Source organism: Streptomyces sp. RPA4-2, from assembly GCF_012273515.2.
Lineage (GTDB): Bacteria > Actinomycetota > Actinomycetes > Streptomycetales > Streptomycetaceae > Streptomyces > Streptomyces kaempferi.
The window spans coordinates 1437513-1495183 of record NZ_CP050975.2 but is presented as its reverse complement, the minus strand read 5'-3'; the positions used below and the strand labels follow the sequence as shown (position 1 = coordinate 1495183).

The 57671-nt window shown below is 72.7% G+C and carries 46 protein-coding genes, 3 pseudogenes and 1 riboswitch (2 of these 50 cut by a window edge); of the genes and pseudogenes, 30 read left to right on the top strand and 19 right to left on the bottom strand.

What is annotated here, in order from left to right:
- The 3 genes from HEP85_RS06105 to HEP85_RS06095 all read right to left on the bottom strand — a co-directional run.
- Positions 1 to 314 carry the 5' end (the start) of an ABC transporter ATP-binding protein gene (locus HEP85_RS06105; RefSeq protein WP_168526859.1) on the bottom strand. 520 nt of this gene lie to the left of the window's left edge, so only the first 314 of its 834 coding nucleotides appear in the window; its start codon is at positions 312 to 314; its stop codon lies off the left edge, out of view.
- Positions 287 to 1183 (bottom strand): ABC transporter permease, encoded by an 897-nt coding sequence (locus HEP85_RS06100; protein WP_168526857.1) that lies wholly within the window; start codon positions 1181 to 1183, stop codon positions 287 to 289. Before HEP85_RS06100 ends, HEP85_RS06105 begins: the two co-directional genes overlap by 28 nt.
- A gap of 151 nt (positions 1184 to 1334) precedes the next feature.
- The gene (locus HEP85_RS06095) at positions 1335 to 1418 is read right to left on the bottom strand and encodes a putative leader peptide (protein WP_349817350.1); all 84 of its coding nucleotides are present in this window, start codon (positions 1416 to 1418) and stop codon (positions 1335 to 1337) included.
- 122 nt (positions 1419 to 1540) lie between these two features.
- Here HEP85_RS06095 and HEP85_RS06090 point away from each other — a divergent pair, with 122 nt between their 5' ends.
- Entirely contained in the window at positions 1541 to 1963 is a 423-nt protein-coding gene (locus tag HEP85_RS06090; protein WP_168526855.1) for a YjbQ family protein, read from the top strand.
- A gap of 215 nt (positions 1964 to 2178) precedes the next feature.
- Positions 2179 to 5553: a pyruvate carboxylase gene (locus tag HEP85_RS06085; RefSeq protein WP_168526854.1), complete on the top strand. Its 3375-nt coding sequence runs from the start codon at positions 2179 to 2181 to the stop codon at positions 5551 to 5553.
- A gap of 163 nt (positions 5554 to 5716) precedes the next feature.
- On the opposite strand, the gene HEP85_RS06080 is transcribed toward HEP85_RS06085, so the two are convergent.
- Positions 5717 to 6937 (bottom strand): saccharopine dehydrogenase family protein, encoded by a 1221-nt coding sequence (locus HEP85_RS06080; RefSeq protein WP_168526852.1) that lies wholly within the window; start codon positions 6935 to 6937, stop codon positions 5717 to 5719.
- A gap of 131 nt (positions 6938 to 7068) precedes the next feature.
- Between HEP85_RS06080 and HEP85_RS06075 the strand changes: the two genes are divergently transcribed.
- The 5 genes and pseudogenes from HEP85_RS06075 (at position 7069) to HEP85_RS06055 (ending at position 13839) form a co-directional block, all read left to right on the top strand.
- Positions 7069 to 7803, top strand: coding sequence for a TetR/AcrR family transcriptional regulator (locus tag HEP85_RS06075; protein ID WP_168526850.1), 735 nt, complete (start codon positions 7069 to 7071; stop codon positions 7801 to 7803).
- 211 nt (positions 7804 to 8014) lie between these two features.
- Entirely contained in the window at positions 8015 to 8650 is a 636-nt protein-coding gene (locus HEP85_RS06070) for a GNAT family N-acetyltransferase (protein WP_168526848.1), read from the top strand.
- Between the two features lie 300 nt (positions 8651 to 8950).
- Positions 8951 to 9766 (top strand): hypothetical protein, encoded by an 816-nt coding sequence (locus HEP85_RS06065; protein ID WP_248002460.1) that lies wholly within the window; start codon positions 8951 to 8953, stop codon positions 9764 to 9766.
- Positions 9767 to 10031: 265 nt separating this feature from the next.
- A riboswitch (cyclic di-AMP (ydaO/yuaA leader) is annotated at positions 10032 to 10206 on the top strand.
- Between the two features lie 1361 nt (positions 10207 to 11567).
- Positions 11568 to 11942: pseudogene (locus HEP85_RS06060) on the top strand (C40 family peptidase); the annotation flags it as partial.
- Between the two features lie 490 nt (positions 11943 to 12432).
- Positions 12433 to 13839 (top strand): lamin tail domain-containing protein, encoded by a 1407-nt coding sequence (locus tag HEP85_RS06055; RefSeq protein WP_248001849.1) that lies wholly within the window; start codon positions 12433 to 12435, stop codon positions 13837 to 13839.
- Between the two features lie 160 nt (positions 13840 to 13999).
- Here the strand turns inward: HEP85_RS06055 and HEP85_RS06050 are convergent, their stop codons facing one another.
- Positions 14000 to 15370, bottom strand: coding sequence for a diacylglycerol kinase family protein (locus HEP85_RS06050; RefSeq protein WP_369657622.1), 1371 nt, complete (start codon positions 15368 to 15370; stop codon positions 14000 to 14002).
- Between the two features lie 441 nt (positions 15371 to 15811).
- Here HEP85_RS06050 and HEP85_RS06045 point away from each other — a divergent pair, with 441 nt between their 5' ends.
- From HEP85_RS06045 to HEP85_RS06030, 4 genes are read left to right on the top strand one after another with little or no spacing between them, the layout of a single operon-like run.
- On the top strand, positions 15812 to 16516 hold the full coding sequence (locus tag HEP85_RS06045) for a response regulator transcription factor (RefSeq protein ID WP_168526846.1): 705 nt from the start codon (positions 15812 to 15814) through the stop codon (positions 16514 to 16516).
- Positions 16513 to 17997, top strand: coding sequence for a HAMP domain-containing sensor histidine kinase (locus HEP85_RS06040; RefSeq protein WP_168526844.1), 1485 nt, complete (start codon positions 16513 to 16515; stop codon positions 17995 to 17997). The genes HEP85_RS06045 and HEP85_RS06040 overlap by 4 nt, the downstream gene beginning before the upstream one ends.
- 47 nt (positions 17998 to 18044) lie before the next feature.
- Complete coding sequence (locus HEP85_RS06035) at positions 18045 to 18443, top strand: hypothetical protein (RefSeq protein ID WP_168526842.1); 399 nt, start codon at positions 18045 to 18047, stop codon at positions 18441 to 18443.
- The gene (locus HEP85_RS06030) at positions 18440 to 18640 is read left to right on the top strand and encodes a hypothetical protein (RefSeq protein WP_168526840.1); all 201 of its coding nucleotides are present in this window, start codon (positions 18440 to 18442) and stop codon (positions 18638 to 18640) included. The genes HEP85_RS06035 and HEP85_RS06030 overlap by 4 nt, the downstream gene beginning before the upstream one ends.
- 44 nt (positions 18641 to 18684) lie before the next feature.
- Here HEP85_RS06030 and HEP85_RS06025 read toward each other — a convergent pair whose 3' ends face one another.
- Entirely contained in the window at positions 18685 to 19878 is a 1194-nt protein-coding gene (locus HEP85_RS06025) for a PP2C family protein-serine/threonine phosphatase (protein WP_168526838.1), read from the bottom strand.
- 249 nt (positions 19879 to 20127) lie between these two features.
- Here HEP85_RS06025 and HEP85_RS06020 point away from each other — a divergent pair, with 249 nt between their 5' ends.
- The gene (locus HEP85_RS06020) at positions 20128 to 21492 is read left to right on the top strand and encodes an FAD-dependent oxidoreductase (RefSeq protein ID WP_168526836.1); all 1365 of its coding nucleotides are present in this window, start codon (positions 20128 to 20130) and stop codon (positions 21490 to 21492) included.
- 548 nt (positions 21493 to 22040) lie between these two features.
- Here HEP85_RS06020 and HEP85_RS06015 read toward each other — a convergent pair.
- A complete protein-coding gene (locus HEP85_RS06015; RefSeq protein ID WP_168526834.1) occupies positions 22041 to 22658 on the bottom strand; it encodes a TetR/AcrR family transcriptional regulator in 618 nt (205 codons plus the stop codon).
- 272 nt (positions 22659 to 22930) lie between these two features.
- On the opposite strand from HEP85_RS06015, the pseudogene HEP85_RS06010 reads away from it, so the two are divergent.
- From HEP85_RS06010 to HEP85_RS05995, 4 genes and pseudogenes are all read left to right on the top strand, one after another.
- Positions 22931 to 23449 (top strand): annotated as a pseudogene (locus HEP85_RS06010) ((2Fe-2S)-binding protein); the annotation flags it as partial.
- 185 nt (positions 23450 to 23634) lie between these two features.
- A complete protein-coding gene (locus HEP85_RS06005; RefSeq protein WP_168526832.1) occupies positions 23635 to 24627 on the top strand; it encodes a xanthine dehydrogenase family protein subunit M in 993 nt (330 codons plus the stop codon).
- A complete protein-coding gene (locus tag HEP85_RS06000; RefSeq protein ID WP_168526830.1) occupies positions 24624 to 26759 on the top strand; it encodes a xanthine dehydrogenase family protein molybdopterin-binding subunit in 2136 nt (711 codons plus the stop codon). Before HEP85_RS06005 ends, HEP85_RS06000 begins: the two co-directional genes overlap by 4 nt.
- On the top strand, positions 26752 to 27924 hold the full coding sequence (locus HEP85_RS05995) for an XdhC/CoxI family protein (RefSeq protein WP_329285751.1): 1173 nt from the start codon (positions 26752 to 26754) through the stop codon (positions 27922 to 27924). The genes HEP85_RS06000 and HEP85_RS05995 overlap by 8 nt, the downstream gene beginning before the upstream one ends.
- Positions 27925 to 27973: 49 nt before the next feature.
- On the opposite strand, the gene HEP85_RS05990 is transcribed toward HEP85_RS05995, so the two are convergent.
- From HEP85_RS05990 to HEP85_RS05980, 3 genes are all read right to left on the bottom strand, one after another.
- Positions 27974 to 28759, bottom strand: coding sequence for an HAD family phosphatase (locus tag HEP85_RS05990; RefSeq protein ID WP_168526829.1), 786 nt, complete (start codon positions 28757 to 28759; stop codon positions 27974 to 27976).
- A gap of 34 nt (positions 28760 to 28793) precedes the next feature.
- A complete protein-coding gene (locus HEP85_RS05985; RefSeq protein ID WP_168526827.1) occupies positions 28794 to 29270 on the bottom strand; it encodes an Lrp/AsnC family transcriptional regulator in 477 nt (158 codons plus the stop codon).
- A 114-nt stretch (positions 29271 to 29384) separates the two neighbouring features.
- Complete coding sequence (locus tag HEP85_RS05980; RefSeq protein ID WP_168526825.1) at positions 29385 to 30212, bottom strand: oxidoreductase; 828 nt, start codon at positions 30210 to 30212, stop codon at positions 29385 to 29387.
- A gap of 532 nt (positions 30213 to 30744) precedes the next feature.
- On the opposite strand from HEP85_RS05980, the gene HEP85_RS05975 reads away from it, so the two are divergent.
- Both HEP85_RS05975 and HEP85_RS05970 read left to right on the top strand, forming a co-directional pair.
- Complete coding sequence (locus tag HEP85_RS05975) at positions 30745 to 31287, top strand: hypothetical protein (RefSeq protein WP_369657621.1); 543 nt, start codon at positions 30745 to 30747, stop codon at positions 31285 to 31287.
- Positions 31288 to 31292: 5 nt separating this feature from the next.
- Positions 31293 to 32183, top strand: a complete 891-nt coding sequence (locus HEP85_RS05970; RefSeq protein WP_329525684.1) for a universal stress protein — start codon at positions 31293 to 31295, stop codon at positions 32181 to 32183.
- A gap of 5 nt (positions 32184 to 32188) precedes the next feature.
- Here HEP85_RS05970 and ppk2 read toward each other — a convergent pair whose 3' ends face one another.
- Positions 32189 to 32992, bottom strand: coding sequence for a polyphosphate kinase 2 (gene ppk2 / locus HEP85_RS05965; RefSeq protein WP_168526821.1), 804 nt, complete (start codon positions 32990 to 32992; stop codon positions 32189 to 32191).
- A gap of 47 nt (positions 32993 to 33039) precedes the next feature.
- Between ppk2 and HEP85_RS05960 the strand changes: the two genes are divergently transcribed.
- Positions 33040 to 35439 (top strand): phosphoketolase, encoded by a 2400-nt coding sequence (locus tag HEP85_RS05960; RefSeq protein ID WP_168526820.1) that lies wholly within the window; start codon positions 33040 to 33042, stop codon positions 35437 to 35439.
- 282 nt (positions 35440 to 35721) lie between these two features.
- Positions 35722 to 37449, top strand: a pseudogene (locus tag HEP85_RS05955) (GAF domain-containing protein); the annotation flags it as partial.
- A gap of 174 nt (positions 37450 to 37623) precedes the next feature.
- Here the strand turns inward: HEP85_RS05955 and HEP85_RS05950 are convergent.
- The gene (locus tag HEP85_RS05950) at positions 37624 to 38322 is read right to left on the bottom strand and encodes a response regulator (RefSeq protein ID WP_369658110.1); all 699 of its coding nucleotides are present in this window, start codon (positions 38320 to 38322) and stop codon (positions 37624 to 37626) included.
- 182 nt (positions 38323 to 38504) lie between these two features.
- Entirely contained in the window at positions 38505 to 38969 is a 465-nt protein-coding gene (locus HEP85_RS05945) for a cyclic nucleotide-binding domain-containing protein (protein WP_168526818.1), read from the bottom strand.
- Positions 38970 to 39355: 386 nt separating this feature from the next.
- Here HEP85_RS05945 and HEP85_RS05940 point away from each other — a divergent pair, with 386 nt between their 5' ends.
- The 6 genes from HEP85_RS05940 (at position 39356) to HEP85_RS05915 (ending at position 46386) form a co-directional block, all read left to right on the top strand.
- A complete protein-coding gene (locus tag HEP85_RS05940; protein WP_329285733.1) occupies positions 39356 to 40045 on the top strand; it encodes a pyridoxamine 5'-phosphate oxidase family protein in 690 nt (229 codons plus the stop codon).
- Entirely contained in the window at positions 40045 to 40485 is a 441-nt protein-coding gene (locus tag HEP85_RS05935; protein ID WP_168533377.1) for a pyridoxamine 5'-phosphate oxidase family protein, read from the top strand. Before HEP85_RS05940 ends, HEP85_RS05935 begins: the two co-directional genes overlap by 1 nt.
- A 173-nt stretch (positions 40486 to 40658) precedes the next feature.
- The gene (locus tag HEP85_RS05930; RefSeq protein ID WP_329285731.1) at positions 40659 to 41582 is read left to right on the top strand and encodes a carbamate kinase; all 924 of its coding nucleotides are present in this window, start codon (positions 40659 to 40661) and stop codon (positions 41580 to 41582) included.
- Between the two features lie 200 nt (positions 41583 to 41782).
- On the top strand, positions 41783 to 43282 hold the full coding sequence (locus HEP85_RS05925; protein ID WP_329285729.1) for an FUSC family protein: 1500 nt from the start codon (positions 41783 to 41785) through the stop codon (positions 43280 to 43282).
- 888 nt (positions 43283 to 44170) lie between these two features.
- Positions 44171 to 45277 carry a nitric oxide synthase oxygenase gene (locus HEP85_RS05920; RefSeq protein ID WP_248002459.1) on the top strand — a complete coding sequence of 369 codons (1107 nt, stop codon included), beginning with the start codon at positions 44171 to 44173 and terminating at the stop codon, positions 45275 to 45277.
- A gap of 62 nt (positions 45278 to 45339) precedes the next feature.
- The gene (locus HEP85_RS05915; RefSeq protein ID WP_168526813.1) at positions 45340 to 46386 is read left to right on the top strand and encodes a lactonase family protein; all 1047 of its coding nucleotides are present in this window, start codon (positions 45340 to 45342) and stop codon (positions 46384 to 46386) included.
- Positions 46387 to 46534: 148 nt separating this feature from the next.
- Here the strand turns inward: HEP85_RS05915 and HEP85_RS05910 are convergent, their stop codons facing one another.
- Entirely contained in the window at positions 46535 to 47458 is a 924-nt protein-coding gene (locus HEP85_RS05910) for a hypothetical protein (protein ID WP_329285724.1), read from the bottom strand.
- Between the two features lie 228 nt (positions 47459 to 47686).
- On the opposite strand from HEP85_RS05910, the gene HEP85_RS05905 reads away from it, so the two are divergent.
- On the top strand, positions 47687 to 48364 hold the full coding sequence (locus tag HEP85_RS05905; RefSeq protein WP_168526811.1) for a uracil-DNA glycosylase: 678 nt from the start codon (positions 47687 to 47689) through the stop codon (positions 48362 to 48364).
- Positions 48365 to 48426: 62 nt separating this feature from the next.
- Here HEP85_RS05905 and HEP85_RS05900 read toward each other — a convergent pair whose 3' ends face one another.
- A complete protein-coding gene (locus HEP85_RS05900) occupies positions 48427 to 50058 on the bottom strand; it encodes a GMC family oxidoreductase (RefSeq protein WP_168526808.1) in 1632 nt (543 codons plus the stop codon).
- A 68-nt stretch (positions 50059 to 50126) separates the two neighbouring features.
- Entirely contained in the window at positions 50127 to 51563 is a 1437-nt protein-coding gene (locus HEP85_RS05895) for an aldehyde dehydrogenase (RefSeq protein WP_168526806.1), read from the bottom strand.
- Between the two features lie 338 nt (positions 51564 to 51901).
- Here HEP85_RS05895 and HEP85_RS05890 point away from each other — a divergent pair, with 338 nt between their 5' ends.
- Together HEP85_RS05890 and HEP85_RS05885 are read left to right on the top strand one after the other, a co-directional pair.
- Positions 51902 to 52531, top strand: a complete 630-nt coding sequence (locus HEP85_RS05890) for a TetR/AcrR family transcriptional regulator (protein WP_369657620.1) — start codon at positions 51902 to 51904, stop codon at positions 52529 to 52531.
- A 196-nt stretch (positions 52532 to 52727) separates the two neighbouring features.
- On the top strand, positions 52728 to 53315 hold the full coding sequence (locus HEP85_RS05885; protein WP_168526803.1) for a hypothetical protein: 588 nt from the start codon (positions 52728 to 52730) through the stop codon (positions 53313 to 53315).
- Positions 53316 to 53402: 87 nt separating this feature from the next.
- On the opposite strand, the gene HEP85_RS05880 is transcribed toward HEP85_RS05885, so the two are convergent.
- Positions 53403 to 55475 (bottom strand): HEAT repeat domain-containing protein, encoded by a 2073-nt coding sequence (locus HEP85_RS05880; protein ID WP_369657619.1) that lies wholly within the window; start codon positions 55473 to 55475, stop codon positions 53403 to 53405.
- Between the two features lie 213 nt (positions 55476 to 55688).
- Here HEP85_RS05880 and HEP85_RS05875 point away from each other — a divergent pair, with 213 nt between their 5' ends.
- Complete coding sequence (locus HEP85_RS05875; RefSeq protein WP_168526801.1) at positions 55689 to 56078, top strand: metalloregulator ArsR/SmtB family transcription factor; 390 nt, start codon at positions 55689 to 55691, stop codon at positions 56076 to 56078.
- A 166-nt stretch (positions 56079 to 56244) separates the two neighbouring features.
- On the opposite strand, the gene HEP85_RS05870 is transcribed toward HEP85_RS05875, so the two are convergent.
- Positions 56245 to 57264 carry a sporulation protein gene (locus HEP85_RS05870; RefSeq protein WP_168526800.1) on the bottom strand — a complete coding sequence of 340 codons (1020 nt, stop codon included), beginning with the start codon at positions 57262 to 57264 and terminating at the stop codon, positions 56245 to 56247.
- A gap of 130 nt (positions 57265 to 57394) precedes the next feature.
- Positions 57395 to 57671, bottom strand: the final stretch of a protein-coding gene (locus HEP85_RS05865) for a histidine-type phosphatase (protein WP_168526797.1). The gene runs 1073 nt beyond the window's last position; 277 of the gene's 1350 nt are visible here — the last part of the coding sequence; the start codon falls outside the window, past its right edge — the gene reads right to left on this strand; its stop codon occupies positions 57395 to 57397.

Genomic DNA, 57671 nt, shown 5'->3' with positions numbered 1-57671 from the left:
ACGGAGCCCTCGATGTCACGGTCGAGCCCGGCGAGGATGCGCAGCAGCGTGGACTTGCCACAGCCGCTGCGACCGAGCAGCGCCACGAACTCCCCGGGCCGCACGTCGAGATGGAGGTCCTGGATGACGGCGCGGCCGTCGAAGACGCGGGTGAGCCCCTGGACACGTACGGCCGGGAGGGGGGCGGATGCCTCCGCCTGTGCGCGCGACGGGGTCTGTGCGGGCACGTGTGCGGGGGTCTGCGTCCGCGCGGGTATGCGCGCCGCCGCCGCGGACTTCTCCGCGGTCACCGGCCTGTGAATGTCGGTCGCCATTGCAGCAGCAGCCTTTCGAGGGAGCGGACGACGAAGTCGGCGAGCAGGCCGAGGAAGGCGTAGACGATCAGACAGACCACGATCACGTCGGTCCGCAGGAAGTCGCGGGCCTGCACCATCAGGAAGCCGATCCCGGCGTCCGCGTTGATCTGTTCGGCGAAGACCAGCGCCAGCCAGGCGATGCCGAGGGAGTAGCGAAGCCCGGTCAGGGCACCGGGCAGCGCGCCCGGCAGCACGACGTGCCGCACGAGCCCCCAGCGGGAGAGCCCGAGCGACTCCCCGGCCTCGATCAACTGGGAGTCGACGCCGCGGATACCGGCGTACACGTTCAGATAGAGCGGGAAGGAGACGCCCAGCGTGATGATGGCGATCTTCGGGGCCTCGCCGATCCCGAACCAGATGATGAACAGCGGGATCAGTCCGACGAAGGGCACGGTCCGCAGCATCTGCACGCTCGCGTCCACCAGGTCCTCGCCGATACGGAAGAGCCCGGACACGAGGGCGAGACCGGTGCCGATGACCGTTCCCAACAGGAGCCCGACGGCGACGCGTTGCAAGGAGACGCCCATCGCGTTCGGCAGCGAGCCGTCGGTGACCAGATCGGCGCCGACCCGCGCGATGGTGCCGGGCGGGGCGAGGACGCCGGGGGCCAGTACGCCCGTACCGCTGAGGAGTTGCCAGAGCGCGAGCAGCAGAAGGGGACCGGAGGTGCGGCGCAGCCAGCGGGGGACGCGGGCACGGCGCGTGGAACTCGGCACGATCGGGACGAGCTCGGGCGACGCCGGTGCCCGCGCGGTGTGCTCGACGGCCGCGGATATTCCAGGAATATCGGACTCGGAAGGACCGGGCGGGGCATGGCTGATGGTCATGGATGCTCCACGGGGAGGAGAGCGGCCGGAGAGGGGTGCGCCGGAACTCCGCCGCGTCAGGAACCAGGTGCGGGCTCGTGACGTGCGGGTGGGGTGGAGCGCGGGCGCGCCGGGAGGGGCGGGAGCCGTACGGGCGAGGAGTGAAAGGGCGTCAGCAGCCGCGGCGACACGCGGCGGAGGCCACCCGCAGCAGGTCGATGTGACCGCGCGTGGTGAGCAGGGCTGAACGCAACATGCGGCAGAAAGTAGTCAGGTCACCGGTGCCCGGTCAATGGTGTCTCGCGGAATGGACCCCTCGTACCACGGGCCGGCCGGCCGGTCGTAGGCGCAGCCCGGCGCACGGGCGAGAATCGGGGCATGTCCGATGCCTTCACCACCCGAGTCCTGAACATCACCACCGGTTCCGAGGAGACGGTCGTCGACCTCACCCGTGACTGCGAGACCTTCCTGCGGGAGGCGGCGGCCGGGCGCGACGGCCTGCTGAACGTCTTCGTGCCGCACGCCACGGCCGGGATCGCGGTCATCGAGACCGGCGCCGGAAGTGACGACGACCTCCTCGCCGCCCTGCACACGCTGCTCCCCTCCGACGACCGGTGGCAGCACCGCCACGGCAGCCCCGGTCACGGCCGCGACCATGTGCTCCCCGCCTTCGTCCCGCCCCACGCGACACTGCCGGTGCTCGGCGGGCGGCTGGAGCTGGGGACCTGGCAGTCGGTGTGCCTGGTGGACACGAACGTCTCCAACCCCGAACGCCAGGTGCGGCTGAGCTTTCTGGGCTGATCGTGCCCGTACCGGGAAGACCTCCGCACGCGACGTCCGGCAGCGGCGGCCCGAGGGCCGGCCGACCGCACGATGATGATCTTCACGATGCCGCGGATGAGCGACCGGCCGGTGGTGATTCGGCCCGTGCTGTTCTTGAGCGGGTGTAGACAGGGCAACAGTCACGAGGGCGCCCGTCGGGCGCGCCCGTCGCGAACGTCAGGAAGGGACTGTGCATGTTCCGGAAGGTACTTGTCGCGAACCGTGGTGAGATCGCCGTCCGCGCGTTCCGCGCCGCCTATGAACTGGGCGCGGGAACAGCGGCGGTGTTCCCCTACGAGGACCGCGGCTCGCTGCATCGTCTCAAGGCCGACGAGGCCTACGAGATCGGCCGGAGAGGGCACCCGGTGCGTGCCTACCTGTCGGTCGAGGAGATCGTGGGGGCGGCGCGCAGGGCCGGGGCGGACGCCGTCTACCCCGGGTACGGATTCCTGTCCGAGAATCCTGAGCTGGCCCAGGCCTGCGAAGAGGCCGGCATCACGTTCATCGGCCCCAGCGCCGACGTACTGGAGCTGACCGGGAACAAGGCGCGCGCGGTCGCCGCGGCCCGCGCGGCGGGTGTCCCGGTCCTCGGGTCGTCGCAGCCGTCGAACGACATGGACGAGCTGACGGCCGCCGCGCGGGACGTAGGCTTCCCGCTGTTCGTCAAGGCGGTCGCCGGCGGCGGCGGACGTGGCATGCGGCGCGTGGACGACCCGGCGCACCTGCGCGAGTCCATCGAGGCGGCGTCCCGCGAGGCCGAGTCCGCCTTCGGCGACGCCACGGTGTTCCTGGAGAAGGCCGTCGTGGACCCCCGCCACATCGAGGTGCAGATCCTCGCCGACGGAGACGGCAACGTCATCCACCTCTTCGAGCGGGACTGCTCGGTGCAGCGGCGCCACCAGAAGGTCGTCGAACTGGCCCCGGCGCCCAACCTCGACCCCGCGCTCCGGGACCGCATCTGCGCCGACGCTGTCGCCTTCGCGCAGAGCATCGGCTACCGCAACGCCGGCACCGTCGAGTTCCTCCTCGACCGCGACGGCAACCACGTCTTCATCGAGATGAACCCGCGTATCCAGGTCGAGCACACGGTGACCGAGGAGGTCACCGACGTCGACCTGGTCCAGGCGCAACTGCGCATCGCCTCCGGCGAGAGCCTCGCCGACCTCGGCCTCGCGCAGGACCGGATCCAGCTGCGGGGCGCCGCACTGCAGTGCCGGATCACCAGCGAGGACCCGGCCAACGGGTTCCGGCCCGACACCGGCACCATCAGCGCGTACCGCTCGCCCGGCGGTTCCGGGATCCGGCTGGACGGCGGCACCGCCTTCGTCGGCTCGGAGATCAGCGCCCACTTCGACTCCATGCTGGTGAAACTGACCTGCCGGGGCCGCGACTTCGCCACCGCGGTGCGCCGCGCCCGGCGTGCGGTGGCCGAGTTCCGCATCCGCGGGGTGGCCACGAATATCCCGTTCCTGCAGGCGGTGCTCGACGACCCGGACTTCCAGGAGGGCAGGGTCACCACCTCGTTCATCGAGGAACGCCCGCATCTCCTGACCGCGCGTCACTCCGCCGACCGCGGCACCCGCATGCTCACCTACCTCGCCGACGTCACGGTCAACAAGCCGCACGGGGAACGCCCGCACCTGATCGACCCCACGACCAAACTGCCGGACGTCCCGGCCGGCGAACCGCCCGCCGGGTCGAAGCAGCGGCTGACCGAGCTGGGGCCCGAGGGCTTCGCGCGGTGGCTGCGGGAGTCGACCTCGGTGGCCGTCACCGACACCACCTTCCGGGACGCCCACCAGTCACTGCTGGCCACCCGGGTGCGGACGAAGGACCTGCTGGCCGTCGCCCCCGCCGTGGCCCGGACGCTGCCGCAGCTGCTGTCCCTGGAGTGCTGGGGCGGCGCCACCTACGACGTCGCCCTGCGCTTCCTGTCCGAGGACCCGTGGGACCGTCTGGCCCGGCTGCGCGAGGCGGTGCCCAACCTCTGCCTGCAGATGCTGCTGCGCGGCCGCAACACGGTCGGCTACACCCCCTACCCCACGGAAGTCACCACCGCCTTCGTCGAGGAGGCCACCCGGACCGGCATCGACATCTTCCGCATCTTCGACGCGCTCAACGACGTCGGCCAGATGCGCCCCGCGATCGACGCCGTACGCGAGACCGGTTCGGCCGTCGCCGAGGTTGCCCTGTGCTACACCTCCGACCTGTCCGACCCGGCCGAGAAGCTCTACACCCTCGACTACTACCTCCGGCTCGCCGAGCAGATCGTCGACGCCGGCGCGCACGTCCTGGCGATCAAGGACATGGCCGGACTGCTCCGGGCACCCGCCGCCGCGAAGCTGGTGACGGCGCTGCGCAGGGAGTTCGACCTGCCCGTCCATCTTCACACCCACGACACGGCAGGCGGCCAACTGGCCACCTACCTTGCCGCGATCGACGCGGGCGCCGACGCCGTGGACGGAGCGGTGGCCTCCATGGCGGGCACCACCTCGCAGCCGTCGCTGTCGGCGATCGTCGCGGCCACCGACCACTCGGAGCGACCGACCGGGCTGAGCCTGCGGGCGGTCGGCGACCTCGAACCGTACTGGGAGATCGTCCGCAGGATCTACGCCCCGTTCGAGGCCGGTCTCGCCTCGCCCACCGGACGCGTCTACGACCACGAGATCCCCGGCGGTCAGCTGTCCAACCTGCGTGTCCAGGCACGGGAGCTGGGCCTCGGCGACCGCTTCGAGGACATCGAGGCGATGTACGCCGCCGCCGACCGGATGCTCGGCCGCCTGGTCAAGGTCACGCCGTCGAGCAAGGTGGTCGGCGATCTCGCCCTGCACCTCGTCGGCGCGGGCGTCCCGCACGAGCGGTTCGCGGCCGATCCCGGCGCGTACGACATCCCGGACTCCGTGATCGGCTTCCTGCGCGGCGAGTTGGGCGACCCGCCCGGCGGCTGGCCGGAGCCGTTCCGCAGCAAGGCACTCAAGGGCCGCGCCGCGCCCAGGCCGGTCGTCGAACTGTCCGCCGAGGACCGCGACGGACTGGAGAAGGACCGGCGGGCCACCCTCAACCGGCTGCTGTTCCCGGGCCCGGCGAAGGAGTTCGAGGCGCACCGCGACGCCTACGGCGACACCGGCGTCCTGCCGAGCAAGGACTTCTTCTACGGTCTGCGGCCGGGGGAGGAGCACGAGGTGGACCTCGACCCCGGGGTGCGGCTCCTCATCGTCCTGGAGGCGATCGGCGAAGCGGACGAGCGCGGCATGCGTACCGTGATGGCCACGCTCAACGGCCAACTCCGGCCGATCCAGGTGCGTGACCGCTCGGTGGCCTCGGACCTGCCGGCGGCGGAGAAGGCCGACAAGTCCGATCCGAAGCACGTCGCCGCGCCGTTCGCCGGAGTGGTGACGCTGTCGGTCGCGGCCGGGGACGCCGTCGAGGCGGGCGCGACCGTCGCGACGATCGAGGCGATGAAGATGGAGGCGGCCATCACCGCCCCGGTCGCCGGAACGGTGGGGCGTCTGGCCATCACCTCCGTCCAGCAGGTCGAGGCGGGCGATCTCCTGATGGTGATCGCCTAGGCGTCGTCGGACAGCGCAGGACACCTCTGGACCCCGTCGGACCCCGCGAGGGCGATCGCCCGGGTCCCGGAACCGTGCCGTCACCCGGCCGGCTCCGGGACCCCGGGACTTCAGGGCACCGGGGCTCCGGGGTCGGACGGGGCCGCCGGGCGGCCGGGGGCGGTCACTGCTCCCGTATGCCCCACGGCGAGCCGTACGCGGTGAGCAGGTCGAGGAAGGGGCGGGCGGGGAACGCCTCCGGACCGAGGACTCCCGAGCCCGTCCACGCGCCCGTGGCCAGGAGTTCGAGGGCGACGACCGGGTTGACGGCCGTCTGCCACACCACCGCCTGGGACCCGTACTCGGCCATCGACCACTGGTTGTCGACCACGTGGTAGAGGTAGACCTCGCGCGGCGCGCCGTTCTTGGTGCCGCGCACCCACGTGCCCGCGCAGGTCTTGCCGTGCATGCGCTCGCCGAGCGTCGCCGGGTCCGGCAGACAGGCGGCCACGACGTCGCGGGGCGACACGGCCACCGGGCCCGCGGCGCTCGGCACGGTCACCGGATCCGTACGGTCGAGGCCCAGCAGGTGCAGCGTCCTGAGGGTCTGGATGAACTCCTCGCCCAGGCCGTACTTGAAGGTCACGCGCCGCGCGTCGACCCAGCGCGGGACGAGCAGCACCTCCTCGTGCTCCACGTTCACGCACTCCACCGGGCCGATGCCCTCGGGGAAGTCGAAGACCTCAGGCTCGCTGAACGGCGCGGTGGTGAACCAGCCGCGGTCCGCCTCGTAGACGACCGGCGGGTTGAGGCACTCCTCGATGGTGGTCCAGATGCTGAAGGACGGGGCGAAGTCGTAGCCGTCGACGGTGAGGTTCGCGCCGTCACGGATGCCGATCTCCTCGATCTCGTCGAAGAGTTCGTCGGCCGCGTACCGCGCGAAGACATCGGACAGCCCCGGCTCCACGCCCATGCCGACGAGGGCCAGCGCGCCCGCCTTCTCCCAGTCGGCGGCCTGCGCGAACTGCGCGTCGCCGAGCATGACCCCGCACTCGTCGTACGGCCTCTCGGGATGGGGACGCGACAGGGACATCGCCATGTCGAGGTACGTGGCGCCGGCCGCGCGCGCCGCCTGGAAGAGGGGCATCACGAACCGGGGATCGGTGGCGTTGAGCAGGACGTCGCACCCGTGCCGGCCCAGCAGCGCTGTCACCGCGCCCTGGTCGGAGGCGTCGACGCGCTCGGCACGGAAGCGGCCCGCGGCGTCCGGGAGGGCGGCGACCGCGGCCTCGGCGCGGCTCAGGTCGTAGTCGGCCACGACCATCTCGTCGAAGAACGGGCGACGGGCCGCGATCCGGGTGATGGCGGTGCCCACACCGCCGGCTCCCACAAGCAGAACACGCATGACACGGACTTCCTCTCTGCGGAGAAGGGGCGTGCCCGCGCGGACCGGAGCGCGGCGCCCCTGGCGGGAGATCCAACGCCGGGCGCTCGGATAAGGTCAATGGTGTTGGCATAAGGAGCGAGGAGGCGGCGGTGCCGAAAGCGGTGGTGCCCGAGGAGAAGCGGCGGCGTCGGCGTCCCACCAGGAGCGGCACCGTGCTGTCCGAGCGGCTCATCGTCGAGACCGCCCTGCGGATGCTGCGGGAGCACGGCAGCGCGGGACTCTCCGCCCGCCGTCTCGGCCTGGCCCTGGACGCCGATCCCAGCACCCTGTACCGGTACTTCCGCGGTATGGACGACCTGACCCTCGCGATCGGCGACGCCCTGATCGGGCAGGCCTTGGACGGGTGGCGGGCCACGGGGGAGTGGCGGTCGGATCTGCGCGGCCTCGGGCTGCGTATCCACGCGGTGTACGTCGGGCATCCGCAGGCGGCCCTGCTGACCGCGAACCGGGTCACCGGCCGGGCCCACGAACTGGCGGCCGACGAGGCCATCCTCGATGTCCTGCGCACGGCGGGGTTCCCGCTGCCGGACACGGTACGGATCTACCAGGCCTTCATCGACCAGACGCTGGCCTTCGCCGCGCTCGACGCCGCCTCGCTGGCGCTGCCGCGCGAGAGCCGCAGCGCCGACGAGGACATGTGGCGTTCGACGTACGCCCGGCTGCCGCGCGTCACCCATCCCCGGATCGCGGAGGCGGCGCCCCTTCTGGTGACCCGCATGGTCGACAGCGCCTATCCCACGGCGCTGGAGATGTTGCTGGACAGCGCCGCGGCGCAGTGGGAGGCGCTGCGCGCGCTGACGACGGGCGGTGCCGCGGAGCGATGACCCGCCGGTACGGTCCCGTGGCCGGGAGCCGGGAGCCGGGAGCCAGGAGCCGGGAGCCAGGAGGCGGAGGGCCGGGAGTCGGGGAGGCGAGGCTCGGGAGTCGGGCGGTTCGAGCGGGCCGGACGGACGGGTGGGGCGGTTCGGACGCGTGGGGCGGTTCGAGCGGTCCAGACGGTGGCGGGAGCGCTCCCATACAGGGAGGATACGGCTCATGACCGATCAGCCGACGATCCGCCCGTACCAGGCCGAAGACCGTGCGGCGGTGGCGCACGTGTGCGTGATGACGGCCCACGACGGAGGGGATTCACGGGCCCTCTATCCCGACCTGGAGCTGATGCCGTCCCTGTTCGCGTACCCCTACTGTCATCTCGAACCGGAGCTGGCCTTCGTGCTCGACGACGGGACCGGCCGGGCGGTCGGCTACGTCCTCGGCACCGCCGACACCGCGCGGTTCGTCGGCGAGCTCCGCGACCTCTGGATACCGGGTGTCGCCACGCGCTACCCGCGGAGGACGACGCCACCGCGCACGCCGGGCGACACGATGATCGACCTGCTGCACCGCCCCGAACGCATGATCCTGCCCGAGCTCACCGCCTATCCCGCGCATCTGCACATCGACCTGCTCCCGGACTGGCAGCGCAGGGGCCATGGCCGGGCGCTCATGGACACCTTCCTCGACGCGCTCGCGGACCGTGGTGTCCCCGCCGTCCACCTCGGCATGGTCACCGCGAACACGTCGGCACGCGTCTTCTACGACCGTCTCGGCTTCCACGAGATCCCCGTGCCGGAACCGGGCCCCCTGACCTATCTGGGCAGGCCGACGGGCCCCCCGCGCCGCTCGCCCTGATCCGTGCGGGCCGTGGGGGCCGGACCCGCGACAGGGAGAGGGCGTGGCCTGAGTCAACCTAATGAAGATCTCGTCCCTCTATACGAGGAGACGTCCTGCGGGTGGTGGGGGGAGAGGGCATTGCTTAGGGCGATGGAAGAGCGTCGCGGCGATGTCGGCATAGGTCATGGGCGGACGGCGGGACCCGGTGACGGTCCACCGCCGGCCGCCGTGGGCGGCGACGAACGCCGGCGACCGGGCGGCACGCCGTACCGGATCGTGTCGTTCGTCGGGCGCACCCTGCGCGGCGAGTGGCACGGCATGGTCGTCGAACCGTTCCGGCAACTCCTGCGCCGCGGACTGTCCGGACTCGTGCTGGCGTTCGTGGCCGCCTTCGGGGTCATCTTCTTCCACGCGATCGCCCAGCATCCGACGGGCGCCACGGTGGTGCGGCTGACCGGCGGGGTCAAGGCGGCCCTGCCACTGCCGCTGGCCCTGCTGCGTACCCCCGTGTCGCTGTACGTCCCCGCCCTCGACCTGCCGGTGTGGGCGGGTATCACCCAGCTGTTCCTCGCGTTCGCCCTCGCCGAACTCGCTCTCGGCCGCGCCCGGACCCTGGCCATCGCGTACGTCACCACGCTGGCGGGCACCCTCACCGTGCGCGTGATGATCGCGATGGGGCCGGGTTGGTGGGGTCTGGGGCTGCCGCCCGAGACCGGGCAGGTGCTGGACACCGGTCCGTCCGCCGCGGTGGTGGGTCTGTTCACCTACCTCGCGGTCGTCCGACGGGCGCCCGTCGTGTTCGCGCTCACCGGCGGCTCGATGGTGTGGGAGTCGATCGTCAGACCCAATCTGGCGGGTCGGGAACACCTGATCGCCGTGGCCGCCGCGATCGTCCTGGGGCTGCTGCACGGGCGCTGGCGAAGACCGGTGCGGGCCTTGACGGTCCTGCTCCACTCGCGCCGCGCGGAGAACCGGCCGACCGGCGGCCCGGACCTGTCGGAACCACCGGCCCCACCGGCCGCGGCGGAGTCACCGGCCCAGGCGGGAGCACCGGCCGCCGCGCGGCCACCGGCTCTGGCGGACCCGCCGGTCCCCGCGCATCGTGTCAACGAGCCACGGGCGCAACTGCGCTGACAGTGCGGACACCGCTGACACGGGCCGAAGGCTGTTCCACGCCAGGTGCACGGCGCCGGACGTGACGCCAGACGTACGGCGAGTGGGGGTGTGCCGCCGGCGACCCCGTCCGGCGTCCGGTGGGCGAACTCACCCGAGGTCGCGAGTACGACGAAGGTCACAATTACATATCGGACACTTCGCACTTCAATCTTCACGCGAGGCACACAAGTTGGCTAAGTTGACGACAGGCCACACGACTTCCTCCGGCGAACCTCGCCGGGTCGCTTGGCCTCCGCCTAATCCGGTGCGGCCTCATGGCGACCGGAGCCGGGGACCCAACCGAACCCTGGGGTGAATCGGCCCAACTGCCCCACGGGGCAAAGGCCGTAGGGCATACCTTCCGGATCTGTCCGCCCGAACCCGACAGCTAACTCGGTAGGCGGAGCACGGAAGGAGTACGTCTGCCATGGCGCCGGAACGCACCCCGGGCCCTGGAGGCAGCAGCCTCCCCGGCATGCCCCGCTCCGCACCCGCGACGGTGGCCCGCTCCTCGGCGGACCTGGTCCCGCAGAGCCCCAACTCCGCCTCCCTCGGCGGAGACGACGGTCCGAGCCGCGAAGAGGTCCAGCAGCGGATCAGCTCTCTCTACGACCGGGCCGAGACCGCCACCGGGAACTACAACGCGACCCGCGCGATGACCACCGGTTCGCGTAATCGCCTCAACCCGGCCCGGGACAACGGGCGCAGGGGTGGCGACGCCCCTCTCGACGACGTGTCCCGGCCCTGGCTCGACGTGGGCCGTGCGCAGTTGGGCCCGAGTGCGCCGGCGCGGCTGCCGGCCGACCGGATGCCGAAACGCCCGGCCGAAGCGCGTCCCGCGCCTTCCGCGCAGCGCCTGGACGGCGGCCCCGCCGCCCGTGCCCTGGAGACCGCCGGCCGCCCCGTTCCGGAGCTGACCGCCGGACCGGGAGCGGGCCCCGTGGCCGAGTTGACCGCCGGACCGGCGGCAGGGCCTGTGGCGGAGCTCGCCCCCGGGAGGGCCGTGGCCGCGCTGCCGGCCGGGACCGGGGTTCGGCAGGAGATCGTCAAGGCGCTGCCCGCGCCGGCCGCCGACTCCGACCACTCCTCGCTGAAGAATCGCAAGGAGCAGAACCGGCGCAAGCTCGCACTCGCCCGTGAACTGCTGTCCCGGCACGCCGTCCGGCAGCGGAGCATCCCGATCGCGGCGATCGAGGCGCAGCCGGCCCAGGAGGTCTGGCCCACCCCGGAGGAGCGGACCCGCCGCGAGGCCGAGGAGCGGTGGCGGCGACAGCAGTCGGCCGGACTGGGCATGGGCGCGCCCGTGGACACGGCCGCGGGCATGGGCGCACCCGCCGGTATGGACGCGTCCCTCGGCGCGGGAATGCCCCTCGCCTCGGACATGACGTACACCTCGGACATGACCTTCACTTCCGGCGTGACGTTCGCTTCGGACACGGCGTTCGCCTCAGGCGTGACGTTCACCTCGGACACGGCGTTCGCCCTGGGTGCGGCCTACGCTCCGGAGCTGTCCTACGCCCAGGACATGGCCTACGCCCCCGACCAGTTCCAAGCCCCGGAGCCGCTCCCTGCCCCGGACCTGCCTTTCGCCCCGGAGCCGCCCGTCGCCGCGGAGACGGCCTACATCCCCGCCATGACCTTCGCTCCCGCGCCTTTTCCGCCGGTCGTGTCCACCCCGTTCCCGCCGGCCGTCGCTCCCGACCCGTCCTTCGCCGCGGTCGCGCCTGCCAACGCTGGGGTACCCACCACCGCGGGCATGATCATGGGCGGTGGCGGCCCGTCCGGCTCGGGGTACGACATGAAGGCCGCCAAGGCGCTGGCCTTCGCGCGTGCCCAGATCGGCAGGCCGTGCGTATGGGGCGCGGCCGGGCCGGGCTCCTACGACTGCGCGGGCCTCACCCGGGCCGCGTGGACGGTGGCCGGGGTCGCGCTCCCGCGTACCGCGCGCGACCAGGCGACGTCCACCACGGCGATCCCGCTCACCGACATCCGCGCCGGCGACCTGATCTTCTTCTACGACGACGTCAGCCATGTCGGCCTCTACATCGGCGACAGCATGATGATCCACGCGCCGAGCCCGGGGGCGTACATACGCGAAGAGTCGATCTTCTACGCCGGACAGGCGGCGATCCACAGTGCCGCGCGGCCCGCGTAGGGCGCCGGCAGGGCTTGCCCACGACTGCCGTCGCGCAGTTTGAAGAGGGGTTGCCGGGGCGGCTGGTCCCGCACGGCCTGCCCGACGCCCGCGCCTGCCCGACGCCCGCGCCTACTCGGCGCGGGCGTCCTCCTTCCTCGCCTGGGTCAAGGCCTCGGACACCGCCTCGGGCAAGGCCTCGCACACCGCCTCGGGCAGGCACGCCCGGTCCACACGCCGATTCGCCGAACGGACCTACGCGGAAGCCGACTTGCCCGACACGGCCGCGCGCGTCGAGGCGACTTCGACGGCGAGGGGTTCACAACTCGACGCCAGGGATGTCGCCTTGGCGCGGTCGCGGCAGCGGTCACCGGTTGATCAAGTCCATCCGGCATGTACCCGCGCTGTTCGCGGTGTGTTCAGTCCGTGGTCGTCGGTGTGTCCGAGGCTTCGCCGGGAGCGTGAGCGCGCTCCTTGTCTGCCCGACCCCCTGAAAAGAGGACCGGCCACCTTGCGTACGCACTGGCGTAGACAAGCCCCCATCACCGCCGCCGCCCTGATCTTCCTCGCCCTCGGCCTGTCGGGTGCGCCGGCTTCGGCGCAGGACCCGTCCACGGTGCGGATCAACGAGGTCGAGTCCAGCGGCGGCAGCCCCGGCGACTGGATCGAACTCGTCAACACCGGGACCGCCGCGGTCGATGTGTCCGGGTGGATCGTCAAGGACAACGACAACTCCCACTCCTACAAGGTCGGCAAGAAGACGTCGATCGCCCCGGGCGCGTTCCTGGCGCTGGACGTCGAGTCGTCGTACGGGCTGGGGAGTTCGGACTCCGCGCGGCTGTTCCAGGCGGACGGCTCCACCCTGGTGGACTCCTACACCTGGACCGACCACGCCAGTACCACGTACGGGCGGTGCGCGGACGGCACCGGCGCGTTCACGACCACGACCGCGCCGACCAAGGGTGCGGCGAACGCCTGCGGCACCACCGGCGGCGGGGGCGGCACCACGTGGCCGGGCGGCGCGGCGGTCACCGTCGCGGACGCTTCGAACGTGTTCGGGGAGAACCTCAGCGGGCTGTCCTTCGAGAGCGAGGGCGTGCTCTGGGCGGTGGACAACGGCCCCGGCAAGCTCTACCGGCTGGTGCCCAACGGCGCGACATGGCGCCCCGATCCGGCCGGTGGCTGGGGATCCGGCAAGGCTCTGCACTACGCGAGCGGCAGCGGCGACCCCGACGCCGAGGGTGTGGTCGTCACCCCCGACGGCATGTTCGTCGCCACCGAGCGCGACAACGGCAACGGATCCACCAGCATGCCGAAGATCCTGCGCTTCGACGCCTCCTCCACCGCCTCGTCGCTGAACGCGACCGCAGAGTGGAACCTCACCTCCGATCTGCCCTCCCTGCCGGCCAACGCCGGGCCCGAGGGCATCTCGTGGATCCCGGACACCTTCCTGACCGCGCACGGATTCCGCGACGAGTACACCGGTGCCGCCTACGACCCGGCCGGTTACCCCGGCCACGGCAGCGGCCTCTTCTTCGCCGGCGTCGAGGACAACGGCACCGTCTACGCCTACGCCCTCAACCAGTCCGGCGGCGGATACACCCGCATCGCCACCCTCACCAGCGGCTTCCCCGGCGTGATGGACCTGGAGTTCGAGCCCGCCACCGGACACCTGTGGGCGGCCTGCGACGACACCTGCCAGGGCCGGACCTCGACCCTCGACATCAACGCCCAGGGCAAGTTCGCCGTCACCCACACCTATGACCGGCCCACCGGCATGGCCGACTACAACAACGAGGGCTTCGCCATCGCCCCTCAGTCCGCCTGCGTCGGCGGCCACAAGCCGGTCGTGTGGTCCGACGACACCAACGACGGCGGCCACGCACTGCGCGCCGGCACGCTGAACTGCACCCCCTGACACCAACGGGGCGGGGCGGGGCGGCCGACAGCCGCTCCCGCCCCGGCTCGCCCCTCAGCGGGCGTGCGACCGGGGAGCCCGGTCCGCCTGTGACCGGAGCCGGTTCGCCTGTCCGACGGTCCGCGGGTTCCGGGGGAACGGTGTCCCGGGCGGGCCGCTTTCAGGGGCGCCGGGCCGTATCCTCGGCGTTTCCGGTCCGACGGGTGGCGGGCGTCCGGCCCGCAGTCGTCGCGAGTTCGCGCAACCGGCGCCAGTTCAGAGGTGGTTGGGAATCGGGCACACCGGGGCGTTTCCTGGGGACCCGGACGCGCAGCGCGCCCGGGTCGACGCGGCAGTGGACCGGGGCGGGCAGCATCAGGGCCTCGCCGTCGACACCGGCCTCGATCTCCGGTTGGTCCCCGTCGACGACCACCTCGCGGGTGGTGAGGACCGCGAGTCCCTCCGCGGCGCGGTCCAGCACCAGGGCCGCGGCCTCGGCCGCGCTGTCGACCTTGATTGCGAGGACACCGAGCAGCCCGGAGTCGAGCCGCTCGCGGCGGCCGATCCCGGCCGGATCGTTCGTGCGGTAGGGGTTGTTGCTCACCAGCACGGCCTGGGGGGCGTCGAGCGTCGCGCCTTCGGTGCGGGCGGTGAGCCGCGGCCCGACCCGGCGGGTGAGCAGCTCGGGCAGGAGCTCCAGGATGGTGCCGATCTTGTCGTCGCGGTACGCCGGGCTCTGGACGACCGCCGCGTAGGCGCCGAAGGAGGCGTTGTTGACGAACGGATGCCCTCCCGCGAAGCCGAGGTCCACCCTGAGTTCGACGCCGTCGGTGAGTGCGTCGAGGCAGCGTGCGGGGTCGTCGCGGTCGAGCCCGAGGTCCATCGCGAAGTGGTTGCGGGTACCCGCGCAGACGACCAGGAACGGCAGGCCGTGCTCGGCGGCGACGGCCGCGACGAGCGCCTGGGTCCCGTCACCGCCCGCGACGCCCAGCAGATCGGCGCCGTCGGCGACGGCCGCGCGGGCCAGCGCGGTGACGTCCCGCTGTTCGTCGGGGCCGAGGAGGACGACCCGCGCGCCGAGCCGTTCGGCCTTCTCCACCAGGCCGAACCTCGCCACCTTCCCGCCCCCGGAACGCGGGTTCATGACGAGGAAGGGGCGGCGCGGGGGCGGTGTCCTGCGTTCCCTGGCAGGCCGCGAGCGGGGGTGGTCGCCGCGCAGCGCGTAGCGCCCCGTCCCGACGGCCACGGCCCACAGCAGCAGGGACACCGGGACGGCCCACAGCAGGGAGACCGCGAACAGGGTGACGACGGCGGCGGGCGCGGCCATCGCCAGCAGCGCCGCCACCCAGCGCAGCGGGCCGCGCCGGGTCAGCGTCCACCATGCCGCGGCCGCCGTGACGACCACACCGACGAACGCGATCGCGAGCAGCAGTACGCCGCTCAGACCGCCCTTGGCCAGCGGCAGCAGCACCGCCAGCGCCGCCGCGGCCAGTGCGGCCCTGGCCGCCCATCGCTGCCCGCCGCGGGTCGCGCCGCTCGTGTCCTCGGTCATCGCTCCTCCAGAGATGCGGCCGACGCGCCGGTGCGGGGATGCGTTGAAGCACGGAAGCACGGAAGCACGGATCGACGGTGCCCGGGCCGGTGCGGCCCACTCCACCACACACGGCGCGCTGAGCGATCAAGGACCCGGTGCGGGCGCGGGCCGTCACCCGGGAAGGGGATCCGGGCGGGCCGGCCGGGCGGTGGCCGGGGAGGAGCCGTCGGTACCCCCGGGGAACGGGAACGGCGCGGCTGATGCACGATGGGCGGCGGCAGGCCTCGGCGACACGGCCGGGTCCGCCGCGCAGAGGGGCGGACGCGCGAAGGAGCAGGGCGCGCGGAGAGGCAGGCGCGCGAAGGAGCAGGGCGCGCGAAGGAACGGGCGCGCACAGGGACAGCAGCGGTGCGAAGAGACGCCGGAGCAAAGAGACAGCGGTGCGGAGGGACAGTGGCGATGAGCGCAGACCGGGGCCGGGTCCTGGTCGTCGACGACGACGCGGCGATACGCCGCTCGCTGGAGCGCGGCCTGCGGCTCGGCGGATTCACCGTGGACCTGGCCGACGGCGGCCGCCCGGCGCTGGCCGTGGCCCGGACGAGACCACCGGACGTGATCGTGCTGGACATCTCCATGCCGGACCTCAACGGCATCGAGGTGTGCAGGACACTGCGGGGCGACGACAACGACGTACCCGTGCTGATGCTCTCCGCGCTCGACGAGACCGCCGACCGGATCGCGGGACTGCAGGCCGGCGGCGACGACTATCTCGTCAAACCCTTCGCCCTTCAGGAGCTCGTGCTGCGCCTGGAGGCACTGTTGCGCCGCAGACCGCCGCGCGACACCGACACCGTACGGGTCGGTGGCCTGCTGATGGACCCCGCCGCCCGCAGGGTCACCCTCGACGGCCGGCCGGTGGACCTGACCCGGCGCGAGTTCGAGCTCCTGCACGTTCTCGCGCGCAACGCCGGCCTCGTACTCAGCAGGGACCAACTCCTCGACCGCGTATGGGGATACGACTTCGACGTGCGCACCGACGCGGTGGACACCTTCGTCAGCTACCTGCGCCGCAAACTGGAGACCCCGAATCGCGCGCGGATCATCCACACCGTACGGGGCGTGGGCTTCGTCCTGCGGGACGACCGGGCGGGGGAGCAGCGGTGAGGCTGTCCACGCGGATCGCGCTGGCCGTCGGCGTCACCGTGCCCGTACTGGTCCTGGCCACCGGTTGGCTGCTGCTGCGGCTGGTCGCGGCGGATCTCCATGACCAGCAGGACGCCCATCTGCGCGAGCGCGCGACGACCGTGGCCAAGGACGCCCGGGGACTGCTGCGCGCGAGTGCCGCCGACCGGTCGGCCGCGGTGGAACAGGCGCGGCAGCGAAGGCTGTTCACCTCGGCCCTGGACGTCGGCGTCCGGCTGATCGGCCCGGACGAGACCTTCACCGGCGGACCGCAGCCGGACGCCGGAGCACCGCTGCCTGCGAGCGCGCCGGTCCCGGTCACGCTCAGGGCCGACGGCCACAGCTGGCGGATCCTGTCGACCCGCGTGACCGGAGCCCGGCCCGGAGTGCGCGGGTCCCTGTGGCTGTTCGCGTCGGACACCGCCGCCGACACCCAACTGCGGCTGGTCCGGCGGCGCGTGGTGTCCGTCGCGCTGCTCGCCGCGCCGCTGTCCGGACTGCTCGCCTGGGGTGTCGCCGCGCGGGCGAGCCGGCCGCTGCGCCGTCTGCAACGCCGCGCGAGCGGCCTGGACCCGCGTTCCAGCCCGGCCCGCCTGGACCACACCCCGACGCGTATCGCCGAGGTCGACGATCTCGCGCACACCCTGCGGACCGTCCTGGCCCGCTACGACGAACAGGCCGCCAGAACGGCCGAGGCCCTGGCCACCGCACGCTCCTTCGCCTCCGCCGCCTCGCACGAACTGCGCACTCCGCTGATGAGCATGCAGACCAACCTGGAGATCCTCGCCGGGCATCCCGAACTCGCCGGAGCCGACCGCGACGAGGTGCTGCACGACCTGCGCCGCGAGCACGCCCGGCTGCTGGGCCTCCTGGTGATGCTGCGCGACCTCGGCCGTGGGGACCTCGTCGAGGCCGACGCCTTCGGTCCCGTGGACCTGGCCGACGTCGTCGAGGCGAGCACGGAGGAGCAGCGGCGGCACCATCCCCGCGCACGGCTGTCCGGACACTGCGTGCCCGGCCTGTGGGTGCACGGCTGGGAACCGGGACTGCGGACCGTGGTGGACAATCTCCTCGTCAACGCCCTGGTGCACGGGCACGGGGAGGGGCGGCCCGCGCGGGTGGAGGTGAGCCTGCGCGCCAGCGGCACCGACGTGATCCTGGTCGTCGACGACCAGGGCCCCGGCATCCCGCCCGAACTGCGCGCGCAGGTCTTCGAACGCTTCAGACGCCGGCCCGACAGTCCGGGCTCCGGCCTCGGGCTCACCCTGGTCGCCCAGCAGATCGCCCTGCACCGGGGCCGTATCCGGGTCCTGGACCGGCCGACGGGGCCCGGCACCCGTATCGAGGTCACGCTGCCGCTCGTCAACGGCGTTGCGGACGAAGGGAGCACGCTGCCGCTCCGGCGCAACTGGATGATCGAGGCCGCCGACCGGCCACAAGAATTCCACAAGGACGACTCCTAGTTTCCCCGGTGTGCGGGCAACCGCCCGTGAACACGGAGGAGTTCGTCATGCCAAGCACCAGGAAGACCGTCGTCTCGTTGGTCGCCGTGGGTACGCTGCTCGGCGCCGCGGGCGTCGCCGCGGCGGACACCGGGTCTCCCGCGCCGTCCGGCGCGCCCACGGGCGACGGCGCGGCGGCGCTGTGCCGGCGCGCGCCGAAGACCGACCAGCGGATCGACCGGATCCTCGACCGGCTGCACGCGGACGCGTCCCGGCGCGGCTCCGTCGCCCGCCTCGAACAGCGCGTCGCCAACGCCAAGTCGGCGGGACACACGGAGATCGAGGCATATCTCAATGACCGGCTCACCTTCCGGCGCTCCCTGATCCCCACCCTGGAGGCACGCCAGAAGGACCTGTCCCAGGTCGAGAAGTGGTGTGGCGCCAACGACAACGGGAGCGCGAAGTGAGGGGCGCGCGCCGGGTCGCACCGGCCGGGCTGGCCGCCGTGACCGTCCTGCTGCTGGCCGGCTGCGGTCACGGGGCGGACGCCGGGCAGCCGGCGCCCGCTTCCTCGTCCTCCACGGACCTCGGCCACCTGCGGAAACTGGTCGACGACGCCGATTCGGCGGCGAGCAAGGCGGAGTCGGACATGGCCCGGGAGTGACCACGGCGGTCCGTGGGCGGCCGGTCTCCCGCCCAGGAGCGGGATCAGGTCGGTGTGCCAGGGCTGGGCGGCGGACCGCCGGGGCGGATCCGATGGTGGCCGTCGACGGGGTGGGTCGTGAGATGCGGGCGGTGCGGATGCTCGGAGGCGACCCGTTCGACGATCAGCAGGGCGGCGTCGTCGGAGGGCCGGTCGCCGACGTGGGTGAGGAGGTCGTCGTGGATGTGACGCAGCAGGGCGTCGGGTCCGGCGCCCCGGAACGTGGCGGCCCGCTCGGCGAGCGGGTAGAAGGCCCCCGCCGGTGACCGGGCCTCGATGACGCCGTCGGTGTAGAGCAGCAGGATGTCGCCCACCTCGAAGGCGAACGGGTCGGTTCGGTGGCGCGCGGCGGGCATTTCGCACAGACCCAGCGGGGGTACCGGGTGCCGGGCGTACAGGACCTCGATCTTGTCGTCGTGCAGCAGCAGGGGCGGGGGATGGCCGCAGTTGATCATGTCGACCTGAGTGCCGTGGTCGGGGATGTCGAGGACGAGCGCGGTGATGAAGTGCTCGCCGGGATCGTGCTCGGTGTCGGCCACCTCGTCGAGGTCCCGGCACACGCTCGCCTCCAGCGCCGCCGTCAGTTCGGGCAGCGTGGCGTACCGCTGGGCGCCCTCGCGGAACGCGCCGAGCGCCACCGACGCCTCGCCGATCGAGGACATGCCCTTGCCACGGACGTCCCCGATGACCAACCGGGTGGACGCGTGGGCGGAGCGGGCCACCGCGAAGAGGTCGCCCCCGATCCGGGCCTCGTCCTCGGCCGCCAGATACAGCCAGGCCACCCGCAGCGGCCCGATCCGGCGGGGCGGGGGCCGCAACAGAACACGCTGCGCCGTCTCGGCCACCGAACGTGACCGGCTCAGTTCCAGTGCTCTCCGCTCCCGTAGGTGGCATACGAAGACCACCAGCGCGGAGAGCACGCTGAGGGCGATGATCTGCGCGACGTGGTTGGCCGTGGTCAGGCCGCCGTGCAGCACCGCGATGAACACCTGGGCCGTCACGGCCAGCACTCCGACCAGGGCGGTCAGCCGTGGGCCGGCCAGTGAGGCGGTGAGCGCGGGCGCGATGACCAGCAGGGGGCCGAGATGGATGTCGGCCGGTGAGTGGATGTCCACCACCGTGATCACTACTATCAGCGCGACGGGGATCGCCACCAGTCCGCGGCCTGACGGCTGCTCCACGAGGCGGTCCACTGACATGCGCCGGACGCTCACCTCCCCATTTTCCCCCGGAGCCGGAGCACCTGCTTCCTGGCGCCCTGTCCGGTGTCCCGTCGGGGGTCCTGTGCGGGCCGCCCGGATCTCGCCCGACTCTAGGGATGTCCTCAGAAACCAGGGGTCATAAGTCGCCCTTATGGGGTCATAGATCCAACCCGAGTACTGACTAAGGCATGCCTTAGCTTAGGCTTCCCGGCGAGTCACCCTGCCCCCTTCGAAGGGAATCTGATCATGCCTCGCCCTCTGCGGGTAGCCATTGTCGGAGCCGGTCCCGCCGGCATCTACGCCGCCGACGCGCTGCTGAAGTCCGCAGTGGCCGTCGAGCCCGGTGTGTCCATCGACCTCTTCGAGCGGATGCCGGCCCCCTTCGGGCTGATCCGCTACGGTGTCGCCCCGGACCACCCGCGGATCAAGGGCATCATCACGGCCCTGCACCAGGTGCTCGACAAGCCGCAGATACGTCTCTTCGGCAATGTCGACTACCCGGGGGACATCAACCTGGACGACCTGCGCGCCTTCTACGACGCGGTGATCTTCTCCACCGGCGCGACGGCGGACCGGGCCCTGGACATACCCGGCATCGGCCTCGACGGCTCGTACGGCGCGGCGGACTTCGTCTCCTGGTACGACGGGCACCCGGACGTGCCCCGGACCTGGCCCCTCGAAGCGGAGAAGGTCGCCGTCCTCGGCGTCGGCAACGTCGCGCTCGACGTCGCGCGCATCCTGGCGAAGACCGCCGAGGAGCTGCTGCCGACCGAGATCCCGCCGAACGTCCACGAGGGACTCAAGGCCAACAAGGCCCTGGAGGTCCACGTCTTCGGCCGCCGTGGCCCGGCGCAGGCCAAGTTCAGCCCGATGGAGCTGCGGGAACTGGACCACTCCCCGAACATCGAGGTCATCGTCGACCCCGAGGACATCGACTACGACGACGGCTCGATCGCCACCCGGCGCGGCAACAAGCAGGCCGACATGGTCGCCAAGACCCTGGAGAACTGGGCCATCCGCGACGTCGGAGACCGGCCGCACAAGCTGTTCCTGCACTTCTTCGAGTCGCCGACCGAGATCCTCGGTGAGGACGGCGAGGTCACCGGCCTGCGCACCGAGCGCACCGTCCTCGACGGCACCGGCAACGTCAAGGGCACCGGCACCTTCAAGGACTGGGACGTCACGGCCGTCTACCGCGCCGTGGGCTACCTGTCCGACAAGCTCCCCAAGCTGCCCTGGGACGTCGAGTCCGGCACGGTCCCCGACGCGGCGGGCCGGGTGATCGAGGAGACCGGCGAGCACCTGCGGTCGACGTACGTCACCGGCTGGATCCGGCGTGGGCCGGTGGGCCTGATCGGTCACACCAAGGGCGACGCCAACGAGACCGTCGCCAGCCTGCTCGCCGACCACGCGGGCGGCCGTCTGCACACGCCCGCCGCACCCGAACCGGAGGCCGTGGACGCGTTCCTGAAGGAGCGCGACGTCCGCTTCACCACGTGGGAGGGCTGGCACCGGCTCGACGCCGCGGAGAAGGCACTCGGCGAACCGCAGGGCCGCGAGCGGGTGAAGCTCGTCGAGCGCGAGGACATGCTCGACGCCAGCGGGGCCTAAGGGCTGTCCCGTAATCCCCGGCGGGCGCACGACGACAGCTACGGCACTCCCCCGAGCTCTTCGAGCAGGGGGGACCCCCACGCCGCGTTGTCGGATCGCCCTGATGCGCCCAGTATGAGGACGACCCTCCGCCTTGCGATGCACCGCATCCGACGCCGCGCGCTGATCCACCGGGGATTACGGGACAGCCCTTTGGGTCTGCCGTTCGGATCCGCACCCGGACATCGTTCCGCGCTCCTCGGGCGAGGTGAGCGTCGTTCGACCACCTCGGGGACGGGGTGGACGGCTACCGTGTCGCCGAGCTGGTGAGCTCGCCGGCCGTCACCCCCGCCCGGCTGCCGAGCCGGTGACGTGATCCCGGCACCGCGCGCGTGACGTCACGTGGCGCGCGGTGGTGCGCCGCCCGGGGTCGGGACACCCGGTGGCGCCATCGGCGCGGCGCGGCGCGGGTCTCACGTCGGCGCGTCCGAGTACGGCGTGCGTCTCACGCCGGTGCGTCTGACCTCGGCGTGCGTCTCATGCGGTGTGTCCGGACTCGGCGCACCCCTTCACCCCGCGTCCGCGGAGGCTGTACCGGACGCCGGTGGGCGTGGACCCGGTGCGCCCACCCGCAGACCGTCCATCACCAGGTCCAGCAGACGTGCGGCGCGCGGCTGCCAGTCCCCGTGCGCGTCCATCTGCCAGAGGCCGGCGATCGCGAGGACGAAGTCGTCGGGGGTCACCCCCGGGCGGATGGTGCCCGCCCGCTCGTTGGCGTCGAGAAGGAGCGAGACGGCCGAGGAGACCGCGCCGTGCCCCAGCCTGGTCAGGGTGCCCCGGGTCACGGTGGACGCGCGCAACGCCTCGGCCAGTCCCGCCTTGGCCGTGGCGTACTGCGCCAGCCGGTCCATCCACTCCCGCAGCGCCCGGTCCGGAGCGCGGGTCTCCAGCAGCTGGGCCGCGGTGTCGGCGAGCTGCTGCACCTCGTAGCGGTAGACCTCCAGGACCAGCGCCTCGCGGTTGGGGAAGTTCCGGTAGAACGTTCCCTGTCCCACGCACGCCTTCTTGGCGATCGCGCTGAGCGGGGTGTCCGAGGAGCGGGTCAGTTCCGCCAGGGCCACTTCGAGGATGCGCTCGCGGTTGCGCTGCGCGTCCGAACGCAGCGGGGTGTCCTTCTTCTGCTGCACTCGTCCCCCTTCCGGAAGCCCGTGGCACTCGGGACGGAGGCCGGGCCTTGATAAGTGGACAGCTGTCCGCTAAGTTCGGAGCTAGTGGACAGCTGTCCACTTAGGTTCACCATAGCGTGAGATCCGGCCACCGTGGACTGCTCGGCGCGCCTCGAAACCGGTCCCGCGCCGCGCCCTGCGCGGGCGGCCCCGGCCCATCCGCCCCCCACCCACCAGCGCACCGCGCCATTCCTTCCCCCGCGACCCCGCGACTCGGCGAAAGAAGGCTGATCATGGCCCCATCGACGTCCAGCGCCATCACTTTGAACATCAATGGCGAGAAGTACACGCTGCCCGTCGACCACCGCACCACCCTGCTCGACGCGCTGCGCGAGCATCTCGATCTGACGGGTACCAAGAAGGGCTGCGATCAGGGCCAGTGCGGCGCCTGCACGGTGCTGCTCGACGGGCGCCGCGCCGTCTCCTGTCTGCAACTCGCCGTCGCCGCGGAGGGCCGCGACATCACCACCATCGAAGGTGTGGCGGACGGGGAACGACTGCATCCGGTGCAGCAGGCCTTCCTCGACCTCGACGGCTACCAGTGCGGCTACTGCACACCGGGCCAGATCTGCTCGGCCCTCGGTGTGATCGAGGAGCACGCGGCGGGCTGGCCGAGCGCCGTGACCGCCGACGTTCGGCCCGAAGCGGGCGTCCCGCCGCTCACCGCGGAGGAGATCCGGGAGCGGATGAGCGGCAACCTGTGCCGCTGCGGCGCCTACGTGTCGATCGTCCGGGCCGTCGCCCGGGCGGCACGGGACGGCGCGGCCCGCGCGGGGGAAGTCACCCCGCCCGTCCGAGCCGTGCGGTCGGACGTCATGGAATCCGACGTCATGGAATCCGGTGCCGGGCAATCCCGTGCCGCGGAATCAGCTGCCATGGAGACGGACGTGGCCGAGGAACCCGGCGGGACCGGAACGGATGCCAAGGGGGCTGCGGCATGAGGGAGTTCGGCTACGAGCGAGTCTTCGACGTGGCGGGCGCGGTCGCCCTGCTGGGCGCCGACCCCGAGGCGCGCTGTCTCGGCGGCGGCACCAACCTCGTCGACCTGATGAAGAGCGGGGTGGAACGGCCCGCGCGCCTCGTCGACGTGCGTGAACTTCCCCTGGACCGGATCGAGTTCACTCCGGGCGAGGGGCTTCGCATCGGCGCGACCGTCACCAACAGCGACCTCGCCGCGCACCCCGAAGTGCGGCGCCGCTACCCGGCGTTGGCGCAGGCCGTCCTGGCCGGCGCCTCGGGGCAGTTGCGCAACATGGCCACGGTCGGCGGGAACCTGCTCCAGCGCACCCGCTGCGGCTACTTCACCGACCTGGCGAAGCCCTGCAACAAGCGTGTTCCCGGCAGTGGTTGTCCCGCCATCGAGGGCGAGCACCACAACCACGCCGTCCTGGGCGCCTCCGCGCACTGCGTCGCCACGCACCCCTCCGACATGGCGGTGGCCCTCACCGCCTTCGACGCCGTCGTCACGTACGAAACCCTCGACGGGCCGGGCGAGTTGCCCCTCGCGGAGTTCTATCTTCCGGTGGGCGACACTCCGCACCGGGAGACCGCCCTGCCGTCCGGCGCGCTGATCACCGGCGTCACGGTGCCCGCCGCCCCGGTCGCCGCCCGCTCCCGCTACCGCAAGGTGCGCGAGCGCGCCTCGTACGCCTTCGCGATCGGCTCGATCGCCGCCGCGCTCGACGTCCATGACGGTGTCGTGCGCGAGGTGCGCCTCGCCTTCGGGGCGGTGGCGTCCCGGCCGTGGCGTGCCCGGGAGGCCGAGCGGGCGCTGCTGGGGGGACCGGCGGACGCCGTTGCCTTCGCCGCCGCCGCGAACGCCGGACTGGCGGGGGCGAAGCCGCTGCCCCACAACGGATACAAGGTGCCCCTGATGCGCAATCTCGTCGTGGCGATGCTGACCGAGCTCACCGAGGAGGCCGCCCGATGACCACGACGACCACGCCGACCACGGCGGTCGCGGCCGTCGGCACCGCGCACACCCGGGTGGAGGGCGTGGCCAAGGTGACCGGAGCGGCTCGCTACGCCGGTGAGGTGCCGTATCCCGAACTCGCCCACGGTTGGCTGGTGCTGTCCACCGTGGCCCGCGGCCGTGTCCGCGCCGTGAGGTCCGCGCCCGTCCTCGCGATGCCGGGTGTCCTCGCCGTCCTGCACCACGAGAACGCCCCACGCCTCAACGGCGGTTACACGAACGCCTTCGGCGTACCCGACCCGATCGCCCAGATCTTCCAGGGGGACCACGTACCGTACTCCGGCTGGCCGGTGGCCCTCGTCGTCGCCGGGACACCCGAGCAGGCGAGGGAGGCCGCCGAGGCGCTCGTCGTCGAGTACGACGCGGAGCCGCACGACGTCGTGTTCGCCGCCGGGCTTCCCGGTGTGTACACGCCGGAGAGCGCCCCCGCCGAGACGAAGGGCGACCTGGAGGCCGAACTCGCCGCGTCCGCCGTCGTCGTGGACGCCGAGTACAGCACCCCGGAGGAGCACCACAGCCCCATGGAGCCGCATGCGGCGGTCGCGCGGTGGGACGGTGGCCGGCTCGAGGTGATCGACTCCAACCAGGGCAGCAGGTTCGTGGCCGACGAACTGGCGAAACTGTTCTCGCTCGACCCGGAGTCGGTTCGGGTGCGGTCCGAACACGTGGGAGGCGGCTTCGGTTCCAAGGGGACCCGCCCCCACTCCGTCGCCGCCGCGATGGCCGCGACCGTGCTGCACCGCCCGGTCAGGGTCGTCATGACCAGGCGTCAGATGTTCTCCCTCGTCGGCTACCGCAGCCCCACGGCGCAGCGGGTCAGGCTCGGCGCCGACGCGGACGGACGGCTGCGCGCGGTCGAGCACCGGGCCGAGAGCCTCACCTCTACCGTCCACGAGTTCGTCGAGCGGTGCGCCGAGTACGGGCGGGCGATGTACGGCTCCGACGCGCACCACTCCGTCAGCCGCGTCGTACGGCTCGACGTGCCGACGCCGAGCTGGATGCGGGCCCCGGGGGAGGCACCGGGTTCCTTCGCGCTGGAGTCCGCGATCGACGAACTCGCCGAGAAGTGCGGCCTCGACCCGATCGAGCTGCGTCTGCGCAACGAGCCGGACGTGGGCCCCGTCTCCGGGCTGCCCTTCAGCAGCCGCAATCTGGTCGGCTGCTTCGAGGAGGGGGCGCGCAGGTTCGGCTGGGCGGGCCGTGACCCGCGCCCCGGAGTCCGCCGCGAAGGGCGCTGGCTGCTCGGCACCGGCACGGCCGCGGCCACCTTCCCGATGCTGTCCGCCCCGTCCACCGCGGCCGTGACGGCGGAGCCCGACGGGACGTTCACCGTACGGATCACCGCCTCGGACATCGGGACCGGGGCGCGGACCGCGCTCACCCTGGTCGCCGCGGACGCGCTGGAGACGGAGCCGGAGCGCATCCGGATGCGGATCGCGGACAGCGACTTCGGCCCGGCGATGATCGCCGGCGGTTCGATGGGCACCCGCTCCTGGGCCTGGGCGATCCGGGTAGCCGCGGCCGAGCTGCGCGAGCGGCTGGTCCTGGGCGGCGCCGTCCCGCCGGAGGGGATCACGGCACGCTCGGACACCTCCCAGGCCGTCGGCGCGCTGCCGCCGATGGAACGGCACACCTTCGGGGCGCAGTTCGCCGAGGTCGCCGTGGATGTCACCAGCGGGGAGGTGCGGGTGCGCCGGATGCTCGGCGTCTTCGCCGCGGGCCGCATCGTCAACCCGCTGACCGCGCGCGGGCAGTTCGTCGGCGGCATGGTCTGGGGCCTGTCCATGGCGCTGCACGAGGAGGCGGTCCGGGACCGGGCCACGGGCGGCCATGTCGGCGCCGACCTGGCCGGCTACCACTTCGCCGCGCACGCCGACGTACCGCACATCGAGGCGGACTGGGTGGACGATCCGGATCCGGACGACCCGGTCGGCATCAAGGGCATCGGTGAGATCGGGGTCGTCGGAGCCGCGGCGGCGATCGCCAACGCGGTCTGGCACGCGACCGGCGTACGCCACCGGAACCTGCCGATCCGCCCCGACCGGGTCCTGCTCGCGGGGATCGAGGCGGAAGGGGATCACGGTGCTTGACCTCGCCGGCGAGCTGCACCGCTGGGCCGACGAGGGCCGGGACTTCGCCGTCGCCACGGTCGTGGGCGTCGGCGGCAGCGCGCCGCGCGGTCCTGGCGCCGCCCTCGCCGTGGACGGCGACGGCACGGCCGTCGGCTCGGTCTCCGGGGGATGCGTCGAGGGGGCCGTGTACGAGCTGTGCGTCCAGGCGCTCCGGGACGGCCGGACGGTGCTGGAACGGTTCGGGCACAGCGACGCGGACGCCTTCGCGGTGGGGCTGACCTGTGGCGGTGTCATCGATGTCCTGGTCACTCCGGTGCGCGCGGACGCACCGGACCGAAAGGTGTTCGAGGCGGCGCTGGCGGCCGCGGCCCGCGGCGAGCCGGCCGCCGTCGCCCGGGTGGCCCGGGGACCGGCCGAACTGCTGGGCAGGGCGCTGCTCGTCCGCCCCGACGAGACGTACGGGCCACCGGTCGAGGGAGGTCTCAGCGGGTCCCCGGCGCTGGACGGCACCGCGACGGCGGAGGCCCGCGGCATGCTCACGGCGGGGCGTACCGGCACGGTCGAGGTCTCCGAGGACGGTTCGCGGTGCCCCGGAGGCGTGACGTTGTTCGTGGAGTCCAGCGTGCCGCCGCCCCGTCTGATCGTCTTCGGCGCCGTCGACTTCGCCACGGCGCTGGTACGGGTCGGCAAGTTCCTCGGCTACCACGTGACCGTGTGCGACGCCCGCCCCGTCTTCGCCACCCGGGTCCGCTTCCCCGAGGCGGACGACATCGTCGTCGACTGGCCGCACCGCTATCTCCGGCGCACCGGGACCGACGAGCGGACGGTCCTGTGCGTGCTCACCCACGACGCCAAGTTCGACGTACCGCTGCTGGAGGCGGCCCTGCGGATGCCGGCGGCCTTCGTCGGGGCCATGGGGTCGCGCCGCACCCACGAGGACCGTGAGCGGCGGCTGCGCGAGGCCGGTCTCAGCGAGCGGGAGCTGGCCCGGCTGAGGTCCCCGATCGGGCTCGACCTCGGCGCCCGTACGCCGGAGGAGACCGCGCTGTCCATCGCGGCGGAGATCGTCGCGGCCCGGGAGGGCGGCACCGGCGCTCCGCTGACCGGCTCGCGGACGCCGATCCACCGCGACGGGGGCGGCGGCCCGGCCGACGGTACGACCGGGACGCGGGAGGCCGCCTGACGGGTGGCGGCCGGGTGTGGGTTCACGCGGTGGGGGACTTACCCGCGGCTCAGGACGTGCCGGAGGAGCCGGACGTGTCGGAGGGGCCGGATGTGCCGGACGAGCCGGACGGGCCGGACGGGCCGGACGGGCCGGAGGTGCCCGAGGACCCGGCCGAGCGTGCGAGCCAGTCGTACGCGGCCCGCGCCGTGAACTCGGCCTGGCCGCCGCGCAGCAGCAGTTCCGCCGTGCCGAACACCGGGTCGTCGGCCTGCGCGGTGACGTACGGGATCGCGAGGCAGCGCATCCCGGCCGCGTGCGCGGCCGCGGCGCCCGGGGCGGCGTCCTCCAGGACCACGCAGTCCGCCGGAGCGGCCCCCAGCCGGGCGGCCGCCTCCAGGAAGACGTCGGGTGCGGGCTTGCCGTGCGCCACCTCGTCGGCCGAGACGACGGTCGTCAGACGGGCCGCCAGGCCGGTCCCCGTCAGGATCGCCTCGATGGCGGCGGCCGAGGAGCCCGAGGCCACGGCCATCGGGACGCCCTCGTCGGCCAGCAGTCCGACGAACCTCCGCATCTCCGGATAGACATGCGTGGAGGCACGGGCCAGCTCCAGATAGCGGCGGTTCTTGTCGGCGAGCAGGACCTCCAGCGGAGCCCGCAGACCGTAGCGCTCCTTCCAGAGGGCGAGCGTCTCCCGGGTGCTGATGCCTACGTACTGTTCGTGGTCGGCCCAGGTGAAGTCGGTGATGCCCTGCTCGGCGAGCGTCTGCCGCCCGGCTTCGAAGTAGTTCGGCTCGCTGTCCACGAGAGTTCCGTCGAGATCGAAGATGACCGAGGTGCGGCCGAAAGCGCTCATGGGGTCCAGGATGCCAAGACCGTCCCCGCTCCCGTCAGCCGTTCGGCGTCCGGCCGATCGACTCCACCAGCGGCAGCACCCGGTGCGGAACACGTTCGCGCAGCGCCACCTCGGTGCGGGTACGTACGACGCCGGGCATGCTGATGAGCGACTGGATCACATCCTCCAGGTGGGCGTTGTCGCGCGCCACCACCCGGGTGAGCAGATCGCCGCCGCCCGTGATCGAGAACGCCTCGATGATCTCCGGTACGGCGGCGAGCGCGTCGCCCACCTCGTCGAGATGGCCCTGCGTGACCTCGATGTGCACGAAGGCCAGCACGGGGTGGCCGAGCGCCGCGGGGGACAGCGAGGGTCCCATGCCGGTGATCACCCCGTCCCGTTCCAGCCGGTCCAGGCGGGCCTGCAGCGTGCCGCGGGCGACACCGAGCGTGCGGGCGTACTCACGCACACTCGTACGAGGCTGCTCCAGGAGCAGCCGCAGGATCCGGGTGTCGAGCTCGTCCACGGCCATGGTGCGCCGGCCTTCCTGCCGCCTGAAGTGATCTTCACCGACTGTACCGACGGCTCCTTGCGCGACCGATGGCCCCTTGCGCGGCGGACCGGCCCTGACGGTGAGGACCCCAGGTCAGGTGCCGGGACCCGCGGGGGAGGACGGGGACTCGACCTGGTCCCAGCCGACCACCGGGCCGCCGTTCCGGGACAGCAGGACATCCTCTGGGCGGGCACGCTCGTCGTGACCGGCGTCGCCGTCCGGGAAGCCGTCGAGGGCCACCCGGATCCGCTCGGCGGGCAGGCCGTGTCCGAGCAGGGCACGGGCGGCCGCCCGGACCGTCTCCACGGGGCCGCAGACGTAGGCGGTGGTGTTCGCGGGTTCGAACCGGGCCCCGTCCAGGAGAGCCGTGACCGCGCCGACGGGGCCCTCCCAGGCCGGGCCGGGGCACTCGACGGTCACCGCGCAGTGCGGTGGGCCGTGCGCCGCCGACCAGGCGTGTGTCTGCTGGGCGTAGAGGATGTCGTCCGGGGTGCGGGCGCCGACCAGGACGTTCAGGTGTCCGTACAGCTGCGGGGCGGCGAGTGCGTCGAGGACGAGCGGCCGCAGTGGCGCCGGGCCGAGTCCGTCCGCGACGACCAGCAGGTCCTGTCCGGCGGCCCTGTCGAGTTCCCAGCCGGTGCCGAACGGGCCGCGCAGACCGACCCGGCCGCCCGGCCGAAGGGCACACAGCGCGGCCGAGACCGCCTCCGCCGACCGTATCGTGAGGGCGAGTTCGTGGCGGTCGATGCGGGACACCGGTACCGGGATCCGGCCCACCCCGAGGGCGTGCACCAGGGCGTAGCGGCCGGGCGTGAACGGCGCGAGCAGTCCGGTGCCGGTCGGCGCGAGGGTGAGGGTGACGGTGTCGGCCGTCTCGTCACGGGCCTGGGTCACCTGATAGGGGAGGGGAACGTCGTCCATGGCCGGCCTCCGCTGCCGTTGGGGCGTACGTACCGGTACGAGGACCGTCCGGTCGCTCACCGGAGGGGGCACCGGGTCGAGGGTGCTCCCTCCAGCGTGGACGCTCGGGCGGGCGGGCACCACAGGTCGGTACGGCCCCCGGGCTCGGCGCACCGGGCCCACCTGCGGTGACTTCCCTTTCGTCGGCTGCTTCCGGGCGCGGGGTCCGGGTCTTCCGGGTGCCGGCGGCGCCGGGGGACAGGTCGTGGTGGGGCAGCGGGTCGGTTCATGAACGGTGTCGCTGACGTCGTGCCAGTCCCTGGCACGACGTCAGCCCTCATCACTGCCGTACATCGGCACCCACCGCTGACTGTCCGACGGCGGGGGGCGGGGACGGCGCGAGATGAGCTACGGCGGAACTCCCGCCCCCGTCCCCCCGCGTCCGTCCATAGGGCCGTTCGGCCCCCGCCGGGGACCTGCGGCCCCTGCACCGCGGCCTTTCGGGACCAGAGGCTGGGAAGGGACCGTCAGCCCGGCCCAGGAAAGGGAGACCATGCCCCGCAGCGTTGCCGTCTTCGGTGGGCTTCCGGTCGTCGAGGAGCGTCCCGCTCCCGCGGCGGGCCACGGGCAGGTTCTGGTCCGGGGTGTCACCCGTCCGGCTCCGCGGCGGCCGACGTCACGGCGGCGGCGAACGGCCGTGCCCCGGCCGGGGCGGGCACGCGGGCGGTGCGAGCGGGGCCCGTCCGGCGGGGGGACGCCGCGCGGCGAGCGGATCACCACCACGGTGGTCGAAGCCGCCTTCGCCCCTTCCCGCCCCGGGTTGCGGCCCGGCGGGAAACTCGTGAGGGTGGCCGTGCCGGCGTACCGCACGATCCGGGCCCCCCTCCACGGCACGGTCCGAGACGGCATCACGGTGACGGGATCCGACCCCGGGACGTGGCACGACGCCGCCGAGGTCCTTCGGCCGCACGCCGTGGACCGGACCGGAGCCGTCCACGGGACCCGTCCGCTCGCGTCCGCCGACGAGCCCGCCGACGAGGTGCCGCGCGGTCGGGCCAGGACCGGGATCGTCCTCGATCCCGGCACGGGAAGGTGAGGATCTTGGAGCTTCCCCTCGTCGTGGGCGTCGACGGTTCGGAACCGAGTCTGCGCGCCGTGGACTGGGCGGCGGACGAGGCGGCGCTGCGCGGTGCTCCGCTGCGGCTGGTGAACGCCTCACTGTGGGAACGCTACGAGGGAGTCTCCCGCGCCACGGGAGCGGACCGGCCCTCGGAGCAGGTGATGGTGGAGGACGTCGTCGAAGCCGCCACGCGGCGTGTCCGTGACCGGCGGCCCGGCGTGAACGTGTCCGCCGACGTCCTGCCCGACGACCCGGTGAGTGTCCTGCTGCACGAGGGGCACGCCGCCTGCGCGCTGGTCATCGGCTCGCGCGGGCGCAACGGGCTCGTCGAGCTGCTGCTCGGCTCGGTGAGCCTCGCGGTGGCCGCTCGTGCCGACTGCCCCGTGATCGTGCTGCGCGGTGGCCACGAGAGCCGCCCGGCGGCCGGGGAGCACCGGCGGATCGTCCTCGGGGTCGGCGACGGCCCGCACAGCTCCGCACCCGCGCGCTTCGCCCTCCAGGAGGCGCAGGCCCGCGGGGCCGCCCTGGACGCGGTACGGGCCTGGCGGTGGCCCGGCCGGGAGCCGACGGACCAGCCGCCCGTCGAGGGGGAACCCGCCCGACGGAACGAGCGGCAGGCGGTGGAGATCCTGGAGTCGGCGCTCGGCGGACCCGCGGCGGACCATCCCTCGGTGGAACTCCGCCTGCGGGCCGCCGAGGGGCCCGCCCGCGGCGTGCTGCTGGCCGCCGCGGCCGAGGCGGACCTGCTGGTCGTCGGTGCCGACCGGCACCACGGACACGTCGGTCTGCCGGTCGGCCGGATCGCGCACGCCGTCCTGCACGGGTCCGACTGCCCGGTCGCCGTCGTCCCCGGCCGGGCGGGAACACCGTGACCGGCTCAGAGGCTCGCCGCGTGGTCGGGGACGTACGTCTGAAGATCGCGTGGCGGCCGCTCGTACCCGGTCGACGGCGGCCGGGGCGGCAGTTCGAGCACCGGCGGGGGCACCTCGTAGTACGGCACCGAGTCGAGCAGATGGGCGATCATGTTCAGCCGGGCGCGCCGCTTGTCGTCGCTCTCGACCACGAACCAGGGAGCCTCCGAGATGTCGGTGTGCACCAGCATCTCGTCCTTCGCCCGGGAGTACGCCTCCCAGCGGGTGATCGACTCCAGGTCCATCGGAGAGAGCTTCCAGCGCCGCGTCGGGTCCTTCAGCCGGCGCCGGAACCGGTCCTGTTGCACCGCGTCGCTCACCGAGAACCAGTACTTGCGCAGCACGATCCCCTCCTCCACGAGCATGCGCTCGAAGATCGGGCATTGACGCAGGAAGAGTTGGTACTCCTCCTTGGTGCAGAAACCCATGACGTGCTCGACACCGGCCCGGTTGTACCAACTGCGGTCGAACAGAACGATCTCCCCGGCGGCCGGCAGATGCTCGACGTACCGCTGGAAATACCACTGGGTGCGCTCGCGCTCGGTCGGCCTGGGCAGCGCCACGGTCCGTGCGACCCGCGGGTTGAGGTGCTCCGAGACCCTTTTGATCGTGCCGCCCTTGCCCGCCGCGTCACGTCCCTCGAAGACCACCACGAGCCGGGCGCCCTCGGTGCGCACCCACTCCTGGAGCTTCACCAGTTCCGTCTGGAGCCGCAGCAGTTCCCGCTCGTACACCGCCCCCGGCAACGCCGCCGTCCTCTTGCCGGCCATGCCGCCTCCTCCGCCCGCTGACTTGCCCCGATGACTTCGGAGTCACCATGCCCAAGGTCCAACCGTCCAAGGTGGAACAACAGGACGCCACCGTACTGAGCGACGAGGAACTGCGCACCCTGGACGCCCACTGGCGGGCCGCCAACTACCTTGCCGTGGGCCAGATCTACCTGCTGGCCAACCCACTGCTGACCGAGCCCCTGACCCCCGCCCACATCAAGCCGCGGCTGCTGGGCCACTGGGGCACCTCGCCCGGACTCAACCTCGTCCACACCCACCTCAACCGGGTGATCAGGGCCCGCGGCCTGGACGCGCTGTGCGTCTGGGGACCCGGTCACGGCGGGCCGGCCGTGCTCGCCAACTCCTGGCTGGAGGGCAGCTACAGCGAGACCTACCCGAACGTGTCGCGGGACGCGGCCGGCATGGAGCGGCTGTTCAGGCAGTTCTCCTTCCCCGGTGGCGTGCCCAGCCATGTCGCCCCCGAGACACCGGGCTCGATCCACGAGGGCGGAGAGCTCGGCTACTCACTCGCCCACGCCTACGGCGCCGCCTTCGACAACCCGGACCTGCTGGTCGCCTGCGTCATCGGGGACGGCGAGGCGGAGACCGGCCCGCTGGCCGCGTCCTGGCACTCCAACAAGTTCCTCGACCCGGTCCACGACGGGGCCGTCCTGCCGATCCTGCACCTCAACGGCTACAAGATCGCCAACCCGACCGTGCTGGCCCGCATCCCCGAGCCCGAACTCGACGAGCTGCTGCGCGGCTACGGCCACGACCCCATCCATGTCACCAGTGACGACCCGCACCAGGTGCACCGGGCCATGGCCGACGCCTTCGACCGGGCCCTGGACCGCATCGCGCTGATGCAGCGCACCGCCCGCGAGGACGGCGTGGCGGAACGGGTGCACTGGCCCATGATCGTGTTGCGCACGCCGAAGGGCTGGACCGGTCCGGCCGAGGTGGACGGCCTGCCCGTCGCGGGGACGTGGCGCGCCCACCAGGTCCCGCTGGCCTCCGTGCGCGAAAACCCGGAACATCTGCGCCAGTTGGAGTCCTGGCTGCGGTCCTACCGCCCCGAGGAGCTCTTCGACGCGGAGGGCCGGCCCGTCGCCGAGGTCCTCACCTGTGTCCCGGAGGGAGCGCGCCGGCTGGGCGCCACCCCGCACGCCAACGGCGGTCTGCTCGTCCGCGACCTGCCGGTCCCCTCCCTGGACCGCTTCGCCGTACCCGTCGACAAGCCGGGCGCGACCCAGCACGAGCCCACCCGCGTCCTCGGCGACCTCCTCGAACAGGTCATGAGGGACAGTGCGCACCGCCGTGACTTCCGGCTGGTGGGCCCCGACGAGACCGCGTCCAACCGGCTGGACGCCGTCTACGGCGCCAGCGGCAAGGCATGGCAGGCCCAGACCCTCCAGGTGGACGAACACCTGGACCGGCACGGCCGGGTCATGGAGATCCTCTCCGAGCACATCTGCCAGGGCTGGCTGGAGGGCTATCTCCTCACCGGCCGGCACGGCCTGTTCTCCTGCTACGAGGCCTTCGTCCACGTCGTCGACTCGATGGTCAACCAGCACATCAAGTGGCTCAGGACGTCGAGGGAGTTGTCGTGGCGTGCCCCGATCGCCTCCCTGAACTACCTGCTCACCTCGCACGTCTGGCGTCAGGACCACAACGGCTTCTCCCACCAGGACCCCGGCTTCGTCGACCATGTCCTCAGCAAGAGCCCGGAGGTCGTACGGGTCTACCTGCCGCCGGACGCCAACACCCTGCTGTCCGTGGCCGATCACGTGCTGCGCAGCCGCGACTACGTCAACGTCGTCGTCGCGGGCAAGCAGCCCTGCTTCGACTGGCTCTCCATGGACGAGGCGCGCGCCCACTGCGCCCGCGGCGCCGGCGTCTGGGAGTGGGCGGGCTCGGTCGGCGCGGACCGCGAACCGGACGTCGTCCTCGCCTGCGCGGGCGACGTCCCCACCCAGGAGGTTCTGGCCGCCGCCGACCTCATCCGGCGCCAACTGCCCGAACTCGCCGTACGCGTCGTCAACGTCGTCGACATGACCCGTCTGATGCCGCACGAGGACCACCCGCACGGGATGAGCGACCTCGAGTACGACGGTCTGTTCACCACCGACAAGCCGGTGATCTTCGCGTACCACGGCTACCCCTGGCTCATCCACCGCCTCGCCTACCGCCGCACCGGCCACCCCCACCTGCACGTCCGCGGCTACAAGGAGATGGGCACCACCACGACCCCCTTCGACATGGTCGTCCGCAACGACCTGGACCGCTACCGCCTCGTCATGGACGTCATCGACCGGGTCCCCGGCCTCGGCGTCCGCGCCGCCGCCGTACGCCAGCGGATGGCCGACGTCCGTACCCGCCACCACGCCTGGATCCGCGAACACGGCACCGATCTGCCCGAGGTCGCCGACTGGAGCTGGACCGGCTGACGACCGGCACCCCGTGGGTGTCGAGGAGGAGCCCGCCGTCGTGACCGCACACCCCGAGCGGGCTTCCGGCGCCCGATGAGCACCGGGCCGAGGAACGCCGCCGAACTCCGTACGCCCCGGGGTGCGGCGGCGTTCCTCGGTACCGACGGGTCGATTCCGGCGCGAGCCCCGTCCGGGGGCCCCGTGGCGTCCTGGTGATGAGACCGGGGCTCCCGGCCAGTACCGTGAAGACACGAGAGCTGGTCCGAGCTGCCTTGTCTGCCCTGCCGGTCGGAGGAAGCGATGAACGCGGACGGGAGCCAGGGGTCCGGGCAGCATCTGCCCCGACTGCGGCTCGATGAGCTGCTGGGCGAGCTGCAGGTGCGTATCGACGCGGTGCGCGGCACCAGGGACCGCCTGCACAGCCTGCTGGAGGCCGTCCTCTCGGTCGGGCGGGAGCTGGACCTGCCGCAGGTCCTGCGCAGCATCGTGGAGGCCGCGGTGGTGCTCGTGGACGCCGAGTACGGGGCGCTCGGCGTCATCGGCGGGGACCGGAAGCTGTCCGAGTTCCTGACCGTCGGGATCGACGACGAGCGGCGCGCGCGGATCGGGACGCTGCCCAGCGGGCACGGGCTCCTCGGCGAGCTGATCCGGCACCCGGTGCCCCTGCGGCTGCCGGAGCTCTCGCGGCACCCGGAGTCGTACGGCTTCCCCGCCCACCACCCGCCGATGCACTCGTTCCTCGGGGTCCCGATCCGAGTGCGCGACGAGGTGTTCGGGAACCTCTACCTCACCGAGAAACGCAGCGGCACGCAGTTCGACGCCGAGGACGAGTCGGTCCTGTCGACGCTCGCGGTCGCGGCCGGGGTCGCCATCGAGAACGCGCGGCTGTACGAGGAGACGCGCCTGCGCGAGCGGTGGCAGCGGGCCAGCGGGAAGGTCACCAGCGTGCTGCTGACCGGCGCGCCCGGCGAAGAGGTGCTGGAACTGATCATCGACGAGGCGCGGAAGATCGTCTGCGCGGACATGGGGATGATCGCGGAGCGGGTGCCGGGCGAGGAGGCCCTGCGTCCGGCACTGGCGGTCGGCCTCGGTGCGCGCGAGCGCGGCGGCCTGGTGCTGTCCTCCCGGGACGGCCTCGTGGGAGCCGCGCTGGCCACGGCCGAGCCGGTGGTCAGCACCGACATCGCTCACGACCTCGCGCACGACGCCCGGCCGGGCGCGGACGCGGCCCTGTGGGCCGGGCTCGGGCCCGTGGTGGCGGTGCCGCTGGGGACCAGTGGAAAGGCGCGCGGAGTGCTGCTGCTGGGGCGGGAACCGGGCGGCGTGCCGTTCGGTGACGCGGACACCGGTCCGCTGCTCGGGTTCGCCGACCAGGCCGCCCTGGCCCTGGAACTGGCCGAACGGCGCCGGGACGCGGAACAGATCGCGCTGCTCCAGGACCGTGACCGCATCGCCCGCGACCTCCACGACCTGGCCATCCAGCGGCTCTTCGCGGCGGGCATGACCCTGCAGAGCGCGCAGCGCTTCATGGAGCATCCGGAGGGGAGGGAGCGACTGACGCGGACCGTCGACGACCTCGACGACACCATCAAGATCATTCGGTCCACGATCTTCGGTCTGCGGGCGCACGGCGCCGGTACAGGGGAGGACAGCGGGCTGCGCGGCCGGGTCTCGCAGGCGGTGACGGCCTCGGCCACCTCGTTCGGGTTCTCGCCCGCGCTGCGGATCGAGGGGCTCGTGGAGACCGACGTCCCCGGCGAGATCGCCGACCACGCCGTCGCGGTGCTCGGAGAGGCACTGAGCAACGCGGCCCGGCACTCCGGGGCACGGGCCGTGGACGTCCGGCTTCGGTGCGGCGGAGGCGAGTTGACGCTGACGGTGGCCGACGACGGCTGCGGGGTGCCCCCCGGGGCCGGGCGCAGCGGGCTGCGGAACCTGGAGGAGCGTGCCGTCGCCCTGGGCGGATCCCTGACGGTCGGCGAGAGGCCGGAGGGCGGCGGTACGCGGCTGGTGTGGCGGGTGCCGGTGGCCCCGGCCGACCCGCGGGCGGCCGGGGGGCCGGGGGCGTCCGAGACGGTGGTCCGGGTGGTGCCGGGCGAGGGGCTTAAGCGGGCGTCCCGGACCGGTGATGTCGCGGTGCCGTCCCTCTGCCGGGGCACGGGGCACGGGGTACGGGGCACGCGGGCTGTGGGGCGCGGCGCCTCAGCGTGCGGAGCGGCCCGTCGTGTCCGGGTTCTCCAGGTGGCTGGCCAGGACCGCCGCCTGCACACGCCGCTGGACACCGAGTTTGGCCAGCAGCCGGGAGATGTGGTTCTTCACCGTCTTCTCGGACAGGTACAGCTTCTTGCCGATCTCCCGGTTGGTGAGCCCGTCCCCGATGAGCGCGAGGATGTCGCGCTCGCGGGGCGAGTAAACGAGCTCGGGAGCGAGGGTAAGCTCCCCGGCCGGGTCGGCGCGCAGCGACCGCATCAGCCGGGCGGTCGTGGTCGGATCCAGCATCGACTGGCCCGAGGCGACCGTGCGCACCGCCGAGACCAGGTCGGAGCCCTTGATCTGCTTGAGCACATAGCCCGCGGCCCCGGCCATGATCGCGTCGAGCAGCGCCTCCTCGTCGTCGAAGGACGTCAGCATCAGACAGGCCAGATCCGGCATCTGACTGCGCAGCTCGCGGCAGACGCCGATCCCGTCGCCGTCCGGCAGGCGTACGTCGAGCACGGCCACGTGCGGGCGCAGCGCCGGGCCGCGCACCAGCGCCTGTTCGACGCTGCCCGCGTCGCCGACCACCGAGATGTCCGGCTCGGTGTCCAGCAGATCGGTCAGGCCGCGGCGTACGACCTCGTGGTCGTCCAGCAGAAAGACCCGGATCGGGTTCTCTTCCGTGAAGGCACGCGCCTCGGCCATGACGACCCCTTGTTCCGTTGCTCCCTGGCGGATGTTCCCTGGCGGACCGCCGATCGTTCCCCGGGCGGACCTACGTCCCGGACCGCGAGCCGGTCGTGACGACGATCATCGCCTTCCGGGCCCGGGTGCACCAGGGCCGACCGGTCCAACCCGGGCGACGCGGCCGACGAGGGCCGCCGGCGTCAGCCGAACGGGCCGCTGCCGTAGGGCGCGTACAGGTCCAGCAGCCGTGTCCTGGCCGACCGCAGCCGTCGCGCCACGGTGTCCCCCACCCACTCGGCCACCGCCATTCCCAGCACCGGGTCGTCCTGGCACATGGTCCTGACTTCCTCGGCGTCGAACTCGAACGCGCGCACAGGGCTGGTCGTCTCGGCGCCGAGATGCCAGATGTGGGGCTGGAACAGCCAGGACCAGCCGATGAGTTCGTTGTGCCCGAGGGTCTCGATGACGGCCGCGCGACGGCCCGGTACGCGCAGGTCGAGCGTGATGGTGCCGGTCCGGATGATCCAGAACCGGTCCGCGCGCCTGCCCTCCTCGAACAGACGGGTTCCCTGGGGGAACGACACCTCGCGAGCGAGACGCATCAGGTGCTCGCGGTGTTCGACGGGCAGTGCCCGCAGCCTGGTGAATGTGGGGGAAGCGTTCATGTCCCTGTCTCTTCCTGACGCGTGGCCCTGCCGCATTCACACTCTCCCCGTCCCGCGGCCGGTGCCAGGGGCCACCCGGCCCCGGGGACCGGGCCGCATGGCATCGGACGGGACGGCAGCCACGGCCCGTCCGCGCGCCCCGGACCGCGGGTGGCCGTCCTGCCCCGTCCGGCCGGGGAAGGGGTCCGACCGGCCCAAGCGGACCGCGTCCACCACGGTCACGCTGGACGTACGAGGCCGCTTCGTCTTCGTACGACTGCTCCGCACGGCCGGCCACGACGATCAGAGCCCCCGGCAGGACGGCGACCAGCGCCCCCGGCGGACGACGATCAGGGCCTCCCGGCAGGACGGCGACCAGTGCCTCCCGACAGGAAGAAGTGAAGGCCATGTCCCGACAGATCCGGCCGGACACGGTGTCCCCGGCAGCGCACAGCGCACAGGGCGACATCGGGCGCCGTATCGCCCGACGACGTGAGGAACTGGGTCTGACCAGGGAGGAGACGGCCGCCCGGGCGGGCACGGCTCCCGGCTACATCCAGTACATCGAGGACCAGCCCACGGCCACACCGGGCGTCGGCCTGCTCATCCGGCTCGCCGACGTCCTGGAGACCAGCGTGACGGCCCTGCGCGGCGGTGACGCCGACCTGCCGCCCGGCGTCGGCCGGGCCGGCCGCCACCCCGAACTACTGGTGCTCGACACCGAGGAGTGCCGGGCGCGGCTGTCGACGCACGGTGTCGGAAGACTGGCCGTGGACACACCCGGCGGCCCGTACATCGGCCCGCTGAACTACAGCGTCGTGGACGGCGCGGTGGTCTGCAGGACGGCACCCGGCTCGACACCCGCCGCTGCCGACGGAGCCCGGGTCGCCTTCGAGGTCGACCACATCGACGAGGCGCTGAGCCAGGGCTGGAGCGTGCTCGTACGCGGCCGGGCCCATACCGTGACGGACCCGGCCGCCGTACGACGGCTGGAGGAGCTCGCGTACAGCGCGCCGTGGGTGGGCGGCGAGGGCCTGGTGTGGCTTTCCATCGACACCGCCGACATCTCCGGACGCCGGATCAAAGTCGACCTGTGATGTATTCCGACGACGGCTTCCGTGAACTCGGCCGGCAGGAGTGTCTCGTCCTGCTGGTCAGGGCGCCCGTCGGCCGCATCGTGCACACGCGTCACGCCCTGCCCGCGGTGCTGCCGGTCACCTTCTGTCTGGACGCCGACTCCGCCGTGCTGCTGCGGACCGCGGCGGACTCGGACCTGGCCCGCTCGGTCGACGGCGTGGTCGTGGCCTTCGAGGCGGACGAGGTCGACGCCCGTGCGCACTCCGGCTGGAGCGTCGTCGTCACCGGCCGCGCGACGGTGGTGACCGACCCCGCCGAGCACGGCAGGCTGTCCCGCATCGGGCCCCGCTCCTGGGTCGCCACGCCCCGCGACGTCTTCATCCGCATCGAACCCGAACTGGTGACCGGCCGTGAACTGGTCGGCGGACGCACGGCGTACGGAGTCGACCTCTCCCTCTGAAGCGCGCTCGCCCCCGGAGAACCTCCCCGCCCCGACGAACCCTCCCGCCCGACCGCGAACCCTGCTCCTCCGAGAAGGACCGACCCCCGACGACCCCAGCCGTCCCACACACAAATCCTGCCCCCGAGAAGGACCGATTCCGAGAAGGACCGACCCCCGAGAAGGACCGACCCATGCGCATCGTCGTGGCGCTCGGCGGCAACGCCCTGCTGCACCGGGGCGAAAGCCCCGACGCGGCCGTTCAGGAAGCCAACGTCGACCGGGTCACCACCGCGCTCGCCGCCCTCGCCCACGAGCACGAGATGGTCATCACGCACGGCAACGGGCCACAGCTCGGCCTCCTCGCCGGCGAGAGCGCGGCCGACCCCGCGCTGAGCGCCCCCTACCCGCTGGACCTCCTGGGCGCCCAGACCCAGGGCATGATCGGGTCCCTGCTGGCCCGCAGCCTGCACGACGCGCTGCCCGGCCGCCGGATCGTCGCGCTGGTCACGCACACCCTCGTGCGCGCCGACGACCCGGCCTTCGACCACCCCACGAAGCCCGTCGGCCAGGTGTACCCACGGGACGTGGCGTCGTCCCTCGCCGCCGGGCGCGGCTGGCACTTCGCCGCGGCCGGCACGGGCCGGCGTCGCGTCGTGCCCTCCCCTGAGCCCGAGCGGGTATGGGAGACGGACACCGTGCACGAGCTGCTGCGGGGCGGCGCACTCGTCATCTGCGCCGGCGGCGGAGGCGTCCCCGTCACCGCCGACCACGACACCGGCGCGCTGACCGGCGTGGAGGCCGTCGTCGACAAGGACCTCACCGCGGCGCGGCTCGCCGAGGACCTGGCGGCCGACTTCCTGCTCATCCTCACCGACGTGCCCTGCGTCTACGCCGGCTACCGCACCCCCGGGCAGCGGCCGCTGCCCGGCGCCACGCCCGCCGAGCTGCGCCGGGGCGGCTTCACCGGAGGCTCCATGGGCCCCAAGGCCGAGGCCGCCGCGCGCTTCGTCGAGCGCACCGGCGGACCGGCCGCGATCGGCGCCCTGGACGCGGCGTACGAGATCGTCCACGGCAGGTCCGGCACGCTCGTGCGGCCGGACCTGCCCGTCGAGTGACGTGCTGTCCACCGGGTGATCCGTTGGCTCATCCTTGGCACGGTGTGGGTCGGCCGGGGTGGGCCAATGGTCCACCGGATCCGACCTCTGTTGAGCCAGGTGGGCCGCGGATGGTGTGATGTCCCCATCGACGGCGCTGCGGAATCCCGCGGCGCCTTTTCCATGCCGGTTCGGCCGGGCGGTGGTGAGAGGGCGGGGCAGTGCTCAAGAGGGTGTTCATGGCGCCGGATCCAGGACGGCTGCGGCTGCGCAACGCCTCCCGGTCGGTCCTCGGCATCGGTCTGGCGGTGGCCCTGTGCGGCCTTGCCGGCCGGGGACTCGTGGGGGCCGTGGCCGGTGGCCTCGCCGCGCTGCTCGCCCTCTTCACGGTGACCGACGCGACCGTGCGGGGGCAGGCCGTCACCACGGCCCTGCTGCCCGCCGTGGGCTTCCCCGTCCTGGCCCTCGCCGCCGGGCTGCACGAGCACCCGGTCGCGAGGGACCTGGCCTTCCTGGCGGTCGTCGGCGCCGGCGTGTACGCGCGGCGATGGGGACCTCGGGGTCATTCCCTGGGCGTGTTCGCGTTCATGACGTTCTTCATGGCGCAGTTCCTGCACGCCGTTCCCCGGCAGTTGCCCGGCCTGTACGTCGCGGTGCTGCTCTCGCTCCTGGCCTCCTCGCTGGTGCGCTTCGCCCTGTGGTGCTTCGAGAGGCGGCTGCCGCCGGGCGCGACGCCCCCCGCACCGCATGGAAGGGGCTGGGCCAGGCCGACCACCCGCCAGGCGCTCCAGGCGACCGTGGGCGCCGCCTTCGCGCTGGTGGTGGGCCAGTGGCTGTCGCAGGACCGCTGGTACTGGGCCGTGGGCGCCACCTGGTGGATCTTCGTGAACACCGCCTCGCGCGGCGAGACGCTGGTGCGCGGCTTCCGCCGGGTGCTCGGTACGGTGCTCGGCATGGCCCTGGGCCTCGTCGTCGCGGTGCCCCTGCACGGCGCGCCGGTCCCCAGCGCCGTTCTCGTCGCGGTGTGCGTCTTCGGGATCTTCTACGCGGCCGCCGTCTCGTACACCTGGATGATGCTCGCGGTGACGCTGATGGCCGAGTTGCTCTACGGTCTGCTCGGCGTGCTGGACCCGGGTCTGATCGTGCTGCGGCTCGCGGAGACCGGCGTCGGCGCGCTCGGCGCGGCGCTCGGCGTCGCGCTGATCCTGCCCCTCACCACGCACACGGTCACCGACCGCTGGGTCGAGCGGGCCCTGCACGCGGTACACGGCTGTACCGCGGCGGCGACCGCGCGGCTCGCGGGGGACGAGACCGCGGACCCCGCACCCCATGCGGGGGAGCTCGAAGCACTCCTGGGGCGCGTACGGATGGCGCTCGCGCCCCTGGTGCATCCCCTCAACCCGATGCGGGCGCGCAAGGCGCGGGCCCGTCAGGTGCTCGCCCTGCTGGACGACTGCGCCCGTGAGACACACGGTCTCGTGGCCGTCGCCGGGGACCCGGACGCCTCCCACGACGCCCGGCTGACGGCTGCCTGCCGGCGCGTGGAGACAGCGGTGGAGTCCCTGGTCGGAGCGGTGCCGGAGCGTGCCCTGACGGCCGATCCGGGTGTGCCGGGCCGGCACCCGGGTGCCGAGCAGGCGCTCGCCCACCTGCACGGCCTGGAACGGGCGCTCGACGCGCTGGCCGCGCCGCTGCGCGGTTCCCCGCCCCTGCGTGTCTGACAGCGGGCGCGTGCGTCCGGCATGGGCCAGGGGCAAAACAGCCCCGTGGACGGGACGGATGTACGTGCCACGTGGATGGTGGATCACCGTGCGGGCCGGGTAACCCCGCGGCTATCAGACGCACGGAAGCCGCGGACCGTGCGGGAGCGGCCCGCGGACGGAGCCGCTGGGGGTGGCGCCATGCGGGACATGTCGCGCGGAACCGGACACGGGGAGCGCTTCGCGGACGAGGGGAGCGCGCCGTGGCCCGGCGGGCCGGGCGGATGGCTGGACCGGCTCGTCGCCGGACCTCGCCGGGACGACGACGAGAAGGACGAGCCCGGGGACGAGACCGACGGCCACCGGGACCGGCTTCCCGACGACCGCGAGGACCAGCGTCGGGACGGCCGCGGCGATCGGCGTCGGGACGACCGCCAGGATCGGCGTCGGGACGGCCCAGGGGACCGGCACGGGGACACCCGGCGGGGTCAGCCCCCGGGCGGCTGCCCGAACCAGCTCTCCGGCAGCCACCGGGATCAGCTCCTGGACGGCCCCGGCCCCCGGGAGCAGCTTCCGGGCGGTCAGTGGACGGAGCGTGCGGAGGCCCGTCCGGCCCGCGCGCGGGCCGGCACGGAGCCTCAAACCCGCCCGGACCCGGCTGTCACGGCTCAGGTGCCGGCCGCGATCCCGGTCTCCGCCCCGGTGCCGGTGCCCGTACCGGACCGCCAGGGCCGGCCGGCCGGAGGCCCGGCAGCCGAGGCGCGCTCCTGCCCCGGGCAGGCGTCCCGCCCGGACCGAACCGCGCCGTGGACCGGCCCCGAGGCTCCCGGCACCGTGCCGTGGACCGGCCCCGGGACACCCGGCGCGACGGAACGGACCCTCACGAGTCCGCGGCGGACGGCGTACGAGCTGCTCCGCGCCGCCGCCGAGTTCCTCACCCTCCATCACACCGAGCAGCGTCTCGGCGACCCGTCCCGCCGCATCGCCGCCGCACGGGCGGAGATCGCCGGGACCGGCACGTACCGCCACACCACCGAGGAACTGGTCTTCGGCGCACGTGTCGCCTGGCGCAACGCCAACCGGTGCATCGGGCGCCTGTACTGGCATTCGCTGCGGGTCCGCGACCGCAGGGAGGTGCGGACGGCGCAGGACGTCGCCGACGCCTCCGCGGACCACCTGCGGGAGGCCACCCGCGACGGCCGCATCCGAGCGCTCATCACGGTCTTCGCGCCGGACGAGCCGGGCCGCCCCGGCCCGCGGATCTGGAACGAACAGCTCATCCGGTACGCCGGTTACGCACGCCCCGACGGGAGCGTGACCGGCGACCCGCGCAACGCCGGGCTCACCGCGCTCGCCCGGCGGCTTGGCTGGCCCGGCGGTCCGGGCACCCCCTTCGACGTCCTGCCCCTGGTGGTCCAGGGCGCCGGCGAGGGGCCCCGCTGGTACACGCTGCCGGACGACGCGGTGCTCGAAGTACCGCTGGAACACCCCGAGTACACCTGGTGGCGCTCGCTCGGACTGCGCTGGCACGCCGTGCCCGCGCTGGCCAACATGTGCCTGGAGATCGGCGGCATCTGCTACCCGACGGCCCCCTTCAACGGCTGGTACATGGGCACCGAGATAGGCGCCCGCAACCTCGCCGACGCCGACCGCTACGACCTGCTCCCGTTCCTCGCCGAACGCCTGGGCCTCGACACCCGCACCGACCGCTCTCTGTGGAAGGACCGGACGCTCGTCGAACTCAACCGCTCGGTCCTGTACTCGTTCGACCGCGCGGGCGTCACCGTCACCGACCACCACACCGAGTCCCGGCACTTCCTCACCCATCTCGGCCGTGAGGAGCGCAAGGGCCGTCGCGTCGGCGCCGACTGGTCGTGGATCGTGCCGCCCATCTCCGGCAGCGCCACACCCGTCTTCCACCGCACCTACGAAACGGTGGAGCAGCGACCCGCGTACGTGCACCACCCCGAGGCGCACGAACGGGCGCGCGGCGACGGTGGGGAGGTCCTGGTCTAGACCGCAGGCCGCCGGCTGCTACCGTCGGCCCCGAGCAACGCGGGGACCGAGAGGGGTCGGCAGTGGCAGACGGCGGCAGGCGGGAACACCGGGCGTTCATCGGCTCGTTCACGGCGGCGGGGGGCGCGGGAGTCCTCACCGCCGCCGTGGACCGCGACAGCGGTGCGCTGACCCTCCTGAGCACGGTGGACGGGGTGCCCGATCCCTCGTACCTCGCTCTCTCGCCCACCCGCGACATGCTCTACGCGGTCAGCGAGACGGCCGACGGCGCGGTGGCCGCGTACCGCGTCGGCGGCGACAAGCCGGAGCCCGCCGGGCCCCTGGTGCCGGTCGGCGGCAGCGGCCCCACGCACCTCAGTGTCTTCGCCGGACACGTCCTCACCGCCAACTACGGCTCCGGCAGCGTCACCGCCGTGCCCGTCCGCGCCGACGGCACGCTGGCCGGCGCCGCCACGAGCGTGCTCCAGCACACCGGTTCCGGACCGCACACCCGGCGCCAGAAGGACCCGCACGCCCATCAGGTGCAGTCCGACCCGAGCGGGCGCTGGGCGGTGAGCGTCGACCTCGGTACGGACTCGGTGCGGGTGTGCACGCTGGAGGGCGGCAGGCTCGCGCTGCACCGCGAGATCGCGCTGCGCCCCGGCTCCGGACCCCGCCATCTCGCCTTCCACCCCCGGGGCGAACACGCGTACGTGCTCAACGAGCTCGCGCCCACCGTCACCGTGTGCCGTTGGAACGCCCTGGAGGGCTCGCTGCGGCCCGTCGGTGAGACGCCGGTGCTCCCTGGTGTTCCGGACGGCGACGCGTACCCCTCGGGCATCGTGGTGTCGCCCGACGGCCGCTTCGTGTGGACGGCCACGCGGGGGCAGGACGTCGTCTCCGTCCTGACGCCCGACGCGATGGGCGAGGGGCTGCGACTGGTCGCCACGGTGCCCTGTGGGGGCGTCTGGCCGCGCGCCCTGGCCGTCGACCCCTCGGGACGCTTCCTCTACGTCGCCAACGAGCGGTCGGGCGACGTGACCTGGTTCGGCGTCGACCCGGACACGGGGGTGCCGCGGCGGGGCGGCTCGGTGCCGGTTCCGGCGGCGTCCTGCGTGGTCTTCGGCTGAGCGGGCCACCGGCCGTACGGCCGCCCGCGGGGACCCGCTTGACCGGGGGCGAGGACGCGGGCGGCTGTCCGTGCGGGCGACGGGAGAAGGGCCCGTTCCTGGGGTCAGGAACGGGCCCTTCGGAGTGCGAGAGGTGGTACGGGGCCGGTCAGCGGACCGGCGCTCCCTGCGGCTGCTGGGGGGCGATGCCCAGCGCCGCGGTGTACTTGGCCAGCGCGAGCTTGCCGATCGCCGGGTACGGGCCGAGCGCCTCCGCGGCGGAGCAGCCCGCCTCCTTGGCGGCCTCGTCCAGCAGGCCGGCGTCGACCTCCGGGCCGATCAGGTACGGCGCGAGCGCCAGCTGCTGGGAGCCGGAGCCGCGCAGCTGCTCGGCGGTGGCCGCGATCGCGCCCTCCTCGTCGAGCGCCGCCGCCATCACCGGCACGGCGAGGCGCGCGGCGAGCAGCATGCCGGTGATACCGGCGGCCTGTACGGCCTCCTCGCCGCCCACGGAGGCGAGGATGATGCCGTCGGCGGCGGTGGCCACAGTGAACAGCCGGGCGCGGTCGGCGCGTGCCAGACCCGCCTCGGACAGGCGCACGTGCAGCGCTTCCGCGAGCAGTGGGTGGGGACCGAGGGCATCGGTCAGGTCGGCCGCGACACGGCTGTCCATGACGGCCTGGCGGATCCGGCGCAGCAGCGCGTTGTCCGGACCGGCGAGCAGCGGCACCACGACGGCGACGGGGCCGTCGGGCTGTGACACGTCGGAACCGGCGGCACGGGCCTGCTCGAAACGGGCGGTGCGCTCCTCGGCGGCGCGCGCGAGCACGGACTGCAGCGTGGGGAACTCGGCGTCGTCCCCGTCGAGGTACCCGATGCGTGCGTCGAGGCCGGGCAGCTCGGAGCGCGCGATGCTCACGACCTCCTCGGCGAGGCTGCGCGTGGCCGCGCTGGAGGTGCCCGGCACCGCGAGGACGAGCGCGGGCGCGCCCTCGGGAGCCGCCAGGGGCTCCGGACGGCGGTGCCGCCCGGGCTGGCGGGGTCGCGGCATTCGTACTGGCAGGCCGGACGCGGGCCCAGTGGGGGAGCTCATGGCGCCGCATGTTACTGGTTTCCTGGGCTCCCCTGTTCGGGGAGGGTGCAGGTGAGCGGTATCCGTCCGCTTTTGTCGGATGAGTTACGCGTGGATAAGAAATGATCAGTAATGCCGGACATGCCTGTGCTGTGCCCCGGGGCGGCCGGGACGAGGGTCAACTGCGCTGGTCCGGCAGGCTTCCGTGTGTATGCAGGGCGCCTGCATGTACCAGTAGAGTGACGCACCGTGGCACCACGACCTTTGTATGAACTTGTCGAAGCGGGCTGGGCGAAGGCTCTCGAGCCGGTGGCCGGAGGCGTCGCGGCCATGGGGGACTTCCTCCGGGCCGAGATAGCGGCGGGCCGGACCTACCTGCCGTCCGGGGCGAACGTCCTGAGGGCCTTCCAGCAGCCCTTCGACGACGTGCGCGTCCTGATCGTGGGTCAGGATCCCTATCCCACGCCGGGCATGGCGATCGGGTTGAGCTTCGCGGTCTCGCCCGAGGTCCGTTCGTTGCCCGGCAGTCTGGAGAACATCTTCCGGGAGATGCACTCCGACCTCGGGCTGCCCAGGCCGTCGAACGGCGACCTGACGCCGTGGACGCAGCAGGGCGTGCTGTTGCTCAACAGGGCGCTGACGACGGCCCCGCGACAGCCCGCCGCGCACCGGGGCAAGGGCTGGGAGGAGGTCACGGAGCAGGCCATCCGGGCGCTCGCCGCGCGCGGTAAGCCACTGGTGTCGATCCTGTGGGGGCGTGACGCGCGCAATCTCCGCCCGTTGCTGGGGGATCTTCCGGCGATCGAGTCCGCGCACCCGTCCCCGATGTCGGCCGACCGGGGCTTCTTCGGTTCGCGGCCGTTCAGCAGGGCCAACGACCTGCTGGTGCGGCAGGGCGCCCAACCGGTGGACTGGCAACTGCCGTAGGCCACGGACCCGTTGCGCGAGGCGGGTACCCGCCTCGCGCCAGGGGTTCCGCCCCTTCGACGTCAGCGTGACCGCTCCCGGATCAGGTCAGCCGCCCTCTCGGCGATCATGATCGTGGGTGCGTTGGTGTTTCCGCTGGGGACGGTGGGCATGACCGAGGCGTCGACGACACGGAGTCGCTCGACCCCGTGGACCTCCAGGTCCGGACCGACGACGGAGTCCTCTCCGGTTCCCATGGCGCAGGTCCCCACCGGGTGATAGGACGTGGCACTCCACCTGCGGACATGTTCTTCGAGAGCCGCGTCGTCCAGGGAGTCCGGGGAGTCCGGGGAGACGAGGGAGGCCGGGTCGCCCGTGGCGGGCAGATAGGACCGTGCCAGGTGTTCGGCGAACGGTGCGCAGTGGGCGATGCCCATGACCGATCTGAGTCCAGCGACCATGACCTTCACATCCGTCGGCTCGTCGAAGTACCGGGGATCGATCAGCGGAGGGGCCTGTGGATCGGCGGACGCGAGGCGGACGGTGCCGCGGGTCCGGGGGTTCAGGCCGGCGCAGTTCATCGTGAACACCGGCCGGTCCGGTACCACCTCACCGCTGAGGATGAGTGCCGTGGCGCCTCCGGTCAGTTGGACGTCGGGGCGGCTGTCGCCGTCCGTCACGTTGAGGAACGCGCCGACCTCGCCGTAGTTGGAGGCGAAGGGCCCGTCGCCGTGGGCGCGCCATCGTTCGAGATTCTCCGGGGTGAGGAGGTCCCGGGCGATGTCGGTGGAGTTCCGGGTCTCCCATACGAGGGGGGCCATCAAATGGTCCTGCAGATTCCGTCCGACCCCGGGAAGCGGAACGCAGACGTCCATTCCCGCGTCGCGCAGCTCGCCGGGATCGCCCATGCCCGACAGGAGCAGCAGCTGGGGGGAGTTGACGGCTCCGCCACAGAGCAGCGTCTCCATGTCGGCGTTGGCCACCCGCTCCTGACCGTCCAGGAGATAGGTGACACCCGTCGCGCGTGAGCCGACGCATGTGATCCCTGTCGCCAGGGCGTCGACGCGTACCGTGAGATTGGGTCGGCCGAGGGCGGGGCGCAGATAGGCGTCGGCCGCCGAGCACCGCCGTCCGTGACGGCATGTCACCTGGTACGGGCCGGCGCCGACGGGGGACGCACCCGCGAAGTCGTCGTTGGGGTCCAGTCCCCACTTCACGGCGGCGTTCAGCCAGGCCCGTGAGAGGTCGTGGGTGTAGACGCGGTCCTCGACGTGCAGGGGTCCGTCCGATCCGTGGTAAGGCCGACCGAGGCGGCTGTTCGACTCGGACCTCATGAAATACGGCAGGACGTCGTCGTAGCCCCAGCCCTTCGCCCCGTGCTCGTCCCGCCAGCCGTCATAGTCGTGCCGGTTGCCCCGGATGTAGATCATCACGTTGGTGGACGACGAGCCGCCCAGTACTTTGCCGCGCGGCCAGGAGAAGGTGCGGCCCCGCGTGGCCTGCCCGACCGTCCGGTAGCTCCAGTCGGCGTGCGATCCGAAGAGCATTCCGAGCGCGGCCGGGGCGTGGATGAGTTCGTCGGTGTCGGGGCCGCCCGCTTCGAGGAGCAGCACGCGGACACGGTCGTCGCGGCTCAGGCGGTCCGCGAGCACGCAACCGGCACTGCCGGCGCCCACGACGACGTAGTCGAAGCCTTCGGTTCCGGTGGAAGTCATGATGGCTCCATCGCCCGGCCGCGGCCCCCGGACCCACCCGGAGCGGGCGCCGTGGGCCGGCCGTCGGATCAGGGATGGTAGATCGACTGGAGTTGCTGGTAGGCCTGAAGCCCCTCGGGCCCCAGTTCGCTGCCGAGGCCACTGGCCTTCCTGCCTCCGTAGGGCGAGGTCAGGTCGGGCAGATAGCCGTTGAGGCCGACGGTGCCGGTCCGGATTCGGCGGGCCACTCGGGCACCACGGTCCACGTCGGTGGTCCAGACGGTTCCGGCCAGGCCGTAGGCCGACTCGTTCGCCAGGCGCACGGCCTCGTCCTCGCCGTCGTAGGGCGTGATGGTGAGGACCGGGCCGAAGATCTCCTCCTGCGCGACGGTCCATGAGTTGTCGACGTCGGCGAATACGGTCGGTTCGACGAACCAGCCCCGGTCGAGGCCGGGCGGCCGGCCGCCTCCGGTGGTGAGCCGGGCACCTTCGTCCAGGCCGGTCCTGACGTAGCCCAGCACACGTTCTCGCTGGTGTGAGCTGACGAGCGGGCCGATCCGGGTTCGAGGGTCGAGCGCGTCACCGACGACGGCGTCACGCGCCATCGCCGTGCAGAACTCGACCACCTCGCCGTACCTGCCGCGGGGGGCCAGGATCCTGGAACTCGCATAACAGGTCTGACCGTTGTTCAGCAGGCTGGCCATGAAGAACTGCTCGGGGTCCGCGGCGAGGTCGGCGTCGTCGAGGACGACGGCGGCGGACCTGCCTCCCAGTTCCAGGGTCACCGGCCGCAGCAACTCGGCGCAGGCGGCGGCCACTTGGCGGCCCGCTCTGGTCGAGCCGGTGAACGACACCTGGTCGACGCCAGGGTGGGAGACCAGATACGCGCCGGTGTCACGGCCGCCGGGAACGATGTTGATCACGCCGTCGGGGATGTCCGCCTCCTCGACGGCCTGAGCCAGCAGCACCGAGTCGAGGACCGTCTCCGGCGCCGGCTTGAGGACGAGCACACAACCGGCCGCCAGGGCCGGGGCCACCTTGAAGAAGGCGATGGTCTGGGGGAAGTTCCAGGTCATGACGGCGGCCACGACGCCCGTGGGTTCCCGGCGGACCAAGGTGGTGCCACGGGGCATCCCGGTACGGAGTTCCTCCGTCGCCGTCTCGTCGGCAAGGCCCGCGTAATAGCGCAACAGGGCTGACGGCACCACGCCTTCGAAGGACCGGGCGACAGTGATCGGCATGCCGTTCTGCGCGCTGACGGCGTCGGACGTCGCCCCGCTCCTGGCATCGAGCGCGTCCGCCAGACGGATCATGGCGGCCGCGCGGCGTTCGGTGCCCCAAGAGGCCCAGCCGGACGGGTCGTCGAACGCGGCACGCGCGGCTCCGACCGCTCGGTCGATGTCGACCTGGGAGCCGTCCGGTACGGCGCCGAGCTGATCGCCGGTACTCGCGGACACGGCGTCGATGACGCGGTCGCCGGATGCGCGCACCCAGTGTCCGCCGATGAACAGATGGTGGGGATCCATGGTGAACTCTTCCCTCGGCATGGCCTCGGGACCGCGCTGCTCAGCGTGGTACACAGGCCCTGATACCGGCCTGGCCCTTCATGTCCTCGCCCGGCGCGTCGAACCTGCGGACGGGCGACGACTGGGACGCTCCTTGCGGCGGACATCCACCTCGTGAAGAGCGCCTTCCTGGTTCATTGATGAATATAAGCGACGTTACACCCATCTGGGGTAGAACGTCACCAGATGGGTAGAAACAGGGTGGAGAACTTCGTATGCAGCCCCGATGAGGGCCGACCGGACCCGTGCGCGGCAACGCACGTGCGCACAGAACAGCGCCTCAGGAGAGGTGGCCCATCGTGAGGACATATGGCGGAGCAACGGCGGAGCAGCGCGCTTCGCTCCGCCGGCGACGCCTGATGGAAAGCGGCCTCGAACTCTTCGCCGGCCGGGGATACGCCCACACCTCCATCAGCGCGGTGCTCCGCCACGCCGGCCTGAAGGACAGGTATTTCGCGGAGAGCTTCTCGTCCCTCGACGACCTCATGGCAGCACTCGTGCGGGAGATCTACGAGGAGCAGATCGCCCGGTGTGCCGAGGCGATCCGCACGGACCAGCCGCTGCGCGACCGGGCACGGAACATGATCGACATCGTCGTCGGCCTTCCCCTGGAGGACCCGGAAAAAGGGCGCGTCAAACTCACCGAATCCCTGGGTGCCGGCCCTGTCACGGCGCGCGAACGGCGTCTGGGCCTGCGGCGGATGAGCGGCCTCGTGGACTCCCTCCTGAGGGAGCGGCCTCTCGACCCCCGTATCGACACGGCCGCCCTGTCCGTGGCCGTCGTGGGGGCGATCGGCGAGATGTCGCTGAGCTGGTTCAGCGGAGTCCTGGACGTCTCGAGGGAGGACCTGGTGGATCAGGGCCTCTTCCTCTTCGAGGCCATCACCGAGCACACCTCGCCGACATCACGACATCACGGGAGTGGATGACGGCACGTGTCGGTCGGCGGTGTCCGTCGACGGTCCCTCCGCGGAGGGCGGGGGCGGGGGCGGAGGACGGAGAGCGGACGGTGACGGGAGCGCCGGAACGGACGTGTCGACGGGCTCGTTGTGAGCATCGGAGGGACCGAGCCCGTATGGGAGGGCGACGTGACATGTCCGTGCGGTCGTGAGGAGGACGCCGTTGATGGCGGCATTCCGTGGTCCGAAGGTTCCGAACGTGTGGCTGTGGAGATGGCGGCGCAATCCGCTGCGGCGTCGCAGTGACGCCCTCGAGGCCTGGATCGTGCTCGTCGCCGGAGCACTCACCGTGCTCGGCGGAGTGCTCGCCGGCCTGCTGGCGACGCAGTCCGTGGAGCACGGCCTCGCCCGGCAGCGCGCCGAGTGGCACTCCGTCCTGGCACTGCTCGCCGACGACGTGCCGAAGTCGACCGCGTCGGCGACCGGCGCCGACATGGTCTGGGCGAAGGTCCGCTGGACCGCGGCGGATGGTTCGCCGCGTGCCGGCCAGGCACGGGTCTCCGTCGGCAGTCACGCGGGCACCCCGGTCACCGTGTGGACGGACGACGACGGCCGGCTGGTCACCAGGCCCGCCTCGCCCTCCCAGGCCCGGCTGCGCGCCTCGCTGGTCGGGATCCTGATGGGGGTGAGCGCCGCGGGGGTGCCGTTCATGGGCGGGCGGCTCGTGCGCGGGCGAATGGAAAGGCGCCGCATGGAGCAGTGGGACGAGGAGTGGCAGCGGATCGGACCACTGTGGGGGCGGAAGACGGGCTGAGGCGGATGTCCTCCTAGGGCGTGCTGCGAGAACCCCGCCCGCCCCGCCACGCACCCCGGGCGGACGACGGGACTTTCGCAACACGCCCTAGGTGTATTGATCACGAGCGTCGTCCAGGGCGGCCCGGCAGGCGCGCAGCAGTTGTTCGTCCTCGACGATGTCGTGGCTGCCGTGCCCGGCGGACCGCGCCCGGTGCCGTCGCGGTGCGGCGAGTTCCGTACGGAGCAGATCGTGGGCGGGTGTACCCGCGGCACCCATTCGGCCCAGACACGCGGCCAGCGTGCCACGCGTGTGCACGTTCTGTTCCCAGGCCGAACGGAGCGCCGTGAGAACCGGATCCGGATTCCCGGCGATGTCCCACAGCGCCCCCGCGGCCGCCGTCCGTTCCCACACGTCCCTCGACGCGGCCATGCGACGCAGGTCGGGCAGCGCGGCGCCCGCCGAGGCACCCAGCAGCCCCAGCGCTTCGGCGCTCGCGCGGGCATGTTCCCCTCGCGTCAACTCCCGCAGCAGCGCCGGCAGTACGGCCCCGGCGTCCCCCTCGACCGACCAGAGCGCGGCCGCCGCCCGCACCGCGTACGCGCCGTCAAGCAGCTCACGCAGCACCGGTATCGCCTCCCGCGCCGCCGGTCCGAATGCCCCGACGGTCCGCGTGGCCGCCTGCACCAGCCAGTCCCGGCCGCGTAGTCCGGCCGGCAGTCCGTGCAACAGCCGCAGCACCTCCGGCAGCGCGTCGGCGTACCGCAGCCCGCCGAGCGCGTACAGCAGCGGCGAGGCACGGTCGTACGCGTCCGGCGCGTCGACGGGCACCTCGCCGAGCCGCGCGCGCAGCAGCGGGCCGAGCGGCTCCGCCGCCGCGCCCAGGTACGTGATCGCGTAGCCGGAGTCGTGCGGCACGACCGGTCCGTCCAGCACGTCGGCGAGCGCGGGTACCGCTCGCCGGTCCCCGGCTCTGGCCAGCGCCCTGAGCGGTCCGCCCAACGTCGGTGCCCCGCGCTCCCACTGGCGTATCGAGTGCTCGGGACCGGCGGCCACCAGGTCGGCGAGGCGGTCGGCGGCCGGCCGGGCCAGTGCGAAGAGACCCTCCAGGACCGAGACGGCGGCGTCGCGCAACCGCGCATCGTCCGTGCCGAGTTGCTCGCCGATCAGGGCCACCGGCTCCTCGTACGACCCGCGCCATTCGGAGAAGAGCCCCGCCGACATCCACACGGCGTTGCACCGGTCGGCGGCCGCGTCGCTGGTCAACTGCCCCCTGAGCAGAGCGATCCGGTCGGCCGTCCGCCCGCCGAGCGCGGTGTGCAGCGTCCGCAGGAGCTGTGCGCCTTCCTCGTCGGCCGGGCGCAGGCGTCTCAACTGACCGATGAGTGTGTCGGTATCGGGCCGCTCGGGCAGGTCCGTGACCCGGGGCCACCGGGATCTCGCCCTGAGGAGGGCGACCACGGTGGGCACGAGGTCGGCGGGCAGGCGATCCGGGGCGCAGCCGGCGAGTTGGCCGAGCGCGGCGAGGCGAAGCCCCGGGTCGTGCGGTGCGGCGCCGAGCGCGACCAGACGGTCCACCGCCGCGGCGCCGGCCGCCGGACGCAGGCGCGCGAAGAGGCCGAGGGCCTCGGCGAGGGCCGGGCGGACGCGCTCCTCCTCTTCCTCGTCGAGCCGCCCCGTCAACAGCCCGAGCACCCGCTCGGGTTCGTCGAGGAAGAGCGTCACGGCCGTCGCCGCCGACCGGCGCACCTCCGGGTCCCGGTCCCCGGCCAGCCCGGCGAAGACCGCGGCACCCGCCCGTACCGCGGTCCGGGCCATGGCGTGGTTGTCGTCGGCGGGATCCGCCCCTTCGAGCGGTCGCTCCCCGGCGGGATCCGCGTCCTCAGGCGGCTGTTCGTCGAGGGTCGCGCCTCCGCCGATACTGACGAGCAGTTCCACGATGCCGCTCCGGTCGGGGAGTTCCGGCCGCGTGACGAGCGCGAGCAGGAAGGGGACGCACGCGAGTGTCGAGTCGTACACATCGCCCTGGTGGTGCACGGCGCCGTACATTCCGTCGAGCGCTCTCTCACGCTCCTGGGGGCTGGGCGAGGCCAGTCCCCGCAGCAGGCGCGGTACCTCCTCCGCGCATCCGTAGGCATGCTCCATCGAGGCCCAGTCGACCTCGTCGATCCCCGTGAACACGGCGTCCTCCCCGGACGTTCGGCAACTGATCGCGAGTGTGCACCACGGCACTGACAGTCGGCGTCCGGCCGTCAGGACTCCGTTCGCGTCCGTCCCGGCCCGGTCGGGCCCCGTCCCGCCTCCGCTGCCGGCCGGGCTCCCTAGACTGGGGCGGTTCACATGGCGGCCGGGGCGGTTCGCGCGAGACGATCCCGGCGAGGGGGAGGAAACACGGTGGCGACAGAGGTCGGCGGCTTCGACGATCCGTCCGCCGAAGTGCTGGCGGAGGCGGCCGCGGCCTTCGGGCTGCTCGCGTCGTCGGCACGGCTGCACATCGTGTGGGCGCTCGCGCAGGGCGAGAGCGACGTGACCGGACTCGCCGAGCGGGTCGGCGGGGCGTTGCCCGCGGTGAGCCAGCACCTCACCAAGCTGAAGCTCGCCGGCCTCGTACGCTCCCGGCGCGAGGGCCGGCGCCAGGTCTACTTGGTCGACGACCCGGACGTGGTGGCCGTCGTACGCCTCATGGTCGGACAACTGACGGACCGGGCCGACCGGGCCGAACGAGCAGACCGGTCCGGGCTGCCCGCCCAGGGCGCGGAGCGACTGCGCGCCTTCGGCGCCTGAAAGGTGCCGCGACGGTCCAGCATGTCCCGCGGGTTCACTGCGTCCAGCCCTCATCCGGTTCCACCCCGCTCACGGCGGCCGACGTTCCGGGCTCCGCGCACTGACACCCCCGGTGTCCGTACCGGGTCGGCGCGCACGGCCGCCCGGTACGGACACCGCTCGTGACTCAGTCCTCCTCGCCCTCCTCGTCCTCGTCACCCTCGAAGAAGTCGCCCACCTCGTCGACGAGTTCGGCCGCGACCAGGCCGCCCACCACACCCACCGCGAGTCCCGCCGCGCCGGCCGCGATCGCGGTCCCCACGCCGGGCCCGGAGTGACCGCCCTCGTGGCCGCCGTGGCCGGGCGCGTGCCCGTACGTGTTCCCGGCGGCGTACGGATCGTCGTGGCCGTACGAGGCGTGCGAGCCGTAGGACGCCCGGTGCTCGACCAACTCCCGGATCCAGCCGTCGACTTCGCTGTTCCAGTCGAGCGTGTGCGCGTCCTGGTGGCTCACCGTGAAACGGGTGAGGGCGTCGTGCCCGGACTCGAACAGACCACCGCGCTTGTCGGCCTCCAGCACGACCTCCATGCCGGCCGGCGTGGCGAGGAAGGTCAGCTCGATCTCGTTCACCGCGTGCGCGTACCGCGGCGCCGGGGCCAGCTCGATCTCCTGGTAGAAGGGCAACCGCTGCCCCGTGCCCCCGATGTGGCCGTACTCGAGGTCGGCCGAGCGGAAGCCGAACCCCAGCTGTCCCAGCGCCTCCAGAACCGCTTCCTGGACCGGCAGCGGCCGGACGGTGAGCGGATCGAGGTCTCCCTTGTCCCTCGCGCCGGCCACGGCGAGCTCGGTCCGCACCCCGAGCACGATGCCCAGCGGCTGCCCGTACAACTCACTGACCGGCGTCTCCCACGGCAGCTGCACACTGAACGGGATGCTGCGCCGCTCCTCCTCGGCCAGGCGGAAACCGCCGCCGACGGTGAACCGCTCGAAGACGACGGCGCCTTCACTCTCCCCGTCCTCGTGCTCCGCCTCGACCCGGGCGATCAGATCGAGCCCGATGTGCTCGATCTCCATGTCCGCGCCGCCGCCTTGGAGATGGACCTGTCCCGACAGGATTCCGCCGGGCGCCACCGCGCCGCCGTCGAGAACCGTGTCCACCGAGGGGCCGCCTGCGCCCATCGCCCCGAGCAGCCTCTTGAACACCATGCCGCTGTGGCTCCTTCACTGATCGCACTCGTCGTTCCGAACCGGCCCGACGCTCGCGCGCCGGGCCGGTCTCGTCAGAACTGACCATGCGGGCGGAGAAGTTCCCAGGTCACCTGGACGGAGGCAGGGGTCACGACACCCCGCGGTCGAAGCAGCGTTCCAGTTCGTCCAGGTCGTAGAACGAGCTGCCCTTCCGCACGGGCTCACAGCCACGCTTGAAGGCGGTCTCCTTCTCGTTGTAGAGCATCCGCACCAGATAGGTGTTCCCCTTGCGGAACACGTCCCACTGGATGTTCGCGGCCATCGGAGCGACCGACCCGCCCCGCCAGGAGTTGTCCGCGTAGGTGTAGGGACGGCTCTCCGTCACCGGCTCGGTGCTGCCCGGCAGCCGCATCAGCGCGGCGAGC

What these genes read in the sequence shown, in the direction of transcription:
- HEP85_RS05940 (WP_329285733.1), top strand. Translation starts at nt 39,356, where the DNA reads ATGTCCCGACAGATCCGGCCGGACACGGTGTCCCCGGCAGCGCACAGC.
- HEP85_RS06080 (WP_168526852.1), bottom strand. Translation starts at nt 6,937, where the DNA reads ATGCGTGTTCTGCTTGTGGGAGCCGGCGGTGTGGGCACCGCCATCACC.
- HEP85_RS06025 (WP_168526838.1), bottom strand. Translation starts at nt 19,878, where the DNA reads ATGTCAGTGGACCGCCTCGTGGAGCAGCCGTCAGGCCGCGGACTGGTG.
- HEP85_RS05930 (WP_329285731.1), top strand. Translation starts at nt 40,659, where the DNA reads ATGCGCATCGTCGTGGCGCTCGGCGGCAACGCCCTGCTGCACCGGGGC.
- HEP85_RS05895 (WP_168526806.1), bottom strand. Translation starts at nt 51,563, where the DNA reads ATGGATCCCCACCATCTGTTCATCGGCGGACACTGGGTGCGCGCATCC.
- ppk2 (WP_168526821.1), bottom strand. Translation starts at nt 32,992, where the DNA reads ATGGCCGGCAAGAGGACGGCGGCGTTGCCGGGGGCGGTGTACGAGCGG.
- HEP85_RS06035 (WP_168526842.1), top strand. Translation starts at nt 18,045, where the DNA reads ATGCCAAGCACCAGGAAGACCGTCGTCTCGTTGGTCGCCGTGGGTACG.
- HEP85_RS05945 (WP_168526818.1), bottom strand. Translation starts at nt 38,969, where the DNA reads ATGAACGCTTCCCCCACATTCACCAGGCTGCGGGCACTGCCCGTCGAA.
- HEP85_RS06100 (WP_168526857.1), bottom strand. Translation starts at nt 1,183, where the DNA reads ATGACCATCAGCCATGCCCCGCCCGGTCCTTCCGAGTCCGATATTCCT.
- HEP85_RS06090 (WP_168526855.1), top strand. Translation starts at nt 1,541, where the DNA reads ATGTCCGATGCCTTCACCACCCGAGTCCTGAACATCACCACCGGTTCC.
- HEP85_RS05935 (WP_168533377.1), top strand. Translation starts at nt 40,045, where the DNA reads ATGTATTCCGACGACGGCTTCCGTGAACTCGGCCGGCAGGAGTGTCTC.
- HEP85_RS05980 (WP_168526825.1), bottom strand. Translation starts at nt 30,212, where the DNA reads ATGGACGACGTTCCCCTCCCCTATCAGGTGACCCAGGCCCGTGACGAG.
- HEP85_RS06095 (WP_349817350.1), bottom strand. Translation starts at nt 1,418, where the DNA reads ATGTTGCGTTCAGCCCTGCTCACCACGCGCGGTCACATCGACCTGCTG.
- HEP85_RS06045 (WP_168526846.1), top strand. Translation starts at nt 15,812, where the DNA reads ATGAGCGCAGACCGGGGCCGGGTCCTGGTCGTCGACGACGACGCGGCG.
- HEP85_RS05960 (WP_168526820.1), top strand. Translation starts at nt 33,040, where the DNA reads ATGCCCAAGGTCCAACCGTCCAAGGTGGAACAACAGGACGCCACCGTA.
- HEP85_RS06070 (WP_168526848.1), top strand. Translation starts at nt 8,015, where the DNA reads ATGACCGATCAGCCGACGATCCGCCCGTACCAGGCCGAAGACCGTGCG.
- HEP85_RS06065 (WP_248002460.1), top strand. Translation starts at nt 8,951, where the DNA reads ATGGTCGTCGAACCGTTCCGGCAACTCCTGCGCCGCGGACTGTCCGGA.
- HEP85_RS05975 (WP_369657621.1), top strand. Translation starts at nt 30,745, where the DNA reads ATGCCCCGCAGCGTTGCCGTCTTCGGTGGGCTTCCGGTCGTCGAGGAG.
- HEP85_RS06085 (WP_168526854.1), top strand. Translation starts at nt 2,179, where the DNA reads ATGTTCCGGAAGGTACTTGTCGCGAACCGTGGTGAGATCGCCGTCCGC.
- HEP85_RS06000 (WP_168526830.1), top strand. Translation starts at nt 24,624, where the DNA reads ATGACCACGACGACCACGCCGACCACGGCGGTCGCGGCCGTCGGCACC.
- HEP85_RS06005 (WP_168526832.1), top strand. Translation starts at nt 23,635, where the DNA reads ATGAGGGAGTTCGGCTACGAGCGAGTCTTCGACGTGGCGGGCGCGGTC.
- HEP85_RS05985 (WP_168526827.1), bottom strand. Translation starts at nt 29,270, where the DNA reads ATGGCCGTGGACGAGCTCGACACCCGGATCCTGCGGCTGCTCCTGGAG.
- HEP85_RS06050 (WP_369657622.1), bottom strand. Translation starts at nt 15,370, where the DNA reads ATGACCGAGGACACGAGCGGCGCGACCCGCGGCGGGCAGCGATGGGCG.
- HEP85_RS06020 (WP_168526836.1), top strand. Translation starts at nt 20,128, where the DNA reads ATGCCTCGCCCTCTGCGGGTAGCCATTGTCGGAGCCGGTCCCGCCGGC.
- HEP85_RS05990 (WP_168526829.1), bottom strand. Translation starts at nt 28,759, where the DNA reads ATGAGCGCTTTCGGCCGCACCTCGGTCATCTTCGATCTCGACGGAACT.
- HEP85_RS05870 (WP_168526800.1), bottom strand. Translation starts at nt 57,264, where the DNA reads ATGGTGTTCAAGAGGCTGCTCGGGGCGATGGGCGCAGGCGGCCCCTCG.
- HEP85_RS05910 (WP_329285724.1), bottom strand. Translation starts at nt 47,458, where the DNA reads ATGAGCTCCCCCACTGGGCCCGCGTCCGGCCTGCCAGTACGAATGCCG.
- HEP85_RS05950 (WP_369658110.1), bottom strand. Translation starts at nt 38,322, where the DNA reads ATGGCCGAGGCGCGTGCCTTCACGGAAGAGAACCCGATCCGGGTCTTT.
- HEP85_RS05885 (WP_168526803.1), top strand. Translation starts at nt 52,728, where the DNA reads ATGGCGGCATTCCGTGGTCCGAAGGTTCCGAACGTGTGGCTGTGGAGA.
- HEP85_RS05900 (WP_168526808.1), bottom strand. Translation starts at nt 50,058, where the DNA reads ATGACTTCCACCGGAACCGAAGGCTTCGACTACGTCGTCGTGGGCGCC.